47 protein-coding genes (2 of these 47 running past the window's edge) are annotated in these 57671 nt (G+C 70.6%); 31 read left to right on the forward strand and 16 right to left on the reverse strand.

Annotated elements, in window-relative coordinates; genetic code table 11:
- The 4 genes in view from OO69_RS09590 to OO69_RS09605 are tightly spaced (at most 34 nt apart) and all read right to left on the reverse strand, a layout consistent with a single transcriptional unit that may run on beyond the window.
- Window positions 1-930: the 5' portion of a glycoside hydrolase family 3 N-terminal domain-containing protein gene (locus OO69_RS09590; RefSeq protein ID WP_033280051.1), read on the reverse strand. 1380 nt of this gene lie to the left of the window's left edge; only the first 930 of its 2310 coding nucleotides appear in the window; its start codon is at window positions 928-930; its stop codon lies off the left edge, out of view.
- 34 nt (window positions 931-964) lie between these two features.
- Complete coding sequence (locus OO69_RS09595; protein WP_420707858.1) at window positions 965-1864, reverse strand: carbohydrate ABC transporter permease; 900 nt, start codon at window positions 1862-1864, stop codon at window positions 965-967.
- 4 nt (window positions 1865-1868) lie between these two features.
- Complete coding sequence (locus OO69_RS09600; RefSeq protein WP_051800889.1) at window positions 1869-2744, reverse strand: carbohydrate ABC transporter permease; 876 nt, start codon at window positions 2742-2744, stop codon at window positions 1869-1871.
- Window positions 2741-4069: an ABC transporter substrate-binding protein gene (locus OO69_RS09605; RefSeq protein ID WP_033280053.1), complete on the reverse strand. Its 1329-nt coding sequence runs from the start codon at window positions 4067-4069 to the stop codon at window positions 2741-2743. The genes OO69_RS09600 and OO69_RS09605 overlap by 4 nt, the downstream gene beginning before the upstream one ends.
- A gap of 108 nt (window positions 4070-4177) precedes the next feature.
- Between OO69_RS09605 and OO69_RS09610 the strand changes: the two genes are divergently transcribed.
- The 5 genes from OO69_RS09610 to OO69_RS09630 all read left to right on the forward strand — a co-directional run bounded on the left by OO69_RS09610 (window position 4178) and on the right by OO69_RS09630 (window position 9707).
- A complete protein-coding gene (locus OO69_RS09610; protein ID WP_033280054.1) occupies window positions 4178-5227 on the forward strand; it encodes a LacI family DNA-binding transcriptional regulator in 1050 nt (349 codons plus the stop codon).
- Between the two features lie 102 nt (window positions 5228-5329).
- Window positions 5330-6676 (forward strand): endo-1,4-beta-xylanase, encoded by a 1347-nt coding sequence (locus OO69_RS09615; RefSeq protein ID WP_199810914.1) that lies wholly within the window; start codon window positions 5330-5332, stop codon window positions 6674-6676.
- A gap of 132 nt (window positions 6677-6808) precedes the next feature.
- Window positions 6809-7861, forward strand: coding sequence for an LCP family protein (locus OO69_RS09620; RefSeq protein ID WP_078652356.1), 1053 nt, complete (start codon window positions 6809-6811; stop codon window positions 7859-7861).
- Between the two features lie 129 nt (window positions 7862-7990).
- Complete coding sequence (locus OO69_RS09625; protein ID WP_019055574.1) at window positions 7991-8347, forward strand: YciI family protein; 357 nt, start codon at window positions 7991-7993, stop codon at window positions 8345-8347.
- Window positions 8348-8420: 73 nt separating this feature from the next.
- Entirely contained in the window at window positions 8421-9707 is a 1287-nt protein-coding gene (locus tag OO69_RS09630) for an RNA polymerase sigma factor (RefSeq protein ID WP_033280056.1), read from the forward strand.
- Window positions 9708-9714: 7 nt separating this feature from the next.
- Here the strand turns inward: OO69_RS09630 and OO69_RS09635 are convergent, their stop codons facing one another.
- A complete protein-coding gene (locus tag OO69_RS09635) occupies window positions 9715-10896 on the reverse strand; it encodes a THUMP-like domain-containing protein (RefSeq protein WP_033280057.1) in 1182 nt (393 codons plus the stop codon).
- A 101-nt stretch (window positions 10897-10997) separates the two neighbouring features.
- Here OO69_RS09635 and OO69_RS09640 point away from each other — a divergent pair, with 101 nt between their 5' ends.
- The 5 genes from OO69_RS09640 to groL all read left to right on the forward strand — a co-directional run bounded on the left by OO69_RS09640 (window position 10998) and on the right by groL (window position 15558).
- Complete coding sequence (locus tag OO69_RS09640) at window positions 10998-11957, forward strand: polysaccharide deacetylase family protein (RefSeq protein ID WP_033280058.1); 960 nt, start codon at window positions 10998-11000, stop codon at window positions 11955-11957.
- Window positions 11954-12661, forward strand: coding sequence for a hypothetical protein (locus tag OO69_RS09645; protein ID WP_234444389.1), 708 nt, complete (start codon window positions 11954-11956; stop codon window positions 12659-12661). Before OO69_RS09640 ends, OO69_RS09645 begins: the two co-directional genes overlap by 4 nt.
- Window positions 12662-12741: 80 nt before the next feature.
- A complete protein-coding gene (locus OO69_RS09650; RefSeq protein ID WP_033280059.1) occupies window positions 12742-13164 on the forward strand; it encodes a hypothetical protein in 423 nt (140 codons plus the stop codon).
- Between the two features lie 347 nt (window positions 13165-13511).
- Window positions 13512-13820 (forward strand): co-chaperone GroES, encoded by a 309-nt coding sequence (gene groES / locus OO69_RS09655; RefSeq protein WP_019066754.1) that lies wholly within the window; start codon window positions 13512-13514, stop codon window positions 13818-13820.
- A 112-nt stretch (window positions 13821-13932) separates the two neighbouring features.
- Window positions 13933-15558 (forward strand): chaperonin GroEL, encoded by a 1626-nt coding sequence (gene groL / locus OO69_RS09660; protein WP_033280060.1) that lies wholly within the window; start codon window positions 13933-13935, stop codon window positions 15556-15558.
- A gap of 116 nt (window positions 15559-15674) precedes the next feature.
- Here the strand turns inward: groL and OO69_RS09665 are convergent, their stop codons facing one another.
- Together OO69_RS09665 and OO69_RS09670 are read right to left on the reverse strand one after the other, a co-directional pair.
- Window positions 15675-16448, reverse strand: a complete 774-nt coding sequence (locus OO69_RS09665) for an SDR family NAD(P)-dependent oxidoreductase (RefSeq protein WP_033280061.1) — start codon at window positions 16446-16448, stop codon at window positions 15675-15677.
- A 109-nt stretch (window positions 16449-16557) separates the two neighbouring features.
- Window positions 16558-17226 carry an MOSC domain-containing protein gene (locus OO69_RS09670; protein ID WP_033280062.1) on the reverse strand — a complete coding sequence of 223 codons (669 nt, stop codon included), beginning with the start codon at window positions 17224-17226 and terminating at the stop codon, window positions 16558-16560.
- 80 nt (window positions 17227-17306) lie between these two features.
- Between OO69_RS09670 and OO69_RS09675 the strand changes: the two genes are divergently transcribed.
- Window positions 17307-18221, forward strand: coding sequence for a LysR family transcriptional regulator (locus OO69_RS09675; RefSeq protein ID WP_033280063.1), 915 nt, complete (start codon window positions 17307-17309; stop codon window positions 18219-18221).
- Between the two features lie 64 nt (window positions 18222-18285).
- On the opposite strand, the gene OO69_RS09680 is transcribed toward OO69_RS09675, so the two are convergent.
- Window positions 18286-18612, reverse strand: a complete 327-nt coding sequence (locus tag OO69_RS09680; protein ID WP_019055584.1) for a WhiB family transcriptional regulator — start codon at window positions 18610-18612, stop codon at window positions 18286-18288.
- A gap of 380 nt (window positions 18613-18992) precedes the next feature.
- Here OO69_RS09680 and OO69_RS09685 point away from each other — a divergent pair, with 380 nt between their 5' ends.
- From OO69_RS09685 to OO69_RS09700, 4 genes are all read left to right on the forward strand, one after another.
- Window positions 18993-19604, forward strand: coding sequence for a response regulator transcription factor (locus tag OO69_RS09685; RefSeq protein ID WP_003948568.1), 612 nt, complete (start codon window positions 18993-18995; stop codon window positions 19602-19604).
- A 266-nt stretch (window positions 19605-19870) separates the two neighbouring features.
- On the forward strand, window positions 19871-20458 hold the full coding sequence (locus tag OO69_RS09690; RefSeq protein ID WP_033280064.1) for a sigma-70 family RNA polymerase sigma factor: 588 nt from the start codon (window positions 19871-19873) through the stop codon (window positions 20456-20458).
- A 177-nt stretch (window positions 20459-20635) separates the two neighbouring features.
- Window positions 20636-22141 carry an IMP dehydrogenase gene (guaB, locus tag OO69_RS09695; protein ID WP_033280065.1) on the forward strand — a complete coding sequence of 502 codons (1506 nt, stop codon included), beginning with the start codon at window positions 20636-20638 and terminating at the stop codon, window positions 22139-22141.
- A gap of 104 nt (window positions 22142-22245) precedes the next feature.
- Complete coding sequence (locus tag OO69_RS09700) at window positions 22246-23370, forward strand: GuaB3 family IMP dehydrogenase-related protein (RefSeq protein WP_033280066.1); 1125 nt, start codon at window positions 22246-22248, stop codon at window positions 23368-23370.
- Window positions 23371-24064: 694 nt separating this feature from the next.
- Here OO69_RS09700 and OO69_RS09705 read toward each other — a convergent pair.
- The gene (locus tag OO69_RS09705) at window positions 24065-24640 is read right to left on the reverse strand and encodes a hypothetical protein (protein WP_033280067.1); all 576 of its coding nucleotides are present in this window, start codon (window positions 24638-24640) and stop codon (window positions 24065-24067) included.
- A 161-nt stretch (window positions 24641-24801) separates the two neighbouring features.
- Window positions 24802-26010, reverse strand: a complete 1209-nt coding sequence (locus OO69_RS09710; protein WP_033280068.1) for a nucleotide sugar dehydrogenase — start codon at window positions 26008-26010, stop codon at window positions 24802-24804.
- 290 nt (window positions 26011-26300) lie between these two features.
- Between OO69_RS09710 and OO69_RS09715 the strand changes: the two genes are divergently transcribed.
- Entirely contained in the window at window positions 26301-28007 is a 1707-nt protein-coding gene (locus tag OO69_RS09715; RefSeq protein ID WP_033280069.1) for a glycerol-3-phosphate dehydrogenase/oxidase, read from the forward strand.
- 177 nt (window positions 28008-28184) lie between these two features.
- On the opposite strand, the gene OO69_RS09720 is transcribed toward OO69_RS09715, so the two are convergent.
- Window positions 28185-29312 carry a serine hydrolase domain-containing protein gene (locus OO69_RS09720; protein WP_033280070.1) on the reverse strand — a complete coding sequence of 376 codons (1128 nt, stop codon included), beginning with the start codon at window positions 29310-29312 and terminating at the stop codon, window positions 28185-28187.
- Between the two features lie 170 nt (window positions 29313-29482).
- Between OO69_RS09720 and OO69_RS49370 the strand changes: the two genes are divergently transcribed.
- The 6 genes from OO69_RS49370 to OO69_RS09755 all read left to right on the forward strand — a co-directional run bounded on the left by OO69_RS49370 (window position 29483) and on the right by OO69_RS09755 (window position 41017).
- A complete protein-coding gene (locus OO69_RS49370; protein ID WP_051800892.1) occupies window positions 29483-32041 on the forward strand; it encodes a serine/threonine-protein kinase in 2559 nt (852 codons plus the stop codon).
- Window positions 32042-32205: 164 nt separating this feature from the next.
- Entirely contained in the window at window positions 32206-35391 is a 3186-nt protein-coding gene (locus tag OO69_RS09735) for a protein kinase (RefSeq protein WP_033280266.1), read from the forward strand.
- Window positions 35392-35548: 157 nt separating this feature from the next.
- The gene (locus tag OO69_RS09740) at window positions 35549-37216 is read left to right on the forward strand and encodes a serine/threonine-protein kinase (protein WP_033280071.1); all 1668 of its coding nucleotides are present in this window, start codon (window positions 35549-35551) and stop codon (window positions 37214-37216) included.
- Window positions 37217-37245: 29 nt separating this feature from the next.
- On the forward strand, window positions 37246-38931 hold the full coding sequence (locus OO69_RS09745) for a serine/threonine-protein kinase (protein ID WP_033280267.1): 1686 nt from the start codon (window positions 37246-37248) through the stop codon (window positions 38929-38931).
- 92 nt (window positions 38932-39023) lie between these two features.
- A complete protein-coding gene (locus OO69_RS09750; RefSeq protein ID WP_033280072.1) occupies window positions 39024-40676 on the forward strand; it encodes a serine/threonine-protein kinase in 1653 nt (550 codons plus the stop codon).
- A complete protein-coding gene (locus OO69_RS09755; RefSeq protein WP_033280073.1) occupies window positions 40673-41017 on the forward strand; it encodes a hypothetical protein in 345 nt (114 codons plus the stop codon). The genes OO69_RS09750 and OO69_RS09755 overlap by 4 nt, the downstream gene beginning before the upstream one ends.
- Here OO69_RS09755 and OO69_RS09760 read toward each other — a convergent pair whose 3' ends face one another.
- The gene (locus OO69_RS09760; protein ID WP_033280074.1) at window positions 41018-41911 is read right to left on the reverse strand and encodes an AraC family transcriptional regulator; all 894 of its coding nucleotides are present in this window, start codon (window positions 41909-41911) and stop codon (window positions 41018-41020) included.
- A gap of 102 nt (window positions 41912-42013) precedes the next feature.
- On the opposite strand from OO69_RS09760, the gene OO69_RS09765 reads away from it, so the two are divergent.
- The 4 genes from OO69_RS09765 (at window position 42014) to OO69_RS09780 (ending at window position 48102) form a co-directional block, all read left to right on the forward strand.
- A complete protein-coding gene (locus tag OO69_RS09765; protein WP_033280075.1) occupies window positions 42014-42907 on the forward strand; it encodes an MBL fold metallo-hydrolase in 894 nt (297 codons plus the stop codon).
- 44 nt (window positions 42908-42951) lie between these two features.
- Entirely contained in the window at window positions 42952-44466 is a 1515-nt protein-coding gene (locus OO69_RS09770; RefSeq protein WP_033280076.1) for a serine/threonine-protein kinase, read from the forward strand.
- A 150-nt stretch (window positions 44467-44616) separates the two neighbouring features.
- Window positions 44617-46248, forward strand: a complete 1632-nt coding sequence (locus OO69_RS09775) for a succinic semialdehyde dehydrogenase (protein WP_033280077.1) — start codon at window positions 44617-44619, stop codon at window positions 46246-46248.
- Window positions 46249-46323: 75 nt separating this feature from the next.
- Complete coding sequence (locus OO69_RS09780; protein WP_033280078.1) at window positions 46324-48102, forward strand: GMC oxidoreductase; 1779 nt, start codon at window positions 46324-46326, stop codon at window positions 48100-48102.
- Window positions 48103-48196: 94 nt separating this feature from the next.
- Here the strand turns inward: OO69_RS09780 and OO69_RS51895 are convergent, their stop codons facing one another.
- Entirely contained in the window at window positions 48197-49297 is a 1101-nt protein-coding gene (locus tag OO69_RS51895) for an LAETG motif-containing sortase-dependent surface protein (RefSeq protein ID WP_324604547.1), read from the reverse strand.
- An 86-nt stretch (window positions 49298-49383) separates the two neighbouring features.
- Here OO69_RS51895 and OO69_RS09790 point away from each other — a divergent pair, with 86 nt between their 5' ends.
- Window positions 49384-50529, forward strand: a complete 1146-nt coding sequence (locus OO69_RS09790) for a hypothetical protein (protein ID WP_420707859.1) — start codon at window positions 49384-49386, stop codon at window positions 50527-50529.
- A gap of 619 nt (window positions 50530-51148) precedes the next feature.
- Here OO69_RS09790 and OO69_RS09795 read toward each other — a convergent pair.
- The gene (locus OO69_RS09795; protein ID WP_033280079.1) at window positions 51149-51406 is read right to left on the reverse strand and encodes a chorismate mutase; all 258 of its coding nucleotides are present in this window, start codon (window positions 51404-51406) and stop codon (window positions 51149-51151) included.
- Between the two features lie 475 nt (window positions 51407-51881).
- Between OO69_RS09795 and guaA the strand changes: the two genes are divergently transcribed.
- Entirely contained in the window at window positions 51882-53453 is a 1572-nt protein-coding gene (gene guaA / locus OO69_RS09800; protein WP_033280080.1) for a glutamine-hydrolyzing GMP synthase, read from the forward strand.
- A gap of 14 nt (window positions 53454-53467) precedes the next feature.
- Here guaA and OO69_RS09805 read toward each other — a convergent pair whose 3' ends face one another.
- A complete protein-coding gene (locus OO69_RS09805; RefSeq protein WP_033280081.1) occupies window positions 53468-53941 on the reverse strand; it encodes a pyridoxamine 5'-phosphate oxidase family protein in 474 nt (157 codons plus the stop codon).
- 153 nt (window positions 53942-54094) lie between these two features.
- Between OO69_RS09805 and OO69_RS09810 the strand changes: the two genes are divergently transcribed.
- Window positions 54095-54889, forward strand: coding sequence for a class II aldolase/adducin family protein (locus tag OO69_RS09810; protein WP_033280082.1), 795 nt, complete (start codon window positions 54095-54097; stop codon window positions 54887-54889).
- Between the two features lie 5 nt (window positions 54890-54894).
- On the opposite strand, the gene OO69_RS09815 is transcribed toward OO69_RS09810, so the two are convergent.
- Window positions 54895-55794, reverse strand: coding sequence for a DUF4429 domain-containing protein (locus tag OO69_RS09815; protein ID WP_033280083.1), 900 nt, complete (start codon window positions 55792-55794; stop codon window positions 54895-54897).
- Between the two features lie 209 nt (window positions 55795-56003).
- Here OO69_RS09815 and OO69_RS09820 point away from each other — a divergent pair, with 209 nt between their 5' ends.
- Together OO69_RS09820 and OO69_RS09825 are read left to right on the forward strand one after the other, a co-directional pair.
- Window positions 56004-57284, forward strand: a complete 1281-nt coding sequence (locus tag OO69_RS09820) for a hypothetical protein (protein WP_033280084.1) — start codon at window positions 56004-56006, stop codon at window positions 57282-57284.
- A gap of 140 nt (window positions 57285-57424) precedes the next feature.
- Window positions 57425-57671, forward strand: the 5' end (the start) of a protein-coding gene (locus tag OO69_RS09825) for a DoxX family protein (RefSeq protein ID WP_033280085.1). It continues 284 nt past the right edge of the window; only the first 247 of its 531 coding nucleotides appear in the window; it begins with the start codon at window positions 57425-57427; the stop codon falls past the right edge of the window.

The following is a 57671-nucleotide window of genomic DNA, read 5'->3' on the forward strand; positions in this document are numbered from 1 at the left end:
TGCCGCCTGTGCCGCCTGCGCCGGGCTGCCCGCCACCCGGTGGAGGGTCTCCAGGAAGCCGATGCCGAAGTAGTCGGCGACGACCGTGCCCGTGAACCCCCAGTCCTCGCGCAGGAGTTGGGTCAGCAGCGCGGGGTCCGCCGACGCCGGAACGCCGTCCGTCTCGTTGTACGCCGCCATCACCGAGCGCGCCCCGCCCTCCCGCAGCGCCATCTCGAAGGGGGGAAGGGTGACGTCCGCGAACTCCCGTACCCCCGCCCGCACCGGCGCCAGATTCCGCGCCCCCACCGACGACGCGTACCCCGCGAAGTGCTTCAGCGTCGCCACGACCCCGGCCGACTCCAGCCCCCGCACATACGCGGCACCGATGGTCCCCACCAGGTACGGATCCTCACCGATCGTCTCCTCCACCCGCCCCCACCGCGGATCCCGTACGACGTCCAGGACCGGGGCGAGACCCTGGTGGACGCCGACCGAGCGCAGGTCCGCGCCGATGCGCCGGGCCATCTCCTCGACCAGCCCCGGGTCGAAACTCGCGCCCCACGCCAGCGGCACCGGGTACGCCGTCGCACCCCATGCGGTGAACCCCGCCAGACACTCCTCGTGGGCGACCGCCGGGATGCCGAAACGCCCCGCCGCCGCGATCCGGCGCTGCGCGCGGGCCAGCGCCTGCGCGCCCAACTCCGGGTCCACCGGCGCCGTACCGAAGGAACGGGTGAGCTGGCCCAGGCCCTGGGTGATCAACTCGTCCCAGTCGTACTCCGAGGTCATCTCCCGCTGGAGCGGGGCGACTCCGTCGCCGTCCGTGGCGGCGCCCACCCACACGCCGTAGAGCTGGGCGGTCTTCTCCTCCAGGGTCATCCGGGCGAGCAGGTCGTCGACGCGGGCGGCGGCGGGCAGGGCGGGGTCGCGCCAGGGGGCGGTGGTCATGAAACTCCGTTCGGGAAAGGTGAGTTGGGGCAGCTCACTTGCCGCCCACGCCCATCAGGCCGCCGACCAGGGCGCGCCGGGCCACCAGGTAGACGGCGAAGATCGGGATGCCGGAGAGGACGACCGAGGCGAGCAGGGCCGGGATGTTCACGCCGAACTGGCTGACGTAGTTGAAGAGTCCGAGGGTCAGGACCCTCGGCCCGTCGGACTGGGTGAAGATCAGCGGGAAGAGGAAACCGTTCCAGGCCTGCAGCGCCGCGTAGATGACGACCGTGCTGATACCGCCCTTGGTCATCGGGGTCACCAGCTGGAACAGCATCCGCGTCGCCGACGCGCCGTCCAGCGCCATCGCCTCGTACAGGTCCTCCGAGATGTCCCGCAGCGTGCCGGTCAGGATCAGCACGGACACCGGCATCGCGAAGGCGGCGGTGGGGAGGATGACCGCCAACAGGCTGTCGTAGAGGTTGAGTTTGGCGATCATCAGGTAGAGGGGGACCACGACTGCCTGCGCCGGGATCGCCACTCCCATCAGGAACAGCCGGAAGGCCGCACTCGACCAGACCGTGCGCGTGCGTACGGCCACGTACGCCAGTGGGACGCACAGGACGAGCACGATGCCTACGACCGCCCCCGCCACCAGCGCCGTGTTGGCGAGGAAGTGGCCGAAGCCGTTGTGCAGGACGGTGTTGTAGTTGGCGAAGGTCGGATCGGTGGGCGGTTTCAGGGCGTTGTTGCCGAGGGCCTTGTCCTGGCGGGTGAGGGACGCCGAGATCATCGCGTAGATCGGGATGATGACGACCGCGAGCCAGAGCAGCGAACCGAGCCCCGCGACGGGGTTGGGCCGCTTGCTCCAGTGCCGGCGCCGACGGGTGCGCGGAGGTTCCACCGGCTCCCCTGCCGTCTTCACCGGACGCGGCAACGTGTCGTGTGACACTCCGTCACATCCCTTCGCGGGTACTGCGCATGGCGCCGAAACCGGTGAGCCTGACGAGGACGAGGGAGAGCGCGGTGGCGATGACGACCAGGAAGGTCGCGATCGCGCTCGCGTAGCCGAAGTCGTAGCTCTTGAAGCCGGCTTCGTACATCAGGTACGGCAGGATCGCCGTGTCCGTGCCGGGGCCGCCCTGGGTGAGGATCAGCACGGTCTCGAAGTAGGTGAGCGAGCCGACGATCATCAGCACGCTGGAGGTCGTGGCGGTGTTCCGGAGTTGGGGCAACGTGATCGAGAAGAACTGCCGGTAGCGTCCCGCGCCGTCAATTGCCGCCGCCTGGTAGAGCACTTCGGGGATCTGCCGGGCCCCGCCCTGGTAGATGAGGGTGTGGAAGGGGATGAACTGCCAACCCCCGACGAACACGATCGCGAGAAATGCCCCACTCGTCGACCCGAGCGTGTCCTGATGAATGATGCCGAAGTTCGGGTCGAGCAGCGCGTAGAAGAGCAACGCGATGGCGGTAGAGGAGAGCAGGAACGGCACGAAGAAGATCGCGGAGAGGATGGCTCGGTTGCGCTGCCGCCCGGCCGCCCAGACACCGAGGAGGAGAGACACGACGGTTTGGAAAACCCAGCTGGTCACCGTCAACAGCACGGTGATGGTGAGGGATTGGGTCAGCCGATCGTCGTGCAGCAACTTGTCCCAGTTGGCGAGGCCGACCGGTTTCGGATCGCCCAGCCCGTTCCACTTGGTGAAGGAGAGATAGACCGCCAACACCATGGGCGCCACGGCGAAGAAGACAAAGAACAACACCCCGGGCACAGCCCAAACGCCGTGAGGTGCAGCGCCCCGATAGGGGCGCGGGGAACTGCGCAACCTCACTTCAACCCCTTCAGCGCTGAAACGAACTGCGCCGGCGAACTCTTCCCCACAAACAGCTTGTTGATCTCGGTCAGCATCGGCGTGGACACATCCGGATCCACCGCCTGATCCCAGCTCAACGTGAACGCCGGTGCCTGCTGCACCATTTGGTACTGGAACTTCGCGAACTCGGGGTTGGGCGAGGAGTCCAGCAACTTCTCCGCGTTGGACGTGGTCGGGATGTCCCCGTTGGCGACAAGGTCCTTCGCGTACGCCTCCGACGCACAGTCCCGAAGGAACGCGATCGCCGCGTCCTTGTTGCCCGTACGCGCGTTCACGGACCAGTAGTTGGTGGGATTCCCGACCACGTTACGGATATCGCCCGCACCCCCCTCGTACTTCGGGAAGGCGGACCACCCCAGGTTGTTCTTCGCGAAGTCGGGGAACTTCCCGAGCTGCGTCGAGTACTCCCACGACCCCATCAGATGCATCGCCGCCTTGCCCTTGGCGAACACCGCGGGCGCCCCACCATTGACGTACGACACCGAACTGAAGCCCTTGCCGAAGGCGCCGTCGTCGATCAACTGCTTCACCGTCTCGGCGGCCTTGAGGACGGCCGGGTCGCCCCAGCCGGACGCGTCACCGTTCTTGATCTTGTCGAAGACCCCGGGCCCGCCGATCCGGTCGACGAGGTACTCCAGCCACATCAGCTCGGGCCAGATGTCGGCGCCCCCGAGCGCGAACGGCGTGATGTTCGCCGCCTTCAGCTTCTTGTTGAGGTCGAGCAACTCGGCCCAGGTGGTGGGTGGTTGGAGCTTGTGCGCGGCGAAGACGGTCTTGTTGTAGAAGAGGATCACCGGCTGCATACCGCGCATCGGTATGCCGTAGTTCTTGCCCTTGAGCGCACCCGCCGCGAGCACCGACGGCAGGAAACCGTCCTTGAGCACCGGGTCGGACTTGATGGTGTCGGTGAGGTCGACCAGCTGGTTGGCGTCCTGGTACGCCTTGATCGAGCCGCCGCCCCAGTTGAAGAAGACGTCCGGCGCGTTCGGTGAGCCCATCGCGGTGCGCAGCTTGGCCGGGTAGTCCGTGCCCGGCACCTTCTCCAGCTTGATCTTGCCCTTGGCCTTCTTCGCCGCCGCCGACGCGTTGAACCGGGTGACGGCCTTGACCTGCACCTTCGCCGCGTCGTCGCCGTAGGTGAAGGCGGTCACCGTGCCGCTGTCGCCGGTGCTGTCACTGGAGCCGCAGGCCGTGAGCCCGGTGGTGAGCAGGGTGGTGGCACCGGCGCCGAGCACCCAGCGCCTGCTGAACGTACGCCCGCCGTTGGACGTGTTGGGCTCCATGGACAGCACCTCTCGTGCGAATGTTTCGAGCCGTTCTACGAATGTTCCGGGAACGTAAGGCGCGCTGGGGGGTTCGTCAAGAGGTCGCGCAGGGATACGATCGCCGCCATGACAGCCCCGGATTCCGCCGAAACCCAGACAGCGGGTCGGCCGACGCAGACCGCCACGCTCGCCGAGATCGCCCGCGAGGCCGGAGTGTCGGCTCCGACTGTTTCGAAGGTCCTCAACGGCCGTGCCGATGTCGCCCCCGCGACCCGCACCCGCGTCGAGGACCTGCTCCGCGTCTACGGCTACCGGCGCCGCCGCGCCGAGGCGACCCGCTCCCCGCTGATCGACCTGGTCTTCCACGAGCTGGAGAGCGCCTGGGCGATGGAGGTCATCCGGGGCGTGGAGAACGTGGCGCGGGACTCCGGGCTGAGCGTGGTGCTGAGCGAGAGCGCGGGGCGGCTGACCCCGGGCCGGACCTGGGCCGACCAGGTCGCCGCCCGCCGCCCGCACGGCGTGATCCTGGTGCTGTCCGGGCTCGACGAGTCGCAGCGGGCGCTGCTCACCAGCCGTTCCATCCCGTTCGTGGTGATGGACCCGGCCGGTGACCCGGGCGCCGACGTTCCCTCGATCGGGGCGACGAACTGGCAGGGCGGGCTTGCCGCCACCCGGCACCTGGTCGAGCTGGGGCACACCCGGATCGGCGCGATCAGCGGGCCGTCCCGGATGATGTGCAGCCGCGCCCGGGTCGACGGATACCGGGCCGCGCTGGAGACGGCCGGGCTGCCGGTCGACCCCTCGCTGATCACCACCGGCGACTTCCATCACGAGGCCGGTTACCGGCTGGGCCTTGAGCTGCTGCGCCGGCCCGACCGGCCCACCGCCGTCTTCGCCGGCAACGACCTCCAGGCGCTCGGTCTGTACGAGGCCGCGCGCGAACTCGGGCTGCGGATCCCGGAGGACCTGAGCGTCGTCGGCTTCGACGATCTGCCGGTGGCGCGCTGGGTGGGGCCGCCGCTGACGACCGTACGACAGCCCCTGACCGAGATGGCCGAGGCGGCGGCGAAGCTGGTGCTCGACCTCGGGCGCGAGCAGGAGTCCTCGGCGGCGCGGCGGGTTGAGCTGGCCACCAGCCTGGTGGTGCGGAGCAGTACGGCACCGCCCACCACGTGACGCCGGTGGCCGGAAGGTGACGTATTGACGAGTGGGGTGCGTCGCCCCACACTCCTCCGAAGCCAATCGGTTGCACAACCGAAACTTTCGGAGGCACCCGCAATGAGATCTCTGAGAACCGGCTTGTCCCTGGCGGCCCTGTTCACCGGCGCCGTCATGCTCTTCGCGGCACCCGCCGCGCACGCCGCCGACACCCCGCTGCGCGACCTCGCCGCCGCGAAGGGCAAAGTCATCGGCACCGCGGTCACCGGCTCCAAGCTCACCGGCACGTACGGCGACATCGCCGGCAGCCAGTTCAGCTCGCTCACTCCCGGCAACGCCATGAAGTGGGAGACGGTCGAGCCGACGCAGGGCACCTTCAACTGGTCGGAGGCGGACCAGATCGTCGCCTTCGCGCAGGCCCACCACCAGCAGGTGCGCGGCCACACCCTGGTCTGGCACAGCCAGAACCCGAGCTGGCTGACCAACGGCACCTGGACTTCGGCCCAGTTGAGCAGCCTGCTGCAGAACCACATCAGTACCGAAGTCGGCCGCTACAAGGGCGAGATCACCGCCTGGGACGTGGTGAACGAACCCTTCAACGAGGACGGCACGTACCGCTCGACGCTCTGGTACAACGGCCTCGGCGCCAACTACATAGCGCAGGCGCTGACTTGGGCGCACGCCGCCGACCCGGCCGCCAAGCTCTACATCAACGACTACAACGTCGAGGGCGTCAACGCGAAGTCCACCGCCCTCTACAACCTGGTCAAGTCCCTTAAGGCGGCGGGCGTTCCGATCGACGGGGTCGGCCTCCAGGCCCACCTCATCCTCGGCCAGGTCCCGGCCACCCTCCAGCAGAACATCCAGCGCTTCGCCGACCTGGGCGTGGACGTGGCGATCACCGAGCTGGACGTACGGATGGCGCTCCCGGCGGACAGCGCCAAACTCGCCCAGCAGAAGGCCGACTTCAAGAGCGTGATGGCCGCCTGTGTCGCGGTGACGCGCTGCGTGAACGTCACCGTGTGGGGCTTCACCGACTCCGACTCCTGGGTCGACAGCACGTTCCCGGGCTACGGGGCGGCGACACCGTACGACGCCAACTACGCGCCGAAACCGGCGTACTACGGCCTCTCGGAGGCGCTCGGCGGTACGACCACGACCCCGCCGCCGACCGGGGCGTGCTCGGCGACGTACAGCGTGGGCAGTCAGTGGAACACCGGGTTCACGGGGCAGGTGACGATCGCGTGTTCCGGGGCCTCCCTGTCGTCCTGGAAGGCGACTTGGACGTACGGCGCGGGCCAGCAGATCACCCAGGCCTGGAACGCGACCTGCACCCAGTCGGGCACGGCGGTGAGTTGTGCGAACGCGAGCTACAACGGGACGGTCCCGGACGGCGGTTCGGTGACGTTCGGCTTCAACGCGTCCTGGAGCGGGAGCGATCCGGTGCCAGCAGTGACCCTGGGATGAGGGAGGCGGGGGAGGCGGAGGGGCCTCCGGAGGCGTGAAGCGGGGCTGAGAACCGTGAGATTTTCCGTAGAAAACCGTCTCGGGACGCCTCCCCTAACTTTCTCCTAATAATTCGGACTTACGTTCCTCCCCGTGACGGACACAGAGAACGTTGACGAGGACAGACGCGTGGGCCGGCGGTCGAGAGTGCTGAAGATCGCCGGCCTCACTCTGGCCGGCGCCCTCGTCCTGGGTGTCGCCACGGCCGGCTGGGCCTACTGGCATCTCAACAGCAACATCAAGAGCGTCGACATCGACAGCGCGCTCGGCACCGACCGCCCCGTGAAGGCGGTGACCACACCGTCCGCCGCCGCGTCCGCGTCCGCCACCCCCGTGCCGACCGGCTCCCTGAACATCCTGGTCCTCGGCTCCGACTCGCGCAGCGGCAAGGAGAACAAGGCACTCGGCGGCGGCAGCAGCACCGGCGCCCGCTCCGACACGGCGATGGTCGTCCACGTCGACGCGGGCCGTAAGAAGGCCACGATCGTCAGCATCCCGCGCGACACGCTCGTCACCCGGCCGTCGTGCCCGCTGTCGTCCGGGGGCTCCACGTCCGTGGCGTACAACGCGATGTTCAACACCGCGTACTCGGTGGGCGGCCCGGTGTGCGCGGTCAAGACGGTCGAGTCGATCACCGGCGTCCGCATGGACCACTACATAGAGATCGACTTCGCGGGCTTCGCGAAGCTGGTGAACGCGCTCGGCGGTGTCACGGTGACGACCACGCAGGACATCGACGACGACGACAGCCACCTGCACCTCAAGAAGGGCACGCACCACCTCAACGGCAAGCAGGCCCTGGCCCTCGCCCGCACCCGGCACGGCATAGGCGACGGCAGCGACCTGGGCCGAATAGGCCTCCAACAGATGCTGGTGAAGGCCCTGTTGACCCAGATCTCCACCCACGACCTGCTCACCGACCCCGCCAAGCTCTACGAGGTCACCGACGCGGTCACCGACAGCCTCACCACCGACACCGGCCTCGACTCCCTCAGCGAACTGATCAGCCTGGGCCAGAGCCTGAAGGGGCTGTCGGCGGACGCGGTGACGACGGTGACGATGCCGAACGTCACGGCACCGTCCGACCCGAACCGGGTGGTGGCGAAGGAGCCGGCGGCGAGCGATCTGTGGGAGTCGCTGCGCTGACCTGCGTAGACACGGAGGCGGAAAAAATCTTCGGGGAATTCCGGCGAGTGTGTCGATCCGCCCGCCCCTCGTTCGACGCATGGTTGAAAGGCCGGGAACGACCTGGCCGGAACGACCCGAGGAGTCACCATGCCCCGCTACCTCTCCCTCGTGCAGATCGACGAGAAGACCGCCCCCGCCGAGGGCCCCAGCGCCGAGCTGATGCAGCGCATGGGCGAGCTGATCGAGGAGATCACCAAGGCCGGCGTCATGCTCGACACCGCCGGTCTCACCCCGACCGCGCAGGGCGCCCGCGTGCACTGGGAGGGCGGCAAGATCTCCGTGACCGACGGGCCGTTCACCGAGTCCAAGGAGGTCGTCGGCGGCTACGCGCTCATGCAGTGCAAGGACATGGCCGAGGCGATCGAGTGGACGAAGCGGTTCCTGAAGGTGCACGAGGAGTTCTGGACCGTGACGTGCGAGGTGCGGGAGATCGCGGAGGGCTGAGCACTCCGCGATCGCCGTGGCCTCGCCCGGCCTTCCTTGGTCTGAGGCCGCCGGGGGTGTTGCATGGTGGGTTGTGACTCCGGAATCACAGCCCACCGCGGCCCCGCACGGCAACGCCACCGACCCGCACAGCACCATCGAGACCGTCTTCCGCATCGAGTCCCCCCGCATCATCGCCGCCGTCGCCCGCCTGGTCCGCGACGTGGGCATCGCCGAGGAACTCGCGCAGGACGCGCTGGTCGCCGCCCTGGAGCAGTGGCCGAGGGACGGCGTGCCCGACAACCCGGGCGCCTGGCTCATGGCCACCGCCAGACACCGCGCCGTCGACCTCATCCGGCGCCGGGAGAACTACGCCCGCAAGCTCCAGGAGATCGGCCGCACCCTGGAGACGACGGCCCCGCCCGAGGAACCCCCGGCCCCCGACGACATCGACGACGACCTCCTGCGCCTGGTCTTCACCACCTGCCATCCGGTCCTCTCCGCCGAGTCCCGCACCGCCCTCACCCTGCGCCTCCTCGGCGGCCTGACCACCCCCGAGATCGCCCGCGCGTTCCTCGTCCCCGAGCCGACGGTCGCCCAGCGCATCGTCCGCGCCAAACGCACCCTGGCCACCAAGAACGTCGCCTTCGAGGTCCCCTACGGCCCCGACCGTGAGGCCCGCCTGGGCTCGGTCCTGGACGTCATCTACCTGATCTTCAACGAGGGTTACGCGGCGACGGCGGGCGACGACTGGCTCCGCCCGAGCCTCTGCGAGGACGCCCTCCGCCTGGCCCGCCTCCTGGCCGCCCTGATGCCGAAGGAGCCCGAAGTCCACGCGCTGGCCTCGCTGTTGGAGTTCCAGGCCTCCCGCTCGGCCGCCCGCACCGGCCCCGACGGCGACCCCGTCCTCCTCAAGGACCAGAACCGCCGCCGCTGGAACCGCCTCCTCATCGCTCGCGGCATCACCGCCCTCGGCCGCGCCGACGCCACGTCCACCGGCGCCCCCGGCCCCTACGCCCTCCAGGCCGCCATCGCCGCCTGCCACGCCCACGCGTACACCTACGACGAGACCGACTGGCCGACGATCGCGACCCTGTACGCCCTCCTCGCCGCCCGATCCCCGTCCCCCGTCGTCGAGTTGAACCGCGCGGTCGCCGTCTCGATGGCCGAGGGCCCGGCCCCGGCACTGGAGATCGTCGACACCCTCGCCTCCGAACCCGCCCTGCGCGACTACCACTTGCTGCCCAGCGTCCGCGGCGACCTGCTGCTCCGCCTCGGCCGTACGACGGAGGCGAAGGCGGAGTTCACCCGGGCGGCCGCCCTCGCCCGCAACGAACGCGAACGCCAACTCCTGCTGCGCCGGGCGGCGGAGGCGACCTAGGGGCGTCCTAGGCGGGCCGCCCGATCAACATCGCCGGTGCCCCCGCGACCCGAGTAAGGAACACCGTCGCCGAGTTGGGCCCCTGAGGCTTCACCTTCCGCCGCAGTTCCTCCGGCTCGACGGCCGACCCCCGCTTCTTCACGGTGAGGATGCCCACCTCCCGCTCCCGCAGCAGCGCCTTCAACTTCTTGACGCCGAAGGGGAGTTGGTCGGTGATCTCGTAGGCGGAGGCGTACGCGGTCGGCCGTAGCTCATCCGCAGTCACATACGCGATGGTCTCGTCGACGAGCCCGCCCCCGACCTCCTCCGCGACCTCGGCGACGAGATGCGCGCGGATGACGGCGCCGTCGGGTTCGTACAAGTACCGCCCCACGGAACGGACTTCGGGGTCGGGCAGTCCGCGCCCGTGCAGAACTCGCGGGCCGGGGAGGAGAGTTGCCCGCACCGCCCTCGGCCGCACTCCCGCCCCGAACCAGAGCACCGCCTCCTTCACGTCACCGCCGTCCGAGATCCACTCCGCCTCGGCCGTCGCCGGGATCGCCTCGTGCGGTACCCCGGGGGCGATCTTCAGCGCGGCGAGCGGGGCCGTCGTAGCGGCGTCGATGGCCCAGGACAACGGCGGGGAGTACGCCTCGGGGTCGAAGATGCGGCCGCGGCCGCCGCGTCGGGCGGGGTCGACGAACACGGCGTCGTAGGCGGACGTGTCGACGTCCGTCACGTCCGCTTCCCGTACCTCGATCAGGTCGGCCAGGCCGAGGGCCTCGGCGTTGGCGCGGGCGACGGCGACCGTCAGCGGGTCGTGGTCCACGGCCAGGACCCGTACCCCCGCCCGTGCCAGCGCGATCGCGTCGCCGCCGATGCCGCAGCAGAGGTCGGCGACGGAGGTCACGCCGAGGTCCAGGAGGCGGGTGGCGCGGTAGGTGGCGACGGTGGAGCGGGTGGACTGTTCGAAGCCGTTCGGGGTGAAGAACATCCGGTCGGCGTCCTCGGGTGTGAACTTCGCCGCCGCCGCGCGCTGCCGCAGCCGGGCCTGGCCGAGCGCCGCCGAGACGAGGTCGGCGGGGTGGTCGCGGCGCAGCCGGGTGGCGACGGCGAGTTCCTTGGCCGGGTCGGTGCCGCGGACCTCGTCGAGGAGGGCGCGGCCCTCGGGGGTGAGCAGGGCGGCGAAGGCGAGTACGGGGTCGTTCACCGGGACATTGTGGGCCAGTCGGTGGACGGTGTGCCTCCGGTGGCGGAGTCGCGGCGGTGTCGGCGCGGGATCGGGGCCGGGGGCTGAAAAGATCCGACCCCATGCGAGTAGTCGTACAAAATGACATCAATCGGGCGCGTGGGGACCGGGCGCACGCGAACCCGCGCCGGAGGGCGGGCGCCCGTGGCGCGCTCGCCGCTCTCGCGCTGGCCGCGCTCGTCTCCGGCTGCGGCCAGCCCGGCTCGGGCGCGGCCGTCCATCCGGCGCAGGGCGCGCAGCCGTTGCACGCGCCCCCGGCCCGCGCGCTGGACTCCTACGCGAGCAAGCTGCGCGCCGCGTACGCCGCGCGGGTCGCCGCGGCCAAGCGCTGGGGGCTGGCGAAGGTGCCGCTCACGGCGCCGCCGGCGCCCGCGCGCAAGCCGGAGATCACCGCGCGCAAGGGTTTCGAGGTGGACGACCAGGAGGAGTTGAACCTCCCGCCGGTCTTCACCACGATCCCGACCACGAAGAAGATCGTCTTCCTCACGATCGACGACGGGGAGAACAAGGACCCCGCGTTCCTGCGGATGATGAGCGACCTGAAGATCCCGTACACCGCCTTCCTCAGCAACTACCTGGTGAAGGACGACTACGGCTACTTCCGGAAGATGCAGGCGCAGGGGCACACGATCAACAACCACACCCTCACGCATCCGTATCTGCCGGGGCTGTCCTACGCCGAGCAGCGGCACGAGATCTGCGGGATGCAGGACATCATGAAGAAGCAGTTCGGCAAGGCCCCGACCGTGTTCCGGCCGCCGTACGGGAACTACAACCACGACACCCTCGTCGCCGCGAAGTCCTGTGGCATCAAGTACGCCCCGATCTGGGACGAGGAGGTGTTCGTCGACCACTGGGAGTACCGCGAGGACGACCGGTCCCTGCACCCCGGTGACATCGTCCTGACGCACTTCCGGGGCCGTGAGGACTGGAAGGGCACGATGGTCGACGACATGCGCCGCTTCCTGGGCAAGGTCACGGCGGAGGGCTACGCGGTGGCCCGCCTGGAGGACTACCTGTGAGGTTCGCGACCCTGCGGACGCCGGTGGCCGTCGCGTTGGCGGCCACCCTCCTCACCGGCTGCGCGCAGTCCGTCGACCCGATCGAACGGCTCGGCAAGAAGGCCGCCCAGCGCGTCCACCCGCACGGCCCGTCCCGCGAACAGCCGTACCGCCACTGGGGTTTGACGGCCCCGCTGGCCCCCGCCCCGAAACCGTCCCCCCACCCCGCCGCCCGCTCGGCGGGCCCGGGCCTCCCACCCGCCGTGGACCACGTCCGCACCCGGGACAAGGTCGTGTTCCTGACCTACGACCACGACGCGGGCGTGCGGCCGGACCCGAGGTTCGCGGACATGGTCCGTGAACTCCGGTTGCCCGTCACCGTTTTCGGCACGACGCCCGAGCGCCACCACTTCGCCGGCCTCCCGTACACCACCCAACGCACCGAGATCTGCGGCCGGCATCCCCGTCCCGACTCCCGGCTGCTCAGGCCCCCTCACGGCGCGTACGACACGACGACCCGCCGTGCCGCGGCCGACTGCGGAGTCTCCGCCCTGGTCCTGTGGCGGGCTGCCATGACCACCGGAACGCTCACCTACACGCGCGGCGACCACCATCTGGCCCCGGGCGACATCGTCCGCATCGCCCCGACCGACACGACGGCCCGACTGCTGCGCGGCATCCAGGAGCAGGGCCTGACGGTGGGCCGCCTGGAGGACTACCTGTAGCGCGCGCCGGGCGGGAGTGTCAGAGGCCCCGGATAGCCTGCCGCGCACGACGAACAGCGGTGAGCGGAAAGGGCCTTGCGATGGGTGGCAGCCAGTGGACCTCGACGGGGCCGTACCAGAAGGATCTTGAGTCGGCGTTCCGGCAGGCGCAGGAACAGAAACTGGCTGAGGACGACCACGGGTTCCCGGGGCGGGACATCCTCGATCTGTGCGAGGACGAGGGCTGGGCGGAGTACATCCTGACGGGCGGCACCTCCTCCGTGCTCGACTTCTGCGACCTCGTCGACGCCGCGTCCGGGGACGAGTTCGCCATGATGCGACCCCTGACCGAGGACGAGGTGCGCGACTGGGCGCCGGAGGGCAGACCCACCCGCGAGCAATGGGTCGCGGCCCTCCGCACCTGGGTTCTGCCCTTCCCGGGCCGTGGGAGCGGTCGCTGCACGATCCTCTATCGCGAGGGTGAGCCGGCCGAGATCGGCTACTGGGGATGCACGGTGGACTAGCGCGGGGAACTTTCCGGCGCCGGTCGGCACACCCAGCCCGTCCGGCGTTTGAGGACGAGGCCGTGCAGGCCGACAGCGGGGGTCTGGGGGCGCAGCCCCCAGGAACGGCGGCATCGAACACAGCCCCGCCGGACAGCTCAGGGCGACGGAGAAATTCCGCTCAAGCGCCGCGGGCATTGGCACTCCGCTTGACCGAGTGCTAATCGCAGTCATAGTCTCAGACCTGGCACTCCCCCCTGGAGAGTGCCAATAGCGACGGGCAGGTCCGGCACCCGCGACGACGGATCCACCTGGTCGCCACCTCAGACAGTTAACCCCGTGAGATCTCCGAAGGGGGAGGTCGGATCGTGACGACCACCAGCTCCAAGGTTGCCATCAAGCCGCTTGAGGACCGCATTGTGGTCCAGCCGCTCGACGCCGAGCAGACCACGGCCTCTGGCCTGGTCATCCCGGACACCGCCAAGGAGAAGCCCCAGGAGGGCGTCGTCCTGGCCGTTGGCCCGGGCCGCTTCGAGAACGGCGAGCGTCTTCCGCTCGACGTGAAGACCGGCGACATCGTGCTGTACAGCAAGTACGGCGGCACCGAAGTGAAGTACAGCGGCGAGGAGTACCTCGTCCTCTCGGCCCGCGACGTGCTCGCGATCATCGAGAAGTAATTCACCCAGTTTTGCAGTGAGCTACGCCCCTGGCCCCCGCGACCTTATGAAGCCGGGCGTCAGGGGCGTAGTTCGTTTCACCCACGTTTTCCGAGAGGGCTGAACCGCTCCCATGGCGAAGATCCTGAAGTTCGACGAGGACGCCCGTCGCGCCCTCGAGCGCGGCGTCAACAAGCTTGCCGACACGGTCAAGGTGACGATCGGCCCCAAGGGCCGCAACGTCGTCATCGACAAGAAGTTCGGCGCCCCCACCATCACCAACGACGGCGTCACCATCGCCCGCGAGGTCGAGCTGGAGGACCCGTACGAGAACCTCGGTGCCCAGCTGGTGAAGGAGGTGGCGACCAAGACCAACGACATCGCGGGTGACGGCACCACCACCGCCACCGTGCTCGCCCAGGCGCTCGTGCGCGAGGGCCTGCGCAACGTCGCCGCGGGTGCCTCCCCGGCCGCCCTGAAGAAGGGCATCGACGCCGCCGTCAAGGCCATCTCCGACGAGCTGCTCGCCACCGCGCGGCCGATCGACGACAAGGCCGACATCGCCGCCGTCGCCGGTCTGTCCGCGCAGGACAGCCAGGTCGGCGAGCTCATCGCCGAGGCGATGGACAAGGTCGGCAAGGACGGTGTCATCACCGTCGAGGAGTCCAACACCTTCGGTCTGGAGCTGGACTTCACCGAGGGCATGGCCTTCGACAAGGGCTACCTGTCGCCGTACTTCGTGACGGACCAGGAGCGCATGGAAGCGGTCCTCGAGGACCCGTACATCCTCATCCACCAGGGCAAGATCAGCTCCATCCAGGACCTGCTGCCGCTGCTGGAGAAGGTCATCCAGGCCAACGCCTCCAAGCCGCTGCTGATCATCGCCGAGGACGTCGAGGGCGAGGCCCTGTCGACCCTGGTCGTGAACAAGATCCGCGGCACGTTCAACGCGGTCGCGGTCAAGGCCCCCGGCTTCGGCGACCGCCGCAAGGCGATGCTCGGCGACCTCGCCACCCTCACCGGCGGTCAGGTCATCGCCGAGGAGGTCGGCCTCAAGCTCGACCAGGTCGGCCTGGACGTGCTGGGCTCCGCCCGCCGCGTGACGGTCACCAAGGACGACACGACCGTCGTCGACGGTGCCGGCGACTCCTCCGAGGTCGCGGGCCGCGTCAACCAGATCAAGGCCGAGATCGAGAACACGGACTCCGACTGGGACCGCGAGAAGCTCCAGGAGCGCCTCGCGAAGCTGGCCGGCGGCGTGTGCGTGATCAAGGTCGGCGCTGCCACCGAGGTGGAGCTCAAGGAGAAGAAGCACCGTCTGGAGGACGCCATCTCCGCGACCCGCGCCGCGGTCGAGGAGGGCATCGTCTCCGGTGGTGGCTCCGCTCTGGTGCACGCCGCCAAGGTCCTCGAGGGCAACCTCGACAAGACCGGCGACGAGGCCACCGGTGTCGCGGTCGTCCGCCGCGCGGTCGTCGAGCCGCTGCGCTGGATCGCCGAGAACGCGGGCCTCGAGGGCTACGTCATCACCGCCAAGGTCGCCGACCTCGAGAAGGGTCAGGGCTTCAACGCCGCGACCGGCGAGTACGGCGACCTGGTCAAGGCCGGCGTCATCGACCCGGTCAAGGTCACCCGCTCCGCCCTGGAGAACGCCGCCTCCATCGCCTCCCTGCTCCTCACGACCGAGACCCTGGTCGTCGAGAAGAAGGAAGAGGAGGAGCCGGCCGCCGGTGGTCACAGCCACGGCCACTCCCACTGACGCCAGTCGGTGAACCGGTAGTACGTCGAAGGCCCGGCGCCCCTCAGGGGGAGCCGGGCCTTCGCGTTCCGCCGAAGCCTTCGTCACCGTGGCCGCCGTCATCGAGGCGGCTGCCGTCACTGCGGCCCGTACTTCCGCCCGGTCTTCGAGGTGACCCCGCCCAGCACCGCCTGCGGAGTGATCTTCACCAGGCCCATCAGCGCCTTGTAGCGCGGATCCGGGATCGACAGCGTCTTGCCGCGCGCCAGATCCGCGAGCGCCGCCGCGACCAGCTTGTCCGCGTCCAGCCACATCCAGTTCGGGATGTTGTCCGTGCCCATCCCGGCCCGCTCGTGGAACTCGGTCCGTACGAAACCGGGCGCCAGCGCCATCAGCCGTACGCCCGTGCCGGCCAGGTCCTTGGCCGCGCCCTGCGTGAACTGCACGACCCACGCCTTCGAGGCGCCGTACGTCCCGCGCGGTACGAAGGCGGCGACCGACGCCACGTTCACGACCCCGCCGCGCCCGCGCTCCCGCATCGCCTCGGCCGCCGCGCTGGTCAGCCGCAGCACCGCCTCGCAGTGCACCTTGAGCATCTTCAGCTCGTCGGCCATGGACACGTCGAGGTAGCGGCCCTTGTTGCCGAAGCCCGCGTTGTTGACCAGCAGGTCGACGGGGTTCTTGCGGTCGGCGACGCGGGCGGCCACCGTGTCGATGCCCTTGTCCGTGGCCAGGTCGGCGGTCAGCACCTCCGCCTCGATGCCGTGCCGGTCGTGCAGTTCGGTCGCCTGCTCCCCGAGCCGCGCGGTGTTCCGCGCCACCAGCACGAGGTTGTGTCCGTCCGCCGCGAGCCGCCGCGCGAACGCGGCACCGATCCCCGCGGTCGATCCCGTAATCAATGCCGTTGTCATGGCGCAAGATTAGTGACCCGGAGCAAGCCGGTCCGATCTCTGCACAGGCCCTCCCGATCCGTGACGAACACGTGTCGAACAACGTGTCGAACGGATCCGTGACGGCAGGTCAGACCTGGTACTCCGCGACATATTTCCGCGCCTGCGCGAGCGACTCCGGATGCAGCGCCTCGCCCGCCGGAAGCAGCCGAGGCAGCAGCTCCCGCTCGGTCGTCACGGCCCGGAACTGCAGGGCCACCGTCACGTCGTGGTCGGGCCGGTGCACGATCTCGATCGGATCGCCCGCCCGGATCTCACCGGGTTCGATCACCCGCAGATAGGCCCCCGGAGCACCCTTCACGGTGAACCGTTTCACCCACCCGCGCTCGCCCAGATGGTCCTGGAACGTACGGCACGGGATCCGCCCGCAGGTGACCTCCAGGACCACCTCGGAACCGATCCGCCAGCGCTCGCCGATCCGCGCGCCGGACACGTCGAGACCCAGGGTCGTCAGGTTCTCCCCGAAGGAGCCGCTGGCCAGCGGGCGCCCCAACTCCCGCTCCCAGTCGTCGAGATCCTCGCGCGCGACCGCGTACACCGCCTGGTCGTCGCCCCCGTGGTGGCGCCGGTGACACACCGCGTCCCCGGCGAGCCCGCTCCCGGCGACGCCCTTCGGGCCGGGCGCGCTCACCCGCACCGGCGCGTCGGTCGGCCGCTTGTCGATGCCGGTCATGCCGTCGGGCTGGTCCGTGTACGGCACGGCCGTGGCCCGGCCCAGATTCACCGAGAGAAGCTTCATATCGGCACGGTAGACGACAGCACCCCAAAGGCGCGGCGCATTATTCGTCGCCGTAGCAAAGAAGCGCTTATGCTCGGCGCGTGATCGAGGCCCGACATCTCCGTGTGCTGCGCGCCGTCGCCGCCACCGGCTCCTTCTCGGCGGCCGGGCGGGAACTGGGCTGCACCCAGCCCGCCGTCAGCCAGCAGATGAAGGCCCTGGAGACCTCGGTCGGCACCCCGCTGCTGGTCCGCACCGGCCGCGAGATGCGCCTCACCCAGGCGGGCGAGGCCCTGGTCCGGCACGCGGCCGGCATCCTCTCGGGGCTCACCGCCGCCGAGGAGGAGGTCGCCGCGATCGCCGGCCTGCGCGCGGGCCGGGTGCGCCTGGTCTCCTTCCCCAGCGGCAGTTCGACGCTCGTCCCCACCGCACTGGCCGCCCTGCGCGCCGCGCACCCCGGCACCCGCGTCTCCCTGGAGGAGGCCGAGCCGCCGAACTCCGTCGACCTCCTCCGGGAGGGCGACTGCGACATCGCCCTCGCCTTCCGCTACGAGACGGCGGCGGGCGCCGAGGACTGGTCCGACCTGGTGGTACGGCCGCTGCTCAGCGACCGCCTGGTCGCCCTGGTCCCGGAAAAACACCGGCACGCGCGCGTGCGGTCGGTCGCCATCGGCGAACTCGCCGACGAACCCTGGATCGCCGGCTGCCCGCGCTGCCGGGGCCAGTTGGTCGAGGTGTGCGAGGCCGCCGGCTTCACCCCGCGCATCGACTTCGCGACCGACGACTATCCGGCGGTCGTCGGCCTGGTGAGCGCGGGCCTGGGCGTCGCCGTCCTGCCCCAGCTCGCCATCGAGTCCGTACGGCCCAGGGGCGCGCGGACGGTGACGCTGGAACCGGCGGTGCGGCGGGAGATCGTCGCGCTGACGCTGCCCGACCTGGCGCGGGTGCCGGCGGTGGCGGCGACGCTGGACCAGCTGGCGCGGGCGGCGCGCGACAAGCAGGCCCACGAAAAATAGGGGGGCACGCGTGCGCGTACCCCTGTCGGAGACGTGTCGTAGGACTTGTTGGAGAAACGTTCCTTCAGTTGTTCGAAGCCATGTCCCCGGCGGCTGAAGCCGACACCAGCCGGTTGCGGGCACGCCCCATGAGCTCTTCGCGCTCGTCCTCGGTCAGGCCGCCCCAGACGCCGTACGGCTCGCGCACCGCCAGCGCGTGCGCCGCGCACTGTGCGCGGACCGGGCACCTCATGCAGACCTCTTTGGCCGAGTTCTCACGAGCGCTTCGTGCCGCACCGCGCTCGCCCTCGGGATGAAAGAAGAGCGAGCTGTCGACCCCTCGGCAGGCAGCCAGGAGCTGCCAGTCCCACAGGTCCGCGTTCGGTCCGGGAAGGCGGGAGAAATCTGCCATTGCGTGACCCCTTGTAGCCGTTATGGGCGGATACGGTGTCCACGACCGTACAACTACGATCTAAGGAGATGAAAATATGACTCATTGCGAATCTAGCCTCAGACACCAGCAAAAGGGAAGAAATAGGGCTGAATGGGGCACTGGTTGTGATGAAAGCTTGTGGGTCGGCCGCGCACGTCTCCACCGTGTCCGCGCCCTCACGTAGAGTGCCGAAGATGGCACACGGCCCCGTAACTCTTTCGAGTGACCGTCGTTGAGAGTGCGAGGCGGTTGAAAACACAAGTGCTCGGGCAGGCGTCCGAGACGGTCGACCGCACAGGTGACGATTTCGTACCAGCCTGGAGGCTCAAGGTGACGCGCATCAGTTGCGGAGGGCGGCCATGACATCCGTCCTCGTCTGTGACGACTCCCCGCTTGCCCGAGAGGCGCTCCGCCGCGCGGTCGCGACCGTGCCCGGTGTCGAGCGCGTGACGACGGCGGCCAACGGCGAGGAAGTCCTCCGCCGCTGGGGTGCCGACCGTTCGGACCTCATCCTGATGGACGTCCGCATGCCCGGACTCGGCGGTGTCGAGACCGTGCGGCGGCTGCTGTCCGCCGACCCGGGCGCACGCATCATCATGCTCACCGTCGCCGAAGACCTGGACGGCGTGGCCCTCGCGGTCGCGGCCGGCGCCCGCGGCTATCTGCACAAGGACGCCTCGCGCGCCGAACTGCGGGCCACGGTCACCCAGGCCCTCGCCGACCCGACCTGGCGACTGGCCCCGCGCCGGCTGCGGTCCGCCGAGATGGGCGCCGCGCCGACGCTCACCGCGCGCGAGATCCAGGTCCTCGAAGGAATGAGCCACGGCCGCTCGAACGCGGAGATCGGTCGTGAGCTGTTCCTCTCCGAGGACACCGTCAAAACGCACGCACGGCGGCTCTTCAAGAAACTCGGCGCCTCGGACCGGGCACACGCCGTGGCGCTCGGTTTCCGGTGGGGCCTGGTCCGTTAGGACCAGGTCAGTGGGTTGCAGCGGGGGTACGACAATCCCCGCCTACCTCATGGTGGGCGGGGGCGGCAAAGGGGCCCACCGGGTGCCCGCTGCTCGTTTCGCCGCGGATGCCGCATCCTTGAGGTGTGGAGTTCCTCGGGGACGAGTCGGTCGAGCGGGAGGGGAGGGCGCAGGAGATGACTTCCGGCGCACCTGCTCATAACGCTTCGGTGCACAACAACGGACGCGGTGCCACGGACCCTTCGGCCACAAGGCACCATGGACCGATGCGTGACGACGAGGCGGCCAGTGCCCCAGGGGCGATTGGTGGACTCGTCCTTCGCGCGGTCGACGGAGACGAGCAGGCGACCCACGATCTGCTCGCCCACGTCCACCCCCTGGCGTTGCGCTACTGCCGCACCCGGCTGTCCCGACTCCCGGGCGACGCACGGCACTTCGTCGAGGACCTCGCCCAGGAGGTCTGCGTCGCCGTCCTCCTCGCACTGCCCCGCTACAAGGACACCGGCCGCCCCTTCGAGGCCTTCGTCTTCGCCATCGCCGCCCACAAGGTCGCCGACCTCCAGCGCGCCGCGATGCGCCACCCCGGTTCTACGGCCGTCCCCTCGGACGAGATGCCGGAGCGCCCGGACGATTCGCTGGGACCCGAGGAGCGCGCCCTCCTCAGCAGCGACGCCGAATGGGCCAAGAAACTCATGGCCAACCTCCCGGAGAACCAGCGCGAGCTGCTCCTGCTCCGCATCGCCGTCGGCCTCACCGCCGAGGAGACCGGGCAGATGTTGGGAATGTCACCCGGCGCGGTCCGGGTCGCCCAGCACCGGGCACTGAGCCGACTGCGGGCACTGGCCGAGCAGTAGAGCCTTCCGCAGCGGCGCCTTCGCCCGCGGCGCCTTCCGTGAACAGCCGGGCGGCGGCGTACGTACGAACATACGAAGCCCGGAGCGGGCCGTAGCCGTGGAATCGTGGAATTTGGTGACCGCGCTTCCCGTTAGCATGGACATCCGCACCGATCAAGGCCATTTGGGGAAGGTGTCATGACTGCCAACGTCGACGGAGTGCCCGCCAAATTCGCGACACTAGGGCTGACCTACGACGACGTGCTGCTGCTGCCGGGCGCGTCCGACGTGCTCCCGAACGCGGTCGACACCTCGTCCCGCATCTCGCGCAACGTCCGCGTCAACATCCCGCTGCTGTCCGCGGCGATGGACAAGGTGACCGAGTCCCGGATGGCGATCGCGATGGCCCGCCAGGGCGGTGTCGGCGTCCTGCACCGCAACCTGTCCGTCGAGGACCAGGTCAACCAGGTCGACCTCGTGAAGCGCTCCGAGTCCGGCATGGTCACCGACCCGATCACCGTGCACCCGGACGCCACGCTCGGCGAGGCCGACGCCCTGTGCGCCAAGTTCCGCATCAGCGGCGTCCCGGTGACCGACGGCAACGGCAAGCTGCTCGGCATCGTCACCAACCGCGACATGGCCTTCGAGACCGACCGCTCCCGTCAGGTGCGCGAGGTCATGACCCCGATGCCCCTGGTCACCGGCAAGGTCGGCATCTCCGGCGCCGACGCCATGCAGCTGCTGCGCCGCCACAAGATCGAGAAGCTGCCCCTCGTCGACGAGGCCGGCATCCTCAAGGGCCTCATCACGGTCAAGGACTTCGTCAAGGCCGAGCAGTACCCGAACGCCGCCAAGGACGCCGAGGGCCGCCTCATCGTCGGTGCCGCCGTCGGCGCCAGCCCCGAGGCCCTGGAGCGCGCCCAGGCGCTCGCCGAGGCCGGTGTGGACTTCCTGGTCGTCGACACCTCGCACGGCCACAACAGCAACGCCCTCAACTGGATGGCGAAGATCAAGTCGAGCGTCGGCGTCGACGTGATCGGCGGCAACGTGGCCACCCGCGACGGCGCCCAGGCCCTGGTCGACGCCGGTGTCGACGGCATCAAGGTCGGCGTGGGCCCCGGCTCGATCTGTACGACCCGTGTCGTCGCCGGCATCGGCGTCCCGCAGGTCACCGCGATCTACGAAGCGTCCCTCGCCGCCCGCGCGGCCGGCGTCCCGCTCATCGGTGACGGCGGCCTGCAGTACTCCGGCGACATCGGCAAGGCGCTCGCCGCCGGCGCCGACACGGTGATGCTCGGCAGCCTCCTCGCGGGCTGTGAGGAGTCCCCGGGCGAGCTGCAGTTCATCAACGGCAAGCAGTTCAAGTCGTACCGCGGCATGGGCTCGCTCGGCGCGATGCAGTCCCGCGGCCAGGGCCGGTCGTACTCCAAGGACCGCTACTTCCAGGCCGAGGTCGCCTCCGACGACAAGCTCGTCCCCGAGGGCATCGAGGGCCAGGTGCCCTACCGCGGCCCGCTGGCCAACGTGCTGCACCAGCTCGTCGGCGGGCTGCGCCAGACGATGGGTTACGTCGGCGCGGCCACCATCGAGGAGATGGAGACCAAGGGCCGCTTCGTCCGGATCACGTCCGCGGGCCTCAAGGAGAGCCACCCGCACGACATCCAGATGACGGTCGAGGCACCGAACTACAGCCGCAGCAAGTAGTCGGCAGGCTTCCTCAAGGGCGGCCCCGGGGACACCGGGGCCGCCCTTGTCGTGCCCGTCGGCGATACTGGAAGACGCTGAAACGCAGAGGAAAGGCCACAGACGTGACTGAGATCGAGATCGGGCGCGGCAAGCGCGGCCGCCGGGCGTACGCCTTCGACGACATCGCCGTCGTCCCCAGCCGCCGTACGCGGGACCCGAAGGAGGTCTCGATCGCCTGGCAGATCGACGCCTACCGCTTCGAGCTGCCCTTCCTGGCCGCCCCTATGGACTCGGTCGTCTCCCCGGCCACCGCGATCCGCATCGGCGAGCTCGGCGGCCTCGGCGTGCTGAACCTCGAAGGCCTCTGGACGCGGTACGAGGACCCGCAGCCGCTGCTCGACGAGATCACCGAGCTGGACGTGGACGCCGCGACCCGCCGCCTCCAGGAGATCTACGCGGCTCCCATCAAGGAGGAGCTGATCGGGCAGCGCATCAAGGAGGTGCGCGACTCGGGCGTGGTCACCGCCGCCGCGCTCTCCCCGCAGCGCACGGCCCAGTTCTCCAAGGCCGTCGTCGACGCGGGCGTGGACATCTTCGTCATCCGCGGTACGACGGTCTCGGCGGAGCACGTCTCGGGCTCGCACGAGCCGCTGAACCTGAAGCAGTTCATCTACGAGCTGGACGTCCCGGTCATCGTCGGCGGCTGCGCCACGTACACGGCGGCCCTGCACCTGATGCGCACCGGCGCGGCGGGCGTCCTCGTCGGCTTCGGCGGCGGCGCGGCGCACACCACGCGCAACGTGCTGGGCATCCAGGTCCCGATGGCCACGGCGGTCGCGGACGTGGCCGCCGCCCGCCGCGACTACATGGACGAGTCCGGCGGCCGGTACGTGCACGTCATCGCCGACGGCGGTGTCGGCTGGTCCGGCGACCTCCCCAAGGCGATCGCCTGCGGCGCGGACGCGGTAATGATGGGCTCCCCGCTCGCCCGCGCGACGGACGCGCCGGGCAAGGGCCACCACTGGGGCATGGAAGCGGTCAACGAGGAACTCCCGCGCGGCAAGAAGGTCGACCTCGGCACGGTCGGCACGATCGAGGAGATCCTCACCGGCCCGTCCCACATCCCCGACGGCTCGATGAACATCTTCGGGGCGCTGCGGCGCGCGATGGCGACGACCGGGTACAGCGAGCTGAAGGAGTTCCAGCGCGTCGAGGTCACGGTGGCCGACTCACAGCACAAGCGGTAGGCGGTAGGCGGTTCTACGACGCGGTAGCCGTACGACGCTTTCAGGGGCCCGGGCCTGGTGGTCCGGGCCCTTTTGCGTGCCCAAGTGGGGCTGGTGGGGCGCGTGTTGATGTTGGGGGGCGCACGGTTGCGTTCGGGGCGAAAGTTCGCTGGTGGGGCGTGTCGGGGCGGTAACGTCCGTGATCGGCGCCCCAGTTGTGTGGGGTGCTCCCTTCCACGGAAATCGTTCCGGACCCGGGCTCTCGGGGCCCGGCCCGAATTCCAGACGAACCGCCTACCGGGCCAATGGGCGGCCTCGTGGAAGGGGGCGCCCATGGGTCGCCACCGCAAGCCCACCCGCTGGGACCGGATCCGTCTTCGGATGGTGAAGCAACGGAGGAGGTGGATCTTGTGGATGTACGGCGGAAAGTGAGCGGCCACCCCCATACCAACTAGGGGTGGACACTCCGTTCACTTTTCAGGAGCTCACCGCAGGGCCAACTGCGGTGGGCTCCACCTTGTTGGTGGAAGGTGAGCGGCCACCCCCAACACAAGTAGGGGTGGACACTCCGTTCACTTTTCAAGAGCCAACCGCAGTAGCCCGCTACGGCCGATTCCACCTGCTTCTCACGGTACCGGCGCCGCGAGTCGCACGCCACCAGCCCCCGACGCACACCCCGCCTCAAGCGCCCCCCTGCACAACCCGCGCGCCGGGGTCAGAGCGCCGCCTTCTTGGTGCCGGAGAACGCGGCGAACGCGGCGATGGCGAAGAAGACGAAGGTGAGCGGGTCGGAGTCGGCCTTCCAGGCGTCCTGGACCACGCCGAAGTGGTCGAAGAACACCTTGCTGAAGTTCACGTCGTACTCGTCCGCGATGAGCATCGCCTCGCCGACCAGCTGGCCGACGTAGACCGCGCCCAGGGCCAGCGCGGCGCTGACCACGGGGAGTACGGGGTTGCGACCGCCCAGCTTGCCCGCCGCGAGGCCGATGACGAAGCCGACGCCGATCGCCGCCCAGCCGATCTCGTGCTTGGTGGTGCCGATGACGAAGCCGTAGATCCCGGTGGCGATCAGCGCGGCGGCGACAGCGGTCACCAGGCCGAGCGCGATGTTGCTCTTCGGGGGAGCGGGCGGGGCGTACGGCGCGTTCGGGGCCGGGGGCGGCGGTACGGCGCCGGGCTGCTGGGCGTACGGGTTGCCGTCGACCGGCTGCGGCTGCGCGGGCGCCTGCGGCTGGGCTTGCGCCTCGGGCTGCGGCTGTGGCTGCTGTGGTGGCGTGGCTGACTGGCTCATGACAGAGATCCCCCCCACGGGATGCGAAGACAGGAAAAGCGAAGTGGAGTCGCGTGCAACGCGGATATGCGACAACTGTGCGACGAGTGTGGGGAGATTAGCAGGTCGACGTAACCCTGTGACCAGTCGTTTTCGTGCTCGGAGGCGGTGTGTCTTCGTGCTCAGAGCCGGTGTGCCGCGCCCGTCGGTGTGGCCCCGCGCGTGTCCAGGAGCAACTGGGCCTTCACGGACAGGCCTTGGAGGTCGTACGTCCGGTGCTGTTGGAGCAGGATCGTCAGGTCGGCGTCGGCCGCCGCCTCGTAGAGGGAGTCCGCGCGGGGGACCGGGCGGTCGAGGACGCTCCAGGACGGGATGTGGGGGTCGTGGTAGCTGACGGAGGCGCCGAGTTCCATGAGGCGGATCGCGATCTCCTGGGCGGGGGTGCCCTGTTGGTCGGCGAGGTCGGCCTTGTAGGTGACGCCGAGGAGCAACACCCGTGCCCCGCGCGCGGACTTGCCGTGTTCGTTGAGGAGCGTGGCGGCGCGCTGGATGACGTAGCGGGGCATCTGGTTGTTGACCTGCTGGGCGAGTTCGACCATGCGCAGGGGGCGGGGGCCGTGGCCGGTGAGGTCCTGGGGGACGGCGTGGCCGCCGACGCCGGGGCCGGGGCGGAAGGCCTGGTAGCCGAACGGCTTGGTCTCCGCGCAGCGGATGACGTCCCAGAGGTCGACGCCCAAGTCGTGGCACAGGACGGCCATTTCGTTGACGAGGGCGATGTTGACGTGCCGGAAATTGGTCTCCAGTAGCTGCACGGTCTCCGCTTCGCGCAGGCCACGCGCGCGTACCACCTTGTCGGTGAGACGGCCGTAGAAGGCGGCGGCCGACTCGGTGCAGGCCGGGGTGAGGCCGCCGATCACCTTGGGGGTGTTGGCCGGGGTGAAGTCGCGGTTGCCGGGATCGATGCGGCTGGGGGAGTACGCGAGGTGGAAGTCGCGGCCCGCGCGGAGGCCCGATCCCTCTTCGAGGAGGGGGCGCAGGAAGTTCTCGGTGGTGCCGGGGTGCACCGGTGACTCCAGGATCACCGTGGTGTGCGGGCGCAGGTGCGCGGCGAGGGCGCGGGCGGCCGTCTCCACCTGGCTGAGGTCGAGGCCACCGTCGGCGTCCCGGGGGGTCGGCGCGCAGATCACGGCGGTGCGTACGCGGCCGAGCTCGGCGGGGTTGGTGGCCGGCCGGAAGCCCCCCGAGAGCATCCGGCGCAGTTCGGCGGGGCTGAGGGAACCGGCCTCAGGGCCGGTCTTGAAGCCGGCCGTGGCGATACCGGCGGCGACAGCGGCCTGGGCCAGGGGCAGGCCGAGAGGACCGAGTCCGATGACGGCGAGATCTGCGGGCATGGCGTGGGCCGTCCTTCCCAATAACCGAAAGCGGGACAGATAACCGAAGCGGGACAGGTGCGCAAGCCCTGTGGACAGAACGAGCGAGCGCAATGTCAGACTAGGAGTAAATATGACCGTTATGCGGGATTGGACGGCTGTGTTTTTCGGCAGTCCTGTGATTGTTGTCCACAGGCTGGGGGCGAGTGGTGGCTGAAGTCGGGCAACCCGGTCAGAATTTGGGCAGGAGGGATACGAACCGGGCTTCGCCGAACGGGTGCGGCCGGCGCTACCGATAGCGGGAGGCAGCGGTGAGGACAGCGACACTGGGTCCGGCGCAGCGAGCCGAGGCACTGGCGGGAATGGCCGAGCGGGAACTGGACGTGCTCGTCGTGGGCGCGGGTGTGGTCGGCGCGGGCACCGCCCTGGACGCCGTGACACGCGGCCTGTCCACGGGACTGGTCGAGGCGCGCGACTGGGCGTCCGGCACCTCGAGCAGGTCGAGCAAGCTCATCCATGGAGGTCTGCGCTATCTGGAGATGCTCGACTTCGCCCTCGTCCGCGAGGCCCTCAAGGAACGCGGACTGCTCCTGGAGCGCCTCGCCCCGCACCTGGTGAAGCCGGTGCCGTTCCTCTACCCGCTCCAGCACAAGGGCTGGGAGCGCCTCTACGCCGGCTCGGGCGTCGCGCTCTACGACGCGATGTCCATGGCCCGCGCGCACGGCCGGGGCCTGCCCACCCACCGCCACTTGAGCCGCCGTCACGCCCTGCGCGTGGCCCCCGCCTTGAAGAAGGACGCCCTGGTCGGCGCCCTGCAGTACTACGACGCGCAGATGGACGACGCCCGCTATGTGGCCACCCTGGTGCGCACGGCCTCGTCCTACGGCGCGAAAGTCGCCAACCGCGCGCGGGTGACCGGGTTCCTGCGTGAGGGCGAGCGCGTGGTGGGCGCCCGGGTGCAGGACGTCGAGGCGGGCGGCGAGTACGAGATCCGCGCCAAGCAGATCGTGAACGCGACGGGTGTGTGGACCGACGACACCCAGGCGATGGTCGGCGAGCGCGGCCAGTTCCACGTGCGGGCCTCCAAGGGCATCCACCTGGTCGTTCCCAAGGACCGCATCAACTCCTCCAGCGGGCTGATCCTGCGCACCGAGAAGTCCGTGCTGTTCGTCATCCCCTGGGGCCGGCACTGGATCATCGGGACCACCGACACCGACTGGGACCTCGACAAGGCCCACCCGGCCGCGTCCAGCGCCGACATCGACTACCTCCTTGAGCACGTGAACTCGGTGCTCGCGGTGCCGCTGACCAGAGACGACGTCCAGGGCGTGTACGCGGGACTGCGGCCCCTGCTGGCCGGCGAGTCCGACGCCACCAGCAAGCTGTCGCGCGAGCACACCGTCGCGCATCCGGTGCCGGGGCTCGTCGTCGTGGCGGGCGGCAAGTACACGACGTACCGGGTGATGGCCAAGGACGCCGTGGACGAGGCGGTGCACGGGCTCGACATGCGGGTCGCCGAGTGCGTCACCGAGGACGTGCCGCTGCTCGGCGCGGAGGGGTACCGGGCGCTGTGGAACGCGCGGGCGCGGATCGCCTCGAAGACCGGCATCCACGTGGTGCGCGTGGAGCACCTGCTGAACCGTTTCGGTTCGATGGCGGAGGAGATCCTCGACCTCATCGCCAAGGACCCCGCGCTCGGCGAACCCCTCCAGTTCGCCGACGACTATCTGCGCGCCGAGGTCGTCTACGCCGCCTCGCACGAGGGCGCACGGCACCTCGACGACGTCCTCACCCGCCGCACCCGCATCTCCATCGAGACCTTCGACCGGGGCACCCGCAGCGCCCGTGAGGCCGCCGAGCTGATGGCACCGGTGCTCGGCTGGGACAAGGACCAGATCGAGCGCGAGGTCGAGCACTACGAGAAGCGGGTGGAGGCCGAGCGGGAGTCGCAGCGCCAGCCGGACGACCTGACGGCGGACGCGGCGCGGTTGGGGGCGCCGGACATCGCGCCGCTGTAGTCCCGTCGCGGGGTGCAGCGCCGCTATGGCGACGCCGGGTGCGGTCGGTCCCGCCTGGGGTCGGCTTCGCCCGCAGCCCGCAGCCCGCAGCCCGCAGCCCGCAGCCCGCTGCACTTCGCGCCCGCTTCACTCGAACGAGTGTCGTGAGTTGGGATCTTTGTCCGGAGCCCGGCCGTTCTACGAGGTGCGGGGGCAGAACTCGGCGGCGAGCAGGGCCGGTTCGAGGCCGGGGTCTGCGATCTCGCCCGTGTTCACCCGGAAGGTGAGGACATGACGGCCGTCGACGGTGGCTGCGGTGCGCACGTAGCTGCCCGAGATCCGGCCGTTGTGCCCCCACACCGTGGTGCCGCACGGAAGTCTCACCGGAAACAGGCCCATGCCGTACGAGCCGTGTGCGGTACGGGTGTTGAGCATCTCGCGCAGCCAGCGCGGAGGCAGTAGTTCACCGCCGAGCAGGGCCGAGTAGAAGCGGTCCAGATCGGCGAGCGTGGTCACCAGCTCGCCCGCGGCCCCGGCCACCCGCGGGTCGAGATCGGTGACGTCGGAGCCGTCGGCGGCGTAGGCGCGGCCGTGCGGTGAGGGAAGAGTGGTGCGGGAGCCCGGGAAGGAGGTGCCCGTCAGACGCAGCGGAGCGATGATGCGGCGCTCGGCCTCGGTGGCGTACGAGTCGCCGGTGACCTGTCGGATCACCAGGCCGAGCAGCACGTAGTTGGTGTTCGAGTAGGAGAAGCGGCCTCGACCGGCCGGAGGGTGGGTGACTGCTATACGGACGGCCTGAGTTGGGGTGACGGGGACCGTGCCCCCGGTGACCGCGGTGAAGTCGTACAGGCCGCTGGTGTGGGTGAGCAGGGAACGGAGGGTCAGCGCGCGCCCGTCGTTGCCCGCTCCGTGTACCAGACCGGGCAGGTGCTGCTCCACCGTGTCGGACAGGGACAGCCGGTGTTCGGCGGCGAGTTGGAGGATCACGGTCGCGATGAAGGTCTTCGTGATGCTGCCGGCGCGGAAGTGGTCGGCGCGGCCGATGCCTGTTCCGGCCTGTGTGTACTCCGTAGTGCCGAGTGCGTAGTCCGACCCGGCCCGGGTGTCGTCCGTCCCGGCCCGCGGGTGGTCCGTCCCGGTCGGTGCGGTGCCAACGCCCGTGCTGGCGTGGGCCAGTAGGGCCGCGGCGGGGGCTCTGCCCTGGGTGACCAGCAGTCTGACCAGGGCGTTCGTGTCCGGTGCCGGGCCGGCCTGGGAGGCGGCCGTGGACAGGCAGAGGAAGGCCAGGGACACCGGAAGGGCGAGCAGTGTCCGAGGTGTGGGCATCGTGATCCTCCGTTCTCACCGGTCATCCTCCATGGCTTGGCTGTGTGACCTGCGGCGGATATGCGAGGGGATGTGCCGTCGGTGCGCGGGGAGAGGCCCCCTGGGCGTTGGGCACTTGTTCGGTGGGGGACAATGGAGGCTCTGTCAGGGCGGGTTGCATGAGGGGACGCATGTCGGAGGCGGAGCGGGCGGGGACATCCCGTCAGGACAAGAGCGAACGTCTCCTCGCCGGGCGGTACCGGTTGGGAGCAGTGCTCGGCCGCGGAGGCATGGGCACGGTGTGGCGTGCCGAGGACGAGACCCTGGGCCGGACGGTCGCCGTCAAGGAGCTGAGGTTCCCGTCCAGCATCGACGAGGACGAGAAACGCCGGCTGATCACAAGGACGTTGCGCGAGGCCAAGGCCATCGCGCGGATCCGCAACACCAGCGCGGTGACGGTCTACGACGTCGTCGACGAGGACGACCGGCCGTGGATCGTCATGGAGTTGGTCGAGGGCAAGTCGCTCGCGGAGGCCATCCGGGAGGACGGCCTGCTGGAGCCGCGGCGTGCCGCGGAGGTCGGGCTCGCGATACTCGACGTCCTGCGGTCCGCGCACCGCGAGGGCATCCTGCACCGCGACGTGAAGCCGTCGAACGTGCTGATCGCCGAGGACGGCCGGGTCGTGCTCACCGACTTCGGCATCGCGCAGGTCGAGGGCGACCCGTCGATCACCTCCACCGGCATGCTCGTCGGCGCGCCCTCCTACATCTCCCCGGAGCGGGCCCGCGGGCACAAGCCGGGTCCGGCGGCCGACCTGTGGTCGCTCGGCGGGTTGCTGTACGCGGCGGTCGAGGGCGCACCGCCGTACGACAAGGGTTCCGCGATCGCCACGCTCACCGCGGTGATGACGGAGCCGTTGGAGGAGCCGAAGAACGCCGGGCCGCTGAAGGACGTCATCTACGGCCTGCTGAACAAGGACCCGGCCCAGCGTCTCGACGACGCGGGTGCCCGGGAGATGCTCAACGCGGTGATCCACGCGCCCGAGCCGAAGGCGGCCGAGCCTGAGCCGCCGGTGGACGCGACGAGGGTCGTGCCGCTGCCCGCGCAGCCGGGGCCCGCGGAGTCCGGCGGCAAGAAGAGCGGTGGCGGGAGCGGGAGTTCGGGTCCCTCGGCGGGGGCCGAGCGGTTGCGCGGGGCGTTGCGGTCCATGCGGAAGGCGGCGGGGGGTTCGGCGGGGGCCGGGGCGGCGACGTCTTCGGCGGCTGCGGGCGCGGGTACGGCTGCGGGTTCTGCTACGGGTTCGGGTTCCGGTGCGGGTCCGGGTTCTGGTGCGGGTCCGGCTGCGGGTTCGGGTTCTGGTGGGGCTTCAACTCCCGTTGTTGGTAAGCCGGGTGGCTCGGGTGCGGGTGCCGGTGTGGCTGGTGCCGGGGCTGGTTCGGCTGGCGTTGCTGGTACTTCGGGCAAGGGTGGTTCCGGTGCTGGTGGGGCCACCGGCTCCGGTGGTGCGAAGGGCACGGCTGCGGGCGGGAGTTCGGGGGCTGCTGCTGCCGCTGCCGGGCCTCGGACGCCCGGGGTGCCTTCGGCTCGGTCGGGAGGTGCTTCTGGTTCGGCGACTCGTTCCGGGACGCCGACCGGTTCCGGGACGTCGACCGGTTCGGGATCTGCGGCCGGCGCCGGCGCCGGCACTGGCGCTGCGGCCGGTTCAGGTTCCGCGGCCGCCTCGGCGGCGAAGGGTGGTGCGGCGGACTCGGGTACGCGTGACCCCGGTACACGTGACCTCGGTGTGCAGTCGTCCGGGCTGCGGGAGACGGGACTGGGGGACTCGGGTACCCGTGACCTGGGTGCCGCGACGCACGAGTCGAGTACTCGGTCGGCCAACTCGGGGTCGGCCAACTCCGGTTCTGGCGGGCGGAGTTCCGGGTGGCCCGTGATGACGCCGCCGGATCTGCCGCCGCGGCCGGTGCCGAGGGCGCCGCTCACCGATGTGGTGCCGAAGCGGACGCTGGTGATCATCGCGGTCGTCATCCTGCTCGCGGTGATCGGTGTCGTGCTGGCGTTCACGCTCGGTGGCGATGACGACAGCGGCTCGAAGGGGTCGAAGGACAACAGCGGCGCCAAGGCGGACAGCAGTGTCAGCGCGAGCGCGAGTGCGAGCACCGACACCAAGAAGGACAGCGGCGACACCGGGAGCGCGGGCACGGGCGGTGCGGGGACCGACTCCACGGCGACCGCGTCGGCCGGCGGGAGCGCGGCGAGTTCGGGCACGGGCGCGTCCGGCGGGAGCGGTGACGAGACGGACGGTTCCTCGGGCGGCGCCGCGGTCGTGAAGACGTACAAGGGGAGCCAGGGTTTCTCGATAGGCCTGCCCGCCGGGTGGTCGTACCAGTCGACGGACTCCGCCGGAGTCCGGCTGACCGGCCCCGACGGGCAGAAGCTGCTGATCGCCTGGACGAGTACGCCGAAGGGCGACGCGGTCGCGGACTGGAAGAACCAGGAGCAGTACATGACGCGCTCCGGGTACTCGCGGATCCGAATAGAGAAGGTGGACTACCGGGGCTGGAACACGGCCGACTGGGAGTTCACCTATCAGGACGGCGGGACGAAGTACCGCACCATCGACCGCGGGTTCGTCGTCAACAGTCATCTCGGATATGCGCTCATGTACACCGCGAAGGCGGCCAATTGGGGTACTGAGCTTCGTAAGGACACCTGGACGACCCTGACGAAGACGTTCGAACCGAAGTCGTGAGGCGGGTGGGGCCGGGTTTGGCGCGCCAGATCCGTCAACCCCTCTTTGTGGGTTGCCTCCGGCACGTATCGTGAGTGGTTGCGGACCGTACGCATCTAGGTATGCGGACGGAACGGGCCGCAAGGCGAACGGAATTGACCGACCGGGCGGCCGGGGGAGGCAACGTGGACGACTATGCGGGTCGGGTGCTCGCCGACCGCTACCGCCTGCCGCTGCCGCCCTCGGACGAGTACGAACTCACCGAGACCCGGGCCTTCGACACCTACAGCGGGCAGGAAGTCCTGGTGCGCCAGGTGCCGTTGCCCGAGGTCGTCGAGGCGGAGGTGCTCGGCGAGGACGGGCTGCCCGACGGGTTCACGGCGCGCGACCGCGGGGCGCGGCGGCCGGCCGCGGCGCGGACCGCGACGCGGCGGCCCTCCGATCCGGCGGTACGGCGCGCGGTCGAGGCGGCGCAGGCCGCGGCGCGGATCCCCGACCATCCCCGGCTGGACCAGGTCTTCGACGTGTTCGCCGAGGGCGGTTCGCTGTGGATAGTGAGCGAACTGGTGTCCGCCCAGCCCTTGTCCGCGCTGCTCGTCGAGAAGCCGTTGTCGCCGTACCGGGCGGCCGAGGTCGCCTCCGACGTGCTGATGGCGCTGCGGGTCCTGCACGCGCACGGCTGGGTCCACCGGAACATCACCGCCCGCACGGTGCTCGTCTGCGACGACGGCCGCGTGATGCTTACCGGCCTCGCGGTCGGCGCGGCGGAGGAGGCACTGTGCGGCTACGACCCGGTGCCGCCCCAGGACGGCGGGGACGGTGGCGACGACGGGGCAGCCCGAACGGGACCCGGCGGCGCGGCACCAGTACCCGCGGGTTCCAGGGCTCCGGCGGCCTTCAGGACCCAGGGAGGCTCCAGACTCCCCGCGGGCTCGACACTTCCCGCAGGCTCGACCGCTCCGGCGGCCGGCTCCCTCGCTCCCGGCGGTTCTACGGTTCCTGCGGTCCCCGGTGACTCCCGCGGCGGCGGAACCGGTGGCGGCGGCGCGATCGGCTTCGGCGGCGCGGGTGGTGGAACCGGCGCGGGTACGGCCGCCGTAGGCCCCGGTGCCGTGGATCCCGAGGCCGCCCGGCGGGCCGCGATCGAGGCGCGGGCCGCCGGAGGGCTGCCCGGAGTCGGTGTGGAGGGCGGTGGCGCGACCCCGTCCTCCGCGGCGCTGGCCCGCAGGGACGCGGAAGTCGGCGGTGACGTCCGGGCCGCGCGGGCCGGGGCGATCGCCGCGTACCGGGCGGGCGCGCGAGCCGCCGCCCGGGTCCAGGAGACCCAGCAGCCGGGGCGCCCTGCCCTCCCCGGTGCCCGCCCCGCGGTCGAGGGCGAGCGCGGCACCGCCCAGGCCAACGGTTCGGCCCAACTGCCGTACTCCGGCGGCAACATCGTGGAGCCGCACCCGCCCGGCACCACACCCCCGGGCCAGATAGCCGACCCCTACGGCGTCCGCAACACCACCTGGCACGGCGCGACCCCGCGCCCGGGCGCCCCGGCGCCGGCCACACAGGGCGACCGGCCGTACCCTCCGCAGGAGGGTGCCGCCGCAGGTCCACCGTCCCCAGACACAACAGGCACGTTCCCCATCCCCGGCGCGAACGCCCCGGCGCGCGATGGGGAGGGCCACCCCTACGGCACGGCCACCTCCACGTCCGGCCCGGGCGCTCCGACCCACGGCGCCGACACCCGCCCCTACGGCGCGGCCCCCTCGCCCTACGGCGGCGACGCACATCCACACGGCGCGAACGCGTCGGCCTATGGTGCGGAGGCCCCGGCCTACGGCGGCGAAGCCGGTCCCTACGGCGCCGCCCCCTCGGCGTACGGCCCGGGCACCCCCGCCCACGGCACGGCTTCCGCGCCCCACGGCACCGCCCCCTCACCCCGCAACACCGACCCCTCCACCTACAGCGCCCTCACCCCCGCCACCGGGCAACCCGCCACCGGCACCCCCCGCCTCGACGGCCCCGTCGCACCCGGAGCCGCCGCCTCCGGCAACTCCCCGCGCCCTCCCGCCCGTTGGGACGAGCTGGCCTCCGCCGGGGTCCCAGCCCGCCGGGGTCCCGCCACCGCGCTGGCCGCCGAGCGGGCACGGCAGGTGCGGATGACGGTCGTCGGGCCCGTCACCGAGCGGTGGGCGCCCGAGCAGGCCGTACCGGTGCATGAGAACTGGCAGTTGGCCGCGCCGATCGGGCCCGCCACCGATCTGTGGGCGCTCGGGGCGTTGCTCTTCCGGGCCGTACAGGGGCACGCGCCGTATCCCGAAGAGTCGACCGCCGAGCTGGTGCAGCTGGTGTGTGCGGAGCCGCCCGCCTTCGCGGAGGAGTGCGGGCCGCTCAGGCCGGTCGTGGAGTCGCTGCTGCGGCAGGACCCCACCGAGCGGCTCGACTTCGAGGAACTGCGGGGCTGGTTGCGGTCGTTGGTGCGTTCGGCGCCCGAGCCCGAGGCCGGTACGCATGTCGTCGCCACCCCGCCGACCGACCCGCGGCGGCTGCCGATCGTGCGCAGGCGGGGCGAGTTGGTGCGCAGGCGGCGGGCCGGGCTGCCCGCGACCAGTCCGCACGGGCGGCACAAGCGGGCCAAGGAGGAGGTCGGCGGGTCGCCGCGGCGGCTCGGCCGGACCCTGGTGATCCTCATCTTCCTGTTGCTCGCCGGCGCGGTCGCGTACGCCATGCTCTTCATGCCCAAGTCCGGGGAGAACTCCGGGGCCGGGCAAGGGGATCGGACCGGAGCCGCGGGGGAAGTCAGTACCGCGCCCAGTCAGTCCTCGGCCGGGGCCAGCAGCCAGCCGCAGCCCGATCAGACCTCGCCCAGTGCCCACAACAGCCCCTCCAACTCGGCCAGTTCGACCGAGACGCAGACGGACCCGAACGTCGCCGACGGGTTCGTGCTGCGCAAGGACCCCGAGGGGTTCCAGCTCGCGGTGGCGAAGGGCTGGACCCGGACGCCCAAGAACGGGAGCGGTCAAGTCGTCTACTCCCACGGCGACTTCGAGCTGATCGTCGTAGCGGGACGGGACAGTGCCACGGCGGACGGCAGCGACCCGATGGTCTACCAGCGGGACAAGGAGGCCGAGTTGCAGCCGTACCGCAACTCCAGCTGGGCCACCGCGACCGGGCTGCGGACCATCACGGTGGGCGGAAAGACCATGGCCGAGGGGCAGTTCACCTGGACGGACAGTCAGGGCGGCGACCTCTTCGTACGCAACATGGCGTTCCTCATCGACGGCCGGTACCACATCGTGCAGGTGCGGGGCCCGGAGGCTCAACGCGACGAGGTGACAAGCCTGTACGAGCAGGCGTCGTCGACCTATCAGTACACCGGCTGACCCGCGGAGGCGGCGCGCCGGGGCCCCTTGGTTCCCGTTCGGGCGCAGAAGCGACAACCGTCACAGTGCGGTCTCCGTGGCACCCCGCCGGTTCCCTGGACGAGGGCCTGTCCTTACGCTGAGCCTGTCAAGAGCATTGCGGGGAAACGTGAATCAGATGCAGGGCCTGCTCCTCGCGGGGCGCTATCGGCTCGCCGAGTCGATCGGCAGCGGCGGTATGGGCCGGGTGTGGCGGGCGCACGACGAGGTGTTGCACCGGACCGTCGCCATCAAGGAGTTGACGGCCGCGCTCTATGTGTCCGAGAGCGACCAGCCGAGGCTGCTGGCGCGCACCCGAGCCGAGGCGCGCGCCGCCGCGCGGATCAACCACTCCGCCGTCGTCACCGTGCACGACGTACTCGAACACGACGGCCGCCCGTGGATCGTCATGGAGCTCGTCGAGGGCAACTCCCTTGCCGACGAAGTGAAGGAGAAGGGCCGCCTCGAACCGGCCGAGGCCGCGCGCATCGGCATCTGGGTGGTGCGCGCCCTGCGCGCCGCGCACGCCGCCGGTGTCCTGCACCGTGACGTCAAGCCCGGCAACGTGCTGCTCGGGCAGGACGGGCGGGTGCTGCTCACCGACTTCGGCATCGCGCAGATCGAGGGCGACTCGACCATCACGCGCACCGGAGAGGTCGTCGGCTCCGTCGACTACCTCGCCCCCGAGCGCGTCCGCGGCGCCGACCCCGGCCCGTCCTCCGACCTGTGGGCGCTGGGCGCCACGCTCTTCACGGCGGTCGAGGGCCGTTCGCCGTTCCGCCGCACCTCGCCGCTGTCGACCATGCAGGCCGTCGTCGAGGAGGACGCGGGCGAACCGCGGTACGCCGGTGCGCTCGCGCCCGTCATCGCCGCGCTGCTGAACAAGGACCCCGCGCTACGGCCCGACGCGGACCAGGCCGAGCAGATGCTCGCGGAGGCTGCCGAGGGGCGGCGCCCGCGGTCGGCGGAGGAGTGGCTGCCCACGCAGCAAGTGGGCTCGCGGCAGGGCGGGTTGGCGGAGGACTTCAACTCGGGTTCGGGTGCGAATCCGTACGCGTCGGCGACCGGGGGCGCGCTGCCGTACCCGTCGGCGACCGGGCCCACGTACCAGCACACACCGGCCGTCTCCCTCGCGCCCCCCGGGGCGGCCGCTCCGCCGAAGCGCCGCCGGTTGCGCTCGGTCGTCCTCGTGGTCGTCGTCGCCGCGCTCGTCGGCGGCGGTACGGCGCTGGGGCTGCAGAAGTGGCATCAGGACCAGGATCAGGACCAGGGCGGCACCCCGGGCGCATCGGCCACGCAGTCGCAGAGCGCCACGCCGGCCCCGCAGAGTTCGGGTCCCGCCAACTGGCAGGTCTACCACGACCCTTGGGGCTTCGACGTCTCCCTCCCCAAGGGCTGGACGCGGAAGGTCTACGGCGACTCCGACGGCATCAAGCAGGTCGACTACACGCCCGACAACGGCAAGCACTTCGTCCGCATAGCCATCGACACCTCACCGGACTTCCCCACCGCGAACGCCCACCAGCTGGACCTGGAGGTGCAGCTCCAGAAGCTGGTCGACTACCAGCGGGTGACCCTGGAGGCGAACACCTACCGCGACCGGCCGGGCTCCCTGTGGGACTACACCTGGACGGCGCTGGCGAAGGACACGCCCTTCCCGGGGCCCCGGCGCGCCATCGAGGAGACGTACATGTCCCGCGACGGCGTCGAGTACGCGATCTACATGTCCGCGCCGGCCGCGGACTGGGCGACGACCAGCGCGCAGTTCAAGACGGTCCTGCAGAGCTGGAGCCCTGACTCGGGCTGACCGCTTCCGGTTGCGTCATGATGGTGCGCATGGGGACCGAGGGGGACAACGCCCGGGTGATCGCCGGGCGTTACCGACTGGAGAAGCGGCTCGGGCGCGGTGGCATGGGCGTCGTGTGGCGCGCGACCGACCAACTCCTGGGCCGCCAGGTCGCGGTGAAGGAGATCGCCCAGGACGACTCCCTCTCCGAGGAGGAGGCCCGCCAGCAGCGCGACCGCACCCTGCGCGAGGCCCGGGCGGTCGCACAGCTGCGGCACCCGCACATCATCGTCGTCCACGACGTCGTCGAGCAGGACGAACGGCCGTACATCGTCATGGAGTTGATCGACGGCGGCTCGCTCGCCGAGCGGATCTCCGCCCGCGGTCCCGTCGACGCCGCCGAGGCCGCGCGCATCGGCGTCGCCCTCCTCGGCGCGCTGCGCACGGCGCACGCGGCGGGCGTCCTGCACCGGGACATCAAACCGGCCAACGTCCTGCTGCAGACGGCCACCGACGAGGACGGCTCCGAGCGGGTCGTGCTGACCGACTTCGGCATCGCCCAGGTCGCGGGTGCTACGACGCTCACCGAGAGCGGCGCGTTCGTCGGCTCGCCCGAGTACACCGCGCCGGAGCGGATGTCGGGCGTGCGGACCGGTCCCGCGTCCGACCTGTGGTCCCTCGGCGCGCTGCTGTGCACGGTGCTGAGCGGTGAATCCCCGTTCCACCGCGACTCGTTGGGCGGCATCCTGCACGCAGTCGTCATCGACGAGATCCGCCCGCCCGAACAGGCCCGGCCGCTGCTGCCCGTCGTACGGGGACTGCTCGAACGCGATCCGGAACGGCGGCTGGGGGCGGCCGAGGCGGAACGGATGCTGCGGGCCTTCCTGGACACCGGGCGGACACCGAAGGCGTCGACGGGGCGGCATCCGAAGGCGGCATCCGGCCAGGCGGCGAAGCCGACGCCCGGGTACACGCCGACTCAACGGGACGTTCCGCGCCGGGAGTTGGTGCCTCCACCCGTACCGTCGCCGTCCCCGCCGACCCCTTCCTCCACGGCCGGGCAGCCCCCTCGGCGTTCCACGCGTGGGGTGCTCATGGCCGCGTTGCTGGTCGCGGCGATGGCGGGGGCCGGGGTGTCGGCGGCGGCGCTGCTGATGCGGGGGGACGGCGGGGACGGGGGCAACGGGGGTGCCCTGCCGGTGAGTTCGGCGCCGCTGACCTCCACGAGCGCCGGTACTCCGTCACCGTCGCCCACCCCCTCGGCGAGCGCCGGGACGACGCCCAACACCCCTACCGCGCCGTCCGGTTACCGCATCGCCCACGACCCCGACGGCTTCTCCCTCGCCGTACCGGAGGACTTCGTACGCGTACCGCAGGGGGAGCGCATCTTCTACATGTCGCCGGGGGAGACCTTCCGGCTCGGCATCAAGATGTCCGACCCCGAACAGGGCGGCCCGCTCGCGGTGATGAAGAGCGCGGCGGCCAACGGGGCGGCCACGAACCCCGGTTACCACGACGGCAGGGTCACCGACACCACGCACTACGGACACCCCGCCGCGCTCTGGGAGTTCAGCTGGAACGGCTTCAGCACGGCGGAGGGACCCCGGCACACCTACGACATGTGCTGGGAGGAGAACGGCCGGATGTACGACGTGTGGGTGTCGGCGCCGGTCGGGAAGGTGCGGGAGGCGAAGGAGTACTTCGACGTCGCGCTGGACACGTTCGTACGCGCATAAACGGGAGATAAGCCGCGACCTCGGTCACGGCTCTGTGACCGGAAAGCGCCAGAGGTGGATGTGGTGGCGTCCGGCGAGATATGGATGGAGGCATGAGCAGCAACGGGGGAGCCAGACACGGAGCGGACGAGCCGACGAGTTTCGCCCTGCAACCGCCGAACCCGCGCATGGCCGTGCCGACGCCGGTGCCGCACCCGAACAACCCTTACGCGACGCCGAGTTCACCGTCCGACACGCAGCCGGACCCCGGCACCGGACGGCTCATAGCCGGGCGGTACCGGCTGCTCGGCAAGCTCGGGCACGGCGGGATGGGCACGGTGTGGCGGGCCAAGGACGAGACGGTGGACCGCGAGGTCGCCGTGAAAGAGCCCCGCGTCCCGGACCATCTTCCCGAACGCGAACGCGCCAACGCCTTCGAGCGGATGCGCCGCGAGGCCCGCGCGGCGGCACGGCTCGACCACCCGGCTGTCGTGAACGTGCATGACGTGGCGGTGGTCGACGGTCAGCCGTGGATCGTGATGGAGCTGGTGACCGGCCGCTCGCTGGGCGACGCGTTGCAGGAGGGCACCCTCGACGCGCGCGACGCGGCCCGGATCGGCCTCCAGGTGCTCGGCGCGCTGGAGGCCGCGCACGCGGCGGGCGTCCTGCACCGGGACGTGAAACCGGACAACGTCCTGCTGGGCCGCCACGACCGCGTCGTTCTGACCGACTTCGGCATCGCCCAGATCGAGGGCGAGACCAACCTGACCGACACCGGCGGTTTCGTCGGCTCGCCCGAATACATCGCGCCGGAACGGGTGTTGGGCCAGCGCCCCGGCCCCGCCTCCGACCTGTGGTCCCTCGGCGTGGTCCTGTACGCGGCGACGGAGGGCGTCTCCCCGTTCCGCCGCAGCAACACCCCCGCCACCCTCCAGTCGGTCCTCAACTCCGTCCCCGCACCGCCGACTTCGGCCCCCGGCCCGCTCGCCGACCTCATCACCGCCCTCCTCGCCAAGGACGCGGCGAGCCGTCCGAACGCGGCCCAGGTGCGCGCCGCACTGGAGTCGGTGGCCAACCCTCCGGCGCCGGTGCCCACGCAGGAGGTGCGGTACGTCGAACGCCCCAGCGGAACAAGGGGACTTCGGCCGGGCCGTAAGACGTGGTTCGGGCTCGGTGCGGTGGTCGTCGCGGCGGCGGTGGGGGCGTATCTGCTGGTCGCGAACCCGTTCGCCGGAACACGGACGCTCCCGCAGGGCTGGAAGAAGCATCACGAGACGGACGTGGCGGCGACGCTCGCGGTTCCCGCCAAGTACACGCGCGATGTGCCCGACCGTAAGACCGACAAGGGCCACTGGGTCACGTACACGGACCTGAGCGGGACCATCCAGATCGGCCTGCTCCTCGACCGGAAGTCCGAGGACACCCTCAACGAGATCAAGGACTCGGCCGCCGCCCAGATGTACGACGACAACGGAGGCTTCAAGGAGAGCGGCAGCTCCGAACTCGACATGGCGAAGGGCGGGAAGACCAGCCCGAAACCGACCGGTACCTATCGGGGCAGACCCGCCGCCACGAACACGATCGCCTACTACACCGATGACAGCCAGGACGCCCTTCCCTGGGAGGTGCAGGTCCTCTACTACAAGACCACCTCCGGCAACATGTACCGACTCACGATCAGCTACCCCGGCGACGGCGACTTCACGGCCCGCGGCCGCGAGGTGGCGAAGGCGGCGATCGCGAACCTGGACGTCGACGCGCTGTGAGCGACGGTACGGACGCCGACCTCGCGGTCCTGAGCGTGCGCGCGCTCGGCGACCGCGGTCTGCCGGCCGATGTGGTCGACGTGTACGCCGCCCGCCGCTACTACTCCGCCGTGGAACTGGAGCAGTTGGGCCTCCGGGACGACGGCACGGACTTCGACCTCTTCGGGCTGCGGGACCGGCTGGAGAGTGTCGTGTGGGTGAGCGACGAGGAGTTCGCGGCGCACGGGCTCGACGCGGCGGAGATCGCGGAGCTGCGGCAGTGGGCCCTGGAGTGGGAGTCCGACCTCGGGCTGCGGCTCGCGGAGGAGTACGACGACGGCCCGGACGGCGAGGACGGGTAGCTACGAACTCCCCGCCGATACCCGGTACTTCCCCGGCGTCACCCCGAACTCCCGGCTGAACGCGTGCGACAGGGCGTACGGGCTGCCGTACCCCGCCTCCCGCGCCACCGTCGCCAGCGAGGCGTCCGTGTCCCGCAGCCGCGTCGCCGCCAACGTCAGCCGCCACCACGTCAGATACGCCATCGGCGCCCGCCCCACCAGCGCGGTGAACCGGCGGGCCAGCGTCGCCCGGGACACACCCGCCGCCGCGGCCAGCCGGTCGTTGGTCCAAGGGGCGGCGGGGTCGGAGTGCAGGGCCCGTAGCGCGGCCGTGGTCACCGGATCGCTCAGCACGGACGGCCAACTCCCCGTCTCCGCCTCGGACATCCACGCCCGCACCATGTAAATCAGCAGGAGATCCAGCAGACTTGGCAGCGCCAGGCAGGCCCCCGGCCGCCGTTCGTCGAGTTCGTTCGCCAACAGGTCTACGGCAGACCGCAGTTCGGGATGACGGCCGACCCGGTTCGGCAGATGGACCACCTCCGGCAGCTCCGCCATCAGGGGATGCGTCCGGCTCCGGTCCAGCCGGTACTTCCCGCACAGCAACTCGACCTCACGCCCGTCCCCGTCCGGCCGCCGCATCTCCTCGAACGGCACCGCACGCGCCGTGTCCTCGGGCGAGTCCGCCAGCACGTGTCCCGCCCCGTGCGGCAGCAGTACGACGTCCCCCACGCCCAGCGTCACCGGCTCCCCGCCCGTGTCGGGCACCAGCCAGCAGCCGCCCGCCAGCACGACATGGAACCCGGCACCCTCGTACGGCGCGAGCCGCGTGCACCAACTGCCGCTCACCCGCAGCCGGTTGGAGGAGGGCCGCCCGGTCCGCACGGCGGAGATCGCGTCGCTCACCACGTCCATGCGGCCAGGTTACGCCAGGGGAGCAGTGGTGAGCTGTCCGCGCATCCAAATGAGTCATTCACGCATTGAGAAGCTCACTCGCCCCTCCCTAGGCTTGTCCCCATGACCGAGGACAACACACAGACCCTGACCATCGGTGACGTCGAAGTCGTCCGCGTCGTCGAGTGGGCGCGGCCCTACGCCCCCGCCCGCACCCTCGTCCCGGACCTGCCGCCCGGCGTCTGGCAGGAGCACCGCGACACGCTCGCCCCCGACCACTGGGACCCCGAGACCGACCGCGCGGTCGTGGCGCTCCAGACCTGGGTGGTGCGCAGCGCCGGGCGCACCGTGCTCGTGGACACCGGGGTAGGCAACGGGCGGGAACGGCCCGGCAATCCGCTGTTCCACATGAGCCAGGGCGACCTCCCGGGGCGGCTGGCGCGGGCCGGTGTACGGCCGGAGGACGTCGACGTCGTCGTCAACACGCACATCCACGGTGACCACGTCGGCTGGAACACCCATGACGTGGGCGGGAGTTGGGTGCCGCTGTTCCCCAACGCGCGCTACCTCCTCCCTGCCGCCGACGACTTCCACTTCGGGCCCGACAACAACTACGGCGGTGCGGTACGGCCCGACGACCGCCTGATCTATGAGGACAGCGTGGCGCCCGTGCACGACGCCGGGTTGGCGACCCTGTGGGACGGCACGCACCGCGTCGACGAGTACCTGACGTTGGAGTCCGCGCCGGGGCACACCCCGGGTTCGGCCGTGCTCCGGGTCGCCTCCGGCGGTGAACGGGCCGTGTTCGTCGGGGACTTGCTGCACAGCCCCGTCCAGATTCCGCATCCGGAGTGCAGCAGTTGCTTCTGCCTCGATGCCCGGCGGGCCGCGGACAGCCGTCGCCGTGTGCTCGAACGCGCCGCGGACGAGGGGGAGTTGGTGATCCCGGCCCACTTCGGCGGTACCGGTGTCGCGGAGGTGCGGCGGGTGGGCGACACGCTGACGCTCGCGAAGTAGGACGCGCGTCGACAAGGCCGTATCCGGCGCGGTACTGATGGGGCATGAGCGAAGTCGGCGAACAGGTGCGCGACGGACGTCTGGTCGGCGGTCGCTACCGGCTGCTCGAACGGATCGGGTCCGGCGGCATGGGCACCGTGTGGCGGGCGTTCGACGAACTCGTGGACCGCGAAGTCGCCGTCAAGCAGCCGCGGTTGCCCGGCGACCCGGAGGACGAGGCGTTCCAGCGCGCCGCCCACCGGCTCTACCGCGAGGCCCGCGCCGCCGCCCGGGTCGACCACCCCTCCGCCGTCGCCATCCACGATGTCGTCATCGAGAACGAACTCCCGTGGATCGTCATGGAGTTGGTGCGCGGCGAGTCCCTGCACGAACGGCTCGGGCGCGGCCCCCTCGCCCCCGCCGACGCCGCCCGCATCGGCCGCGCCGTCCTCGGCGCCCTGTGCGCCGCCCACGCCGTCGGCATAGTGCACCGGGACGTCAAACCCGCCAACGTCCTCCTCGGCCCGCACGACCGCGTCGTCCTCACCGACTTCGGCATCGCCCACATCCAGGGCGAGGAATCCCTCACCGCCAGCGGGGAGTTCGTAGGATCGCTCGAATTCATCGCCCCCGAGCGCATGTCCGGCACGGGCGCGGGCCCGGCCTCCGACCTGTGGTCCCTGGGTGTCCTGCTGTACGCGGCCGTCGAAGGGGCATCTCCCTTCCGCCGTACGACCGTTGAGTCCACCCTCGGCGCGATCCTCGCCGGTGATCCGCCCGAACCGACCCGCGCGGGGCCTCTCGGGCCGCTGATCCTGCGGATGCTGGAGCGGGAGCCGGAGGTGCGGCCGGGGGCGGAGGAGGTCGGCGCGGTACTGGACGCGGTGGCCGAGGGGAAGGGCGTACCGGAACCGCCGATCGCCCTCCAGGACGCGGTGCCCGACGTGGAGCCCGTAGGCGCCGCCACCGCCAACGAGGCAGTCCCGCAAGCCGAGTTGGAGCCCGCACCTGCACCCGCACCCGCTCCCGCCCCCGGACCCGAGCCCAAGTCCCGCCGCCCCCGCCGCGCTCTCCTCGTCACGCTCGGGGTGCTCCTCCTGGCGGGCCTGCTCTTCGGCACGTTCGTCGAGAGCGTCCTCGACAAGGACTCCTGGACCGCTCACCGGCGCGAGGGCATGGGCGCGGTCCTCTCCCTCCCGTCCCAGTACCGGCTGCTCCGGACGCAGACGGCATCCGGCAGCCGTACCGTCACCTACGGCACCGGCGCCCTCCGCGTCCGCCTCACCGCATGGGACAAGGCCTCCGGCACGCCCCTCGCCGAGGCCCGGTCCTGGGCCGAGGCCACGTCCGACCCCCACTACACCCGCACCAGCTTCCGCGGAAACAAGGACGCGATCCTGGCCGACACCACCTACGAACAGTCCGGCGTCCCCACCCGCGCCATGGCCCTGATCATCCGCACCGCCGACCACCGCATGTACCAGCTCCGCGTGGACATGCCCAAGGGCACGGCGGACGAGAAGAAGGGCACGGCGCTCTTCAAGGGCGCCCGCGCCCGGCTCACCCTCACGGAAAAGTGATGTTGACGGCCGGTCCGGGGGTGATCATCCCTGTACAACGCCCTGATCAGGGCATTCGTTGCCAGTGATCACTGGCGTGATGTGAGCACTGGGTGAATCCCGATTACCGACGGGTACCCAAACCTCCTCCCGCGGCATACCCTGCCGCACATGACGGACTCGCAGGCCCCGGAAAAGACCGGCACGGAAACGACGACCGGCACGAACCCCCTCGCACCGGCCCCCACAGGCGCCCGTACCGCCGCCGACGTGGTCACCCCGGAGCTGATCGCCCAGCTCACGAAGGGTGTGGTCGGCTCCGGCCGGACCGCCAACCACTCGCCGTTCACCGGCGAGAAGCTGGCGGATCTGCCCGAGTCCACCCCCGAGGACGTGGCGAAGGCCTTCGACGCGGCCCGCGCCGCGCAGGCGCTGTGGGCGCAGACGCCGGTACGGCAGCGCGCGGCGGTCCTGCTCCGCTTCCACGACCTCGTTCTCGCCCGCCAGGCCGAGGTCCTCGACCTGATCCAGCTGGAGACCGGCAAGGCGCGGCTGCACGCGCACGAGGAGGTGCAGGCCGTCGCGGTAGCGGCCCGCCACTACGGCCGCAAGGCCCCCGCCTACCTCAAGCCGAAGCGGCACACCGGCGCGGTCCCGACCCTCACCAAGGTCACCGAACTCCGGCATCCGCGCGGGGTAGTTGGGCAGATCGCCCCCTGGAACTACCCGTTCGAACTCTCCGTCGGTGACGCGCTCCCGGCCTTCGCGGCGGGCAACGCGGTGGTCATGAAGCCCGACACAGAGACCTGCCTGACCGCCCTCTGGGCCCGCGACCTCCTCATCGAGGCGGGCCTGCCGTCCGACGTCTTCCAGGTCGTCCTCGGCGAGGGCCCGGTCGTCGGCCCCGAGGTCGTCAAGCACGCCGACTACGTCTCCTTCACCGGCTCCACGCGCACCGGCCGCGAGGTCGCACAGGCCGCCGCCGCCCGGCTGATCGGTGTCTCCCTCGAACTCGGCGGCAAGAACGCCATGTTGGTCCTGGAGGACGCCGACATCGAGAAGGCGGCGGCGGGCGCGGTCCGCGCGTGCTTCTCCTCCGCGGGCCAACTCTGCGTCTCCATCGAGCGGTTGTACGTCCACGAGTCGATCGCCGACACCTTCCTGGAGCGCTTCGCCGCCCGCACCAAGGCGATGCGCCTGGGCACCTCCCTCGCGTACGGCGCGGACATGGGATCGCTCGCGGGGGAACGGCAGTTGGAGTCGGTCACCCGCCACGTGGAGGAGGCGGTCGCCAAGGGCGCGAAGGTACTGGCCGGCGGCGTCGCCCGCCCGGACATCGGCCCGTACTTCTTCGAACCCACCATCCTCGACGGCGTCGAGTCCCCCATGGCCGTCTGCGCCGAGGAGACCTTCGGCCCGGTCGTCTCCGTCTACCGCTTCTCGACGGAGGACGAGGTGGTCGAGGAGGCCAACTCCACGCCGTACGGCCTCAATTCCTCGGTCTGGACGAAGAGTGGCAGCCGCGGCCGCGCGATCGCCGCCCGCCTCCACACCGGCACGGTCAACGTCAACGAGGGCTACGCCTCCGCCTACGGCAGCGTCCAGTCCCCCATGGGCGGCATGAAGGACTCCGGCCTGGGCCGCCGCCACGGCTCCGAGGGCATCCTCAAGTACACCGAGGCCCAAACCATCGCCCAGCAGCGGTTGCTGCCGATGGCCCCCTCACTGGGAATGACCGACGAGGCGTACGCGCAGTTCATGAGCAGGAGTCTCCGCGCAATGAAGGCATTCCGGCTCAGGTGAGTTGTCTTTAGGGGCGCGGGGAACTGCGCGACCAGCCACACACGACCCGCAGCGAATCTCAATGAGGAGAACACGTTGTCGCAAGATGCCTACGACTATGACGTCCTCGTCGTCGGTTCCGGCTTCGGCGGTTCAGTAACCGCCCTCCGCCTGACCGAAAAGGGCTACAGCGTCGGCGTGTTGGAAGCAGGCCGCCGCTTCACCCCGTCAACGCTCCCCAAAAACTCCTGGGACCTAAAGAACTACCTCTGGGCCCCCAAGCTCAACATGTACGGCATCCAACGCATTCACCTCCTGGGTAACGTCATGGTCCTCGCCGGCGCAGGCGTAGGCGGCGGCTCCCTGAACTACGCCAACACCCTCTACGTCCCCCCGAAGCCGTTCTTCGAGGACCCCCAGTGGCGCGAAATAACCGACTGGGAGGAGGAGTTGACCCCGTACTACGACCAGGCCCGCCGCATGCTCGGCGTACGCCTCAACCCGACGATGACCCCGTCGGACGTCCACCTGAAGGCCGCCGCCCAGCGCATGGGCGTAGGAGACACCTTCCACATGGCCCCCGTCGGCGTCTTCTTCGGCGACGGCAAGGACGCCGAGGGAACAGCGAAGGCCCGCCCAGGCGAACAGGCCGCCGACCCGTACTTCGGCGGCGCGGGCCCGACCCGCAAGGCCTGCACCGAGTGCGGCGAGTGCATGACCGGCTGCCGCCACGGCGCCAAGAACACCCTGAACGAGAACTACCTCTACCTCGCCGAGAAGGCGGGCGCGAAGGTCCACCCGATGACGACGGTCGTGTCGGTCACGGACGACTCCCAGGGCGGCTACGCGATAGCCACCCTGCCCACGGACGCGCGCCGCACGTCACAGGGCAGGACCTTCAAGGCCCGCCGAGTCGTCCTCGCGGCCGGCACCTACGGCACCCAGACCCTCCTGCACCGTATGAAGACGGGCGGCCAACTGCCGTATCTCTCCGAGAAGTTGGGCGAGCTGACCCGCACCAACTCCGAGGCGCTGGTCGGCGCGCAGACGAACAACCGCCGTTACCGCAAGGCGACCGGCACCCGCCAGGTCGACTTCACGCGCGGGGTGGCCATCACGTCCTCGATCCACCCCGACGAGAACACCCACATCGAACCGGTCCGCTACGGCAAGGGCTCCAACTCGATGGGCGGCCTCTCCATCCTCCAAGTCCCGTACGCGGAGGGCTCGTCGAGGGCGCTGGGCTGGCTGGCGAACGCGGCGAAGCACCCTCTCCTGGTCCTGCGTTCGCTCTCCAACCGCCGCTGGTCGGAGCGGACCATCATCGGCCTGGTGATGCAGTCGCTGGACAACTCCCTGACGACGTACCTGAAACCGGACGGCGTGGGGAAAGGGCTGCTGACGGCCCGTCAGGGACACGGCGCCCCCAACCCCAAGCAGATAAAGGCGGCTTCGGAGGGCGCGGCCGCGATCGCCGCCGAGATCAACGGCTTCGCGGGCTCGAACGTCGGTGAACTCATGGGCACCCCGCTCACCGCCCACTTCCTCGGCGGCTGTCCCATCGGCGCCTCCCGCGAGACCGGCGTGATCGACCCGTACCACCGCCTCTACGGCCACGCCGGGATCTCGGTCGTCGACGGTTCGGCGGTCTCCGCGAACCTCGGCGTCAACCCGTCCCTGACCATCACGGCACAGGCCGAGCGCGCGATGTCGTACTGGCCCAACAAGGGCGAGCCGGACCCGCGCCCGGAGCAAGGGCTGTCGTACGAACGCCTGAAGCCGGTGGAGCCGCGTCGACCGGCGGTCCCGGAGGGCGCGTTCGGCGCGCTGAAGCTGCCGTTCCTGGGAATGCCGACGGTGCCACCGAAGTCGTAGACGATCAGCGGTACTTGACGTAGTAGCCGGTACAGACAGAAGGACCTGCGCCCCCCTCCGAGCGCAGGTCCTTCCTCGTGCGGCGAGCTACGTGTTACGCGCTCGCGCCGCTCTTGCGCCGACGGACCATGACCACCGCGGCGGCACCCGCGACGACGGCCGCGCCGCCGACGAGGCCGATCACCGGGAGCGCGGAACTGGAGCCGGTCTCGGCGAGGTTGCCGGTCGGGAGGTCGGAGACCTGGCCCTGCGGCTTCTTCACCGAGGTGTCCTTGTCACCGGTGCTCGGGGTGGCGGTGCCCGGGTCGGTGTTCGAGGAACCGGCCTTCAGGACCTCGAAGTCGTACTGGGCCCAGCCCTCGGCGATGCAGTCCTGGCCCTTGATGTTGTCGAGGTAGGCGCCGGAACCGAAGGAGTAGGCGTCGCCGGCCGGGGCCTTCGCGCTGATGCTGACGCGCAGGTCGACGGACTCGCTCTTCCCGGACTTCAGCTCGTCGACGTAGAAGAAGTAGTCACCGGCCCACTCGTCGTTCCCGATGCGGTCCCACTTGCCGGTCTCGGGGTTCTTGAACTCCAGGTCCACGTACGGGCTCAGGAACTTCGACTCGTCGAGCTCGTAGTTCTCGACCTCGGCGTAGAAGGCGACGCCGTCGACCGTGGTCTTCGACTTGTTGGTGACGGTCAGCTTGAAGCCGTGGAAGCCGTCGCCCGCGACGATCTTGCCCGGCAGGCCCTTGATGTCCGCGGACACCTTGGCGGTGGAGAAGTCCTCGTCCAGGTCCTCGCAGAACGGCACGTCCGGGTCGGTCGGCTCCCCGGTCGGCTCGGCCGAGGTGGACGGCGTGGCCGAGGTGGAGGCGCTGTCGCTCGCCGAGGGGGAGGTCGAGTCGCTCGGCAGGGTGCTGCCGGTCGGCGACGCGGAGTCGGAGTCGGACGGCGTCGGGGAGACCGAGTCCGACGGCGAAGCGGAGACGGACTCGCTCGCGCTGTCGCTCGGGGTCGGCGACGCCGAGTCCTCCGCGAACGCGGCGGGCGCGGAGAGCAGGGCGAGCGGAGCGATGACGGCCGTCGCGGCCGCCGCGGCCATGGCACGGCGCAGCTTCATGAAGTCCTCAAGAAGTCCGGTGTGCTGCGGCAGCGCAGCACGCTGGGCGGAGGGCTCCGCGTGTGGGGCGCGGGTGTGGCCCTTGGTCATGCAGGTGAGACCCGGGAAACCTGAGAACGGTTGTGCCTATCCTCACAGGATTCTTATGTGGGCTGTGTCACACCCAAGTTCTTCTTGTGAACAGGCTTTCGGGCGCCTACAACTACCAGGTGTCCGACAAACCGTCAGAGGATCCGTCCTCAAGCCCCGATATCCCCGACGACGTCTGGGAGAAGTTCGCCCGCGACACGGAACGGGACATCCGGGCCTCCGCCAAGAAAGAACCGTCCGCGCGCGCCCGCATGGTGAGTGAACGGCTGCGGGCGGGCGAACAACCAGCAGGCTGGCGCGCCGGACCCACGGTCAAGACGCCCCGGCGACGACGGCTGTTGCCGGTCCTCGGACTGCTGCTGGCGATCGCCGTCGCCGTGGTCGCGATGAAGCCGTCGCTGCTGCCCGGCGACCCCTTCGGGAAGTCGGAGCCGGACAGCGCCGCGGCCTCCCCGCTCGCGCCGGAGACCGCGGCGCCGACCGCCGCGCCCTCGGCCGTTGCCGCCCAAGTGCCCACCCTGGATCATCCGTTCGCGGGTTCCCCGGCCCTGGGCTGGGCGGACGGCGCGGCCGGCATCATCCTGCCGAAGGCGACAGCCGTGGGACCGATCTCCAAGGATCGCGTCGAACTGGCCCTGCAGCAGACGAAGATCCTGCTCGTCGGCGCCAACCTCGACCCGAAGACACTCCGCGGTGACCGCCCGTCCGCCGCCCTCGCGGTCCTCGACCCGAAACAGGCCAAGGTGCTCGACCTGCTGAAGACGTCGCTGGCCGCCCCGACCAAGGAGCACGACCCCACGCAGCTCTTCAGCCGCTTCAACCCCAAGGACGTACGGCTGGTCGGTGACGTCGTGAAGACACGCGGACGGGTCACCTTCGCCACGGACGCCCGCGGCGGCGTCACCGTGCACAGCGACTTCACCTTCGTCTACCCGCTGGTCCGGACCGACGGTTCCACCCAGGTCGCCCGAACCATCGTCCGTCGCGTGATCGACGTGGAGATCCTCGATCCCGCCCGCTACCAGGTCACCTCCGGCCTGCTGACCCTCACCCGGTACGACGCGGACTTCGGCAACTCGGCCTGCGGGGTCTACGACGGCTATCTGAACCCGGAGTTCGACTCCGTGTCCCCCACCGGCGCCCCGCCCACCGGCCCGACGTCGGACCCGTACGACCGCAGCAAGGACATCAGCCGGGGCGAGGCCGCGTGCGGGACGGCGTCACGCACCTGATGCCTTCTCGTGCCCGCTGACGCCACCGGTCGACAGACAAGCGAAGGGCCCCGCGGGACGGAGCCGCGGGGCCCTTCTCCGTCAGCACCGACGTCAGGGCAGCGCCGGTGCCTGGGAGCGGCGCCGGGGGGTTGCGCCGCTTGTCAAAAGTGCCCTGGGTCGGCGCCCCGGCGCACACGGGGCGCACGCTTGGTCTCGACCTTTGGCGGGGTGTTGCCGACGGGACTGTGCACTGCAATGCGGTTGTCTGCGTGGGGACTTGGGGCTGGGGGAAGCCTCAGGGCCCTCTACGCATCGTGCTGGATGGACGCGGCCTCCGCAACCGTTCGATCCGGCTTTGTGCATTTTTGCAGTTTCCGCCGGGCGGCCCCGGGCGTCCCCGGAGCCGACCGTTCTCTTGGGTGACCGGGCTGCTGTCCCCTGCCGTCCGGTCACGACCCTGGAGCGAGGTCCCACGACGCACGGCACGATCCGTACGTCTCATCGCCCCAGCCGAGCCACGCGTGGTTCTTTCGGGCCCGCCCCTGGCTGGCGCGGACACCACCCCCAACGAAGCGGTTCGCGAGGCGGTCACGCGCCGTACGGGTGAGAGCGGGCCCGAACTCAGATGCGACGGGCCTCAGATACGACCCCGGGACAGTTCGAGCAACGTCATCGCGAGGGCGGTACCGGGCTTGCCGAGCGCGTCGCTGTAGTGCCGGAGGATCTCGTTCTCCCGGGTCAGGCTCACCCGCCGTCCGCCGGACGCGATCCGCGTCTCCTGCACGACGGCGGAGACGGCGACCCGTTCCTGGATCAGACCGATGATCCGGTCGTCCAGGGCGTCGATGCGCTCCCGGGCATCGACGATGGTCTGCTCGGGCGTGGTGGTGGTCATGGGATCTCCTCGTCGCGGAACGGCCACCTCCGACCGACAACCCCCGGAGAACGACAGGCGCCCCGGGCCTTGTCGGCCCGGGGCGCCTGGAAAGTCGCTCGTCAGTAACTCAAGCAGCTCGACCATGGCAGCCGGCGGGCCGGTTGCCATAGGTAAAGAGGAAGGTCGGGTGCGTGAGCATGGGGGCGAGTATGGCACAGAACGGTTTGGGGGTTCTGGGTGGCTGTGCGGCTCGCTGGGCTGGGGGTGGTGGGGCGCGTGTGCGGCCCGCCGGGCTGGGCGTAGTGGGGCGCCTTTGCAGCCCACCGAGACGGGCGTTGTTACGGCACCCATGAAGGCGCCCGAGACGGGCGGTGGGTGGGCGATGGCCTGGGGGTCTGGGGCGGAGCCCCCAGGGACGACCAGGTGCCCCACCCGAGCCCCGTTAGAATCGGTACCCCAGACCCCCGCCCCACCGCCGGAAGGCCCCGCCCCCGTGTCAGCAGCGACCCCCGCCCCCGACACCGTCCTGGTCGTCGACTTCGGCGCGCAGTACGCCCAGCTCATCGCCCGCCGCGTCCGCGAGGCCCGGGTCTACAGCGAGATCGTGCCGAGCACCATGCCGGTAGCGGAGATGCTCGCCAAGAACCCGGCGGCGATCATCCTCTCCGGCGGCCCCTCCTCGGTCTACGCCGACGGCGCCCCCCGCCTCGACCGCGAACTCTTCGACGCCGGCGTCCCCGTCTTCGGCATGTGCTACGGCTTCCAGCTGATGGCCACGACCCTCGGCGGCACCGTCGACAACACCGGCGCCCGCGAGTACGGCCGTACGGAACTGCACGTCTCCAAGGCGTCCTCCACCCTCTTCGAGGGCACCCCGGTCGAGCAGTCGGTGTGGATGTCGCACGGCGACGCCTGCTCCGCCGCCCCCGAGGGCTTCACGGTCACCGCGTCCACGGACGTCGTCCCGGTCGCCGCCTTCGAGAACGACGAGAAGAAGCTCTACGGCGTCCAGCACCACCCGGAGGTCATGCACTCGACCTACGGCCAGCAGGTCCTGGAGCACTTCCTCTACCGCGGCGCGGGCCTCACCCCGGACTGGACGACCGGCAACGTCATCGACGAGCAGGTCGCCGCGATCCGCGAGCAGGTCGGCGACAAGCGCGCGATCTGCGGTCTGTCCGGCGGTGTCGACTCCGCCGTAGCGGCGGCCCTGGTCCAGAAGGCCATCGGCTCCCAGCTGACCTGCGTCTACGTCGACCACGGCCTGATGCGCAAGGGCGAGACCGAGCAGGTCGAGAAGGACTTCGTGGCCGCGACCGGCGTACAGCTGAAGGTCGTGGACGCGGAGGAGCGCTTCCTCACCGCGCTCGCCGGGGTCTCCGACCCGGAGCAGAAGCGGAAGATCATCGGCCGCGAGTTCATCCGCGTCTTCGAGCAGGCGCAGGCCGAGATCATCGCGGACGAGGGCCCCGAGGTCGCGTTCCTGGTGCAGGGCACGCTCTACCCGGACGTCGTCGAGTCCGGCGGCGGCACCGGCACGGCCAACATCAAGTCCCACCACAACGTGGGCGGCCTGCCCGAGGACCTGGAATTCCAGCTCATCGAGCCGCTCCGCAAGCTGTTCAAGGACGAGGTCCGGATGGTCGGCCAGGAGCTCGGTCTCCCGGACGAGATCGTCCAGCGCCAGCCCTTCCCCGGCCCCGGCCTCGGCATCCGCATCGTCGGCGAGGTCACCAAGGACCGCCTCGACCTCCTCCGCGAGGCCGACGCGATCGCCCGCGAGGAACTGACCGCGGCCGGCCTCGACCGCGACATCTGGCAGTGCCCGGTGGTCCTCCTCGCGGACGTCCGCAGCGTCGGAGTCCAGGGCGACGGCCGCACCTACGGCCACCCGATCGTCCTGCGCCCGGTCTCCTCCGAGGACGCGATGACCGCCGACTGGTCCCGCCTCCCGTACGACGTCCTCGCGAAGATCTCCACCCGCATCACGAACGAGGTCGCCGACGTCAACCGGGTCGTCCTCGACATCACGTCGAAGCCGCCGGGCACGATCGAGTGGGAGTAGGCCTTTCCTGAGGCTCAGGTCCGCTTGAGGGTGCGCACCGGCGCCCCGGGCGTCCAGATCTGGACGACGAGATACGTCTCGTCCTCGACGTAGGTCCGCACGACCTCCGTCACCTCGGTGCGGAAGAGGTGGAACGGCTCCGGCGGTTCCACCTCTTCGCTGTACGCCCCCTTCACCCCGGCATCCGTCACCTCCACGGCCCGCCCGCCGACCCGCACGTCCCCGCCGCCCATCTCCGTACCCGCCCCCGGGTTCGCCTGCAGCGCGAACCGCGGATCCCGCCGCAGATCCAGCGCCTTGAGCGAGTCGGGCATCATCCCGAGCCACAACTCCCCGTCCAGGAACCGCACTTCGATCCCGCTGGTCCGCGGCGACCCGTCCTTGCGCAGGGTCGCGAGGATGTGGTGGGTGAAGGCCCCGAAGCGCTCCTCCACGGTCGCGGCGAGTTCGGGTTCCGCGGCGACGAATACCGCCCAGTTCGCTGTCATACGACCACTGTCCCGCCGATACCCGACATCCACTGTCCGGATTGGCGGACGCCGGGCACGCTTGGTGCCGCATCTTTACAGAACACCACTGCCCTTTTCGCCTCACTGACGGTAACTTCCGCCGGTAACCAGGAACCCAGTGCTGGAGGACCGATGCACGGGCCGACGCCGCCCTCCCCCCTGCCCACCGACCGGCTGCGGTTCGCCATGCCGCCGATGCACGAGTCGGTCGAGGACGAACGCCGGCACCGCAAGGAACGGCTCGCGGGCGCCCTGCGCCTGTTCGGCCGGTACGGCTTCGAGGACGGGGTCTCGGGGCACATCACCGCCCGCGACCCGGAGTTCACCGACTGCTTCTGGGTCAACCCCTTCGGGATGCCCTTCCGGCACGTCACCGTGAGCGATCTGGTGCTGGCCAACTCGGACGGCCAGGTCCTCCAGGGCCGCCACCACGTCAACCAGGCCGCGTTCACCGTGCACTCGCAGGTGCACGCCGCCCGCCCGGACGTCGTCGCGGTCGCCCACTGCCACTCCGTGCACGGCCGCGCGCTCTCCGCCCTCGGCGACTTCCTCGACCCGATCAGCCAGGAGAGCTGCGCCTTCTACGAGGACCACGCGCTCTACGACGCCTACAGCGGTGTCTCCGTCGACGCCGAGGAGGGCAAGCGGATCGCCGCCGGCCTCGGCTCGCGCAAGGCGCTGGTGCTGCGCAACCACGGCCTGCTCACCGTGGGCGACTCGGTGGACGCGGCGGCCTGGTGGTTCCTGTCCATGGAACGCTCCTGCCAGGTCCAGCTCCTCGCGAAGGCGGCCGGCCGCCCCCTCCTCATCGACCACAAACTCGCCGTCGCCACCCGCGAACAGACCGGCGGCGACCTCGTCGCGTGGATCAACTACCAGCCCCTGTGGCAGGACATCAGCCGCAGCGAACCGGACCTCCTCAGCTGAGGCCCCTACCGGAAACCCCGCAGCACCGCCGCCTTGGTCATCGTGAACTCCTCGTCCGTGAGCACCCCTTCCCGGTGCAGCTCCCCCAACTCCCGCAGCCTGCGCAGGAGTACGTCGTGATGGTCGGCCGGAGGCGGGACGGCGGCCGCCCGGCGGGGCCGGTCCGCGAACTCGCCGTTGTCGCCCTCGTGTTCCCGCGCCGACGGATGCGGCAGCCGCGCGGTCACCGCCGTCGCGACCAGCGCCGTGAGCAGATCCCGGCGGGTGCTGCCCCACAGATCGAGGGCGTACGGGTCCTTCTCCGGCGGCAGTTTCGAGAACACCGTCTCGCGGGTCACGAACCGCATGAACCCGTCCTCGTACCCGGAGTTGGGCAGCCACTCCACCTGGACGAGGTCGCCCACGGCGACTATGCGCGGCCCGGTGGCCCGCTTGACGCGCTCCGAGGTGTCGGCCCAGTCGATGCGCACCTGGGCGCCGTCGAACGACACCGTGCCGTCGGACGAACGCACCGAGACCGGCACCGGCGGCCCCGGCAGGAGATACGCCTTGGTCGGGTCCTTGGGGATCTGGTCGAGGAGCAGCCCGTGCCGGATCTCCTCCGCCACGTACTCGGCCACCCCGGACCGGTCGATGTCCACCATCAGCCGGTACGGATCCGCCGCGTCCGGCAGCCGTCCGCCGGTCGCCTGGAGCAACGGGTCGGCGCCCTCGCGCAGCCTCAGCCGCAGTCGGCCACGCTTGCGCTCGGGTTCGTAGACGACCCCCGCGACGGCTTCGAGGGGCACGGCGATCTCCCCGTACGTCTGCCGGAACAGTGGCACGGAGCGGTGAAGTCCCGGCGTGATACGGACCGTTGTGCCGTCGAAGGCCCAGGTCCCGTCGCGCTGGATGATCTCGGCCATGGGGAAATTCTCGCAGCCGGGTCAACACGGCGGCGCTCGCTTCACCCGCGCTGACCAGACCTGCCGGATGCGGGCCGTGTCCCGTAGGGCACAATCCGCTGTTGTCGTACGGGAGTTGCAAGGCGGTGGCCAAAGGCTTCGGAGCCGGCCGCCGAACGTGAGGGCCCGGGGTCGCGGGCCGCGGGGCATGGGGAAGGCAGGCGTCGGGCGTGGCGGTGCAGGAGGCGAGACAGGGCGGCGAGCACGTCGGTGCCCACGGAGGCGGCTGCACCTGCGGGGACTGCCCGCACGGAGCACGCGAGGGGCACCGGCGCGCGGTCGCCGCGTTCCTCGTCAAGCGGGACGGGTTCGCCGCCGGGGAAGGGCTGCCCGCGGCGGTGGCGCACTCGGTGTCCGCCTCCCGGCAGTGGGTCTCGGACGAACTGACCCAGTCCGCCGACGTCGTCGCCGAACGCGGCCGTGCCGAGGGCGGCGCCTGGCTGGCCCGCCTGTGGCACCGCACGGCCTTCGCGGTGTGGAGCGCCTTCGTCGTACTGCTCATGGTGCAGGCGCTCACCGCGATCGGCGCGGGCTGGACGGCGGCGCGTACGGCCGGACTGCTGGCCGCGCTCGTGGTCGCCGGCGCGCTGACCGCGGCCTCCTGGTTCCACCGCGCCCGCGGCGGGGCGCTGGCGCCGGTCATCGGTGAGGACAACCGGCTGTCGACCTCCCGCGCCGTGGCCGTGTCCTGGGTGCTGTTCGTGGCGTACGCGGTGCTGGTCCTGGCCGGCCGCCTCGCCGCCGCCTCCGACCACGCCGAGCGCGACGCCCTCATCTCCGGCCTCGAACTCGCCCGCGGCGCCGGTGTGGTGACCGTCCTCGCCGTGGTCTGCGCGATCGCCGTGCTCGTCCGCCGGGTCGTCGGCCTGCGCGTGCTGGGCCAGCGCCTCCAGAAACTCCCCGCCGACCGCCCCCGCGCCGCCGACCTGCTCACCGACGACGCGGGCCGCGGCACCTTCGCCGACATCCAGTACGTCGCGATCAGCGCCGTCGCCCTCGTCTTCGTGGCCGTACGCCTCGCCCGGCGCCCCGACCAACTGCCCGACCTGCCCTGGGGGTTGGCGGTGGTGGTGCTGATCTCGGCCGCGACGTACCTGGCCGGCAAGTACGCGGAGGGCGGCCGCCCGGTCATCCTCTCGGTGGTCCGTTCCCGTGAGGCGGGCGACCTCGACGCACCCATCCGCACCGGCGACGACATCGAGATCCGGGGCGCGGGCTTCGTGCCCCCGGGCGCCCAGACCGCCGACCGCCTCTCCCGCATGGTCGTCCGCATCGGCCCGGTCAACGTCCATGTCCCCCTGGTCCCGGTCACCGGCGGTTTCTCCAACCCGACGGACACCCTTTTGACCGTCCCGGTCCCGGTCGATGTCGAGCCCGGGCGCGTGGAGGTACAGGTCGTGACCGCGGCGGGCGTGGAGACCAACTCCTGCGTCGTCGACGTCACGGACTGACACCCGCGGCGGGTTGCCCACCGCACGAGCCGTGCCAAAGTCGCGAAAACTGGTTGAAGCATGATTGAGCGGGTCCCCCTATTCGTACGTATGGTCTGTTGAGGGGTCACGGCACAGCGGGCGAGAGGCGGCTAAGGGCGATGACTCACGGCACTCGAATGGATACGCAAACCCCGTACCTCGACGGCGACCGGAGCTGGCGGGACACCGCCACCCGATACGCCCTGCTCCCACTGCGCGTCTTCCTCGGCGTCACCTTCATCTACGCCGGCCTGGACAAACTCACCGACAGTGCCTTCATGAAGTCCTCCGGCGCCGGCTCGATCGGCGAGACGATGCGCGCGGTCCGCGACTCGTCGGCGATCCCGGCCCTGGTCGACCTGGCCC

It is taken from the genome of Streptomyces sp. NRRL F-525 (assembly GCF_000716605.1).
Taxonomy (GTDB): Bacteria; Actinomycetota; Actinomycetes; order Streptomycetales; family Streptomycetaceae; genus Streptomyces.

Coding starts and splice junctions, on each gene's coding strand:
- groL (WP_033280060.1), top strand. CDS start 13,933: ATGGCGAAGATCCTGAAGTTCGACGAGGACGCCCGTCGCGCCCTCGAG.
- OO69_RS09815 (WP_033280083.1), bottom strand. CDS start 55,794: ATGGCCGAGATCATCCAGCGCGACGGGACCTGGGCCTTCGACGGCACA.
- OO69_RS09740 (WP_033280071.1), top strand. CDS start 35,549: ATGCAGGGCCTGCTCCTCGCGGGGCGCTATCGGCTCGCCGAGTCGATC.
- OO69_RS09650 (WP_033280059.1), top strand. CDS start 12,742: ATGGGTGGCAGCCAGTGGACCTCGACGGGGCCGTACCAGAAGGATCTT.
- OO69_RS09690 (WP_033280064.1), top strand. CDS start 19,871: ATGCGTGACGACGAGGCGGCCAGTGCCCCAGGGGCGATTGGTGGACTC.
- guaB (WP_033280065.1), top strand. CDS start 20,636: ATGACTGCCAACGTCGACGGAGTGCCCGCCAAATTCGCGACACTAGGG.
- OO69_RS09615 (WP_199810914.1), top strand. CDS start 5,330: ATGAGATCTCTGAGAACCGGCTTGTCCCTGGCGGCCCTGTTCACCGGC.
- OO69_RS09770 (WP_033280076.1), top strand. CDS start 42,952: ATGAGCGAAGTCGGCGAACAGGTGCGCGACGGACGTCTGGTCGGCGGT.
- OO69_RS49370 (WP_051800892.1), top strand. CDS start 29,483: ATGTCGGAGGCGGAGCGGGCGGGGACATCCCGTCAGGACAAGAGCGAA.
- OO69_RS09745 (WP_033280267.1), top strand. CDS start 37,246: ATGGGGACCGAGGGGGACAACGCCCGGGTGATCGCCGGGCGTTACCGA.
- OO69_RS09680 (WP_019055584.1), bottom strand. CDS start 18,612: ATGGCAGATTTCTCCCGCCTTCCCGGACCGAACGCGGACCTGTGGGAC.
- OO69_RS09625 (WP_019055574.1), top strand. CDS start 7,991: ATGCCCCGCTACCTCTCCCTCGTGCAGATCGACGAGAAGACCGCCCCC.
- OO69_RS09670 (WP_033280062.1), bottom strand. CDS start 17,226: ATGAAGCTTCTCTCGGTGAATCTGGGCCGGGCCACGGCCGTGCCGTAC.
- OO69_RS09775 (WP_033280077.1), top strand. CDS start 44,617: ATGACGGACTCGCAGGCCCCGGAAAAGACCGGCACGGAAACGACGACC.
- OO69_RS09640 (WP_033280058.1), top strand. CDS start 10,998: ATGCGAGTAGTCGTACAAAATGACATCAATCGGGCGCGTGGGGACCGG.
- OO69_RS09810 (WP_033280082.1), top strand. CDS start 54,095: ATGCACGGGCCGACGCCGCCCTCCCCCCTGCCCACCGACCGGCTGCGG.
- OO69_RS09605 (WP_033280053.1), bottom strand. CDS start 4,069: ATGGAGCCCAACACGTCCAACGGCGGGCGTACGTTCAGCAGGCGCTGG.
- OO69_RS09710 (WP_033280068.1), bottom strand. CDS start 26,010: ATGCCCGCAGATCTCGCCGTCATCGGACTCGGTCCTCTCGGCCTGCCC.
- OO69_RS51895 (WP_324604547.1), bottom strand. CDS start 49,297: ATGACCAAGGGCCACACCCGCGCCCCACACGCGGAGCCCTCCGCCCAG.
- OO69_RS09765 (WP_033280075.1), top strand. CDS start 42,014: ATGACCGAGGACAACACACAGACCCTGACCATCGGTGACGTCGAAGTC.
- OO69_RS09610 (WP_033280054.1), top strand. CDS start 4,178: ATGACAGCCCCGGATTCCGCCGAAACCCAGACAGCGGGTCGGCCGACG.
- OO69_RS09685 (WP_003948568.1), top strand. CDS start 18,993: ATGACATCCGTCCTCGTCTGTGACGACTCCCCGCTTGCCCGAGAGGCG.
- OO69_RS09665 (WP_033280061.1), bottom strand. CDS start 16,448: ATGACAACGGCATTGATTACGGGATCGACCGCGGGGATCGGTGCCGCG.
- OO69_RS09750 (WP_033280072.1), top strand. CDS start 39,024: ATGAGCAGCAACGGGGGAGCCAGACACGGAGCGGACGAGCCGACGAGT.
- OO69_RS09720 (WP_033280070.1), bottom strand. CDS start 29,312: ATGCCCACACCTCGGACACTGCTCGCCCTTCCGGTGTCCCTGGCCTTC.
- OO69_RS09795 (WP_033280079.1), bottom strand. CDS start 51,406: ATGACCACCACCACGCCCGAGCAGACCATCGTCGATGCCCGGGAGCGC.
- OO69_RS09760 (WP_033280074.1), bottom strand. CDS start 41,911: ATGGACGTGGTGAGCGACGCGATCTCCGCCGTGCGGACCGGGCGGCCC.
- OO69_RS09705 (WP_033280067.1), bottom strand. CDS start 24,640: ATGAGCCAGTCAGCCACGCCACCACAGCAGCCACAGCCGCAGCCCGAG.
- OO69_RS09805 (WP_033280081.1), bottom strand. CDS start 53,941: ATGACAGCGAACTGGGCGGTATTCGTCGCCGCGGAACCCGAACTCGCC.